The following is a 57,671-nucleotide window of genomic DNA, read 5'->3' on the forward strand; positions in this document are numbered from 1 at the left end:
GCGGCTTCATAAGCGCCAATTTGCCCTTTGGGGTCGCGCGGGCTGGCGTTCCAGGTGGTCGGCACCACACACTGGTAGAGATCAATCTTGCCGTCACGAATGGCAGCCCAGTGGCCTAGCGCTCCACGCGGCGCTTCGGTAAAACCGACACCACGGCACTCTGTCGGCCAGGTTGCAGGTTCCCATTTTTCAGTGGACGCGGTGGCGAGATTGCCGTTTTTAAGGTTGGTCATCAACTTGTCGAAGAAGTATTGCAACTTACCTGCGGCCCACTGCGCTTCGTGCGCGCGGCACAAAATGCGGCCCAACGTTGACTGGATGCCGGAAAGCGGCAGGTTCAACGCCGACATCATGCGATCGACCGACTCAACGGTCGCAGCATCGCCTTTGTGATAAGCGATCAATGTGCGTGCCAGCGGCCCCACTTCCATCGCGTTACCGCGCCAGCGTGGCGCTTTGATCCACGAGTAGCGTTCCTGTTCATTCAGCTGCTGAATGTTGGTATCGCTGCCTTTGACATCGCCGGGGTTGTACCACGGGTCGGTAATACCATCGAAGGGATGACGCCCGACCTGATCGTTGGGATAACGATACCAGGCGTGATCGACAAATTCCTGCACTTGTTGCGGATCGACTAAATCCACTGGCAGCACATTGTTGAAGTCGCCGTTGATCACCGCGCCGCCAGGCATTAGCAGACTTTTCTCGCCAAAGTCGTTGGCAATATCCGGGAACGCCCCGTAACTAAGGACACATTTATCAGAAAGACCAGTGCCGATTTCGCTCCACGGTTTGTTGAACTGACCGATGGCTAAAGCGTCGGGGATCATCACGTTATTAATGAAATCCGCCGTGCGGGTAATGATCGACTGCACCAGATTCAGGCGCTCCATATTGACCGCCCCGACCGCGCCACTTTCGTCAATGTTGATAGCGCACGGCATCCCGCCAACAATCCAGTTTGGATGTGGGTTTTTACCACCAAAGACCGCGTGGATTTTGACAATTTCACGCTGGAAATCGAGAGCTTCGAGATAGTGAGCAAAGCCCATCAGGTTGGCTTCTGGCGGCAGTTTGTACTGCGGGTGCCCCCAGTAGCCATTGCGGAAGATCCCCAACTGGCCGCCTTCAACGAATTTCTTCAGGCGGTTTTGCACATCGAAGAAATAGCCAGGTGATGATTTCGGCCATGAGGAGAGGCTTTGCGCCAGTTCGGAGGTTTTCCGCGGATCGGCTTTCAGCGCATCTAACACATCGATCCAGTCCATCCCGGCAAGCTGATAAAAGTGCACCAGATGGTCATGGCACCAGAGCGTCGCCAGCATAATGTTGCGAATGATATTAGCGTTGTCCGGCACTTTAATGTCGATAGCATCTTCGATGGCATAGACCGAAGCCAGAGCGTGTACGCCGGTACAGACGCCGCAAATACGTTCCACGAACGCCCACGCATCGCGCGGGTCGCGCCCTTGCAGAATGATCTCCAGCCCGCGAAACATGGTGCCGCAGGAGACGGCATTGGTGATCACATTCTGATCGTTAATATTCACTTCACAGCGCATGTGGCCTTCAATGCGCGTAATCGGGTCGACCACCAGGCGGCGTCCGGCATTGTTGATGGTGTATCCCTGAGTTTCGTACTGAGTGCTCATGCCTGTTTATCCTCATTGCCTGGCTGTTGTTCGGTTTCTGTAGGTTGCTGGTTATGACGTCTGCGCTGATCAACGGCGCTGGCGACCGCATGTACACCAACAGCCGCAGCCACCACGCCAAGCGCGGTTAAGCCGACGGTATCAGCGGTGGAATGGGTACCCATTTGTGGAATATCGACTACGCGACTGTAGAACGAACCGCGATCCCAGAAACCATTTTCCGCACAGCCCAGGCAGCCGTGACCAGACTGGATTGGGAAAGAAACGCCATCATTCCAGCGTGTGGAGGAACAGGCGTTATAGGTGGTAGGCCCTTTGCAGCCCATTTTGTACAGGCAGTAACCTTTGCGGGCAGCGTCATCATCCCAACTCTGGACGAACTCTCCGGCGTCAAAGTGAGCGCGGCGATAACATTTATCGTGAATACGCTGACCATAGAACATCAATGGACGGCCCATTCTGTCGACATCCGGCAGACGATCAAACGTCACCATGTAAGTAATGATGGCGCTCATCACATCCGGGATCGGCGGGCAGCCAGGTACTTTGATAATGGGTTTGTCGGTGATCACTTTGTCGATTGGTGTGGCCTGCGTCGGATTGGGCCGCGCGGCCTGCACGCATCCCCAGGAAGCACAGGTTCCCCAGGCGATAATCGCACTGGCTCCGGCGGCGGCGCGTTTGAGTTTTTCAATAAACGGTCGACCACTGCTGATACAGAACATCCCCTGCTCGCCCAGCGGCGGATTACCTTCTACTGCGAGGATATATTTGCCATTATATTGCGTGATGATGTCTTCAAAGACTTCTTCTGCCTGGGTTCCGGCGGCAGCCATCAGGGTATCGTCGTAATCGAGGGAAATCAGGGAAAGGATGACGTCCTTCGCCAGTGGGTGAGCGGAGCGGATAAAAGATTCGGTACAGCAGGTGCATTCAAGACCGTGGATCCACACCACAGGAATGCGCGGTTTGTTCTCCAGCGCCCAGGCAATCTTCGGAGCCATTCCCGCGCCTAATCCCAGCGAGGTGGCAGCCAGACTGCAATATTTGAGAAAGCTGCGCCGGGTAACGCCCTGACGCCGCATGGCCTGGTAAAATGTTTCCTCGTTATTCATATCGCACGTCTCTTCTCCTTGCGACACCGGCAGGACACCGGGCGCTTATGGTCGGCAAGCGACGTCCCTGTAGCAAGGCAAACCATCGCTTCACGTGAGATGCTGAAAACGAAAGCTCATCCTTCTGCACTGGCGCACGTCGCCAGATAGTATTGTTAATAAAGCGTAGTGAAACTTTTGCACAAAACAATACAAACTGTGTGGATTTATCTTTTAGCGATAAAAATGGACCTATTTTTCTTTTTGCCGGGCGGTGGGGATGTTTAGCCGGTTGCTAAACGAGTAAAAGAGAAGGAATTCATGGTGATGAAATGATCAATCTGCTGTTATTTCACGCTATCAATGCACTTTTGGCTGTTTTTCAGTCAAACAAACAAATTAGGGGTTTACACGCCGCATCGGGATGTTTATAGTGCGCGTCATTCCGGAAGTGTGGCCGAGCGGTTGAAGGCACCGGTCTTGAAAACCGGCGACCCGAAAGGGTTCCAGAGTTCGAATCTCTGCGCTTCCGCCAAATAAGATAAGGGGTTAGCTAAATGCTAACCCCTTTTTCTTTTGCCTGTCGAAATTCTCAGGGCGTTATATTTGCTTAATGACCTGATAATCCGCTGTTAAACCTGTTCCAGATCAAATGCGTAAAGATGGGTAAAACTTCTGGGTGCCCTTACGCATTATCATTATGCTGCTTAATTAATTACATCTGTCATAGAGAGTGACTCAATGGATCGTATTGTTAGTTCTTCACATGACCGTACATCGCTGCTTAGCACTCATAAGGTGCTGCGTAATACCTATTTTCTGCTGAGCCTGACGCTGGCCTTTTCGGCGATTACCGCAACTGCCAGTACGGTGCTGATGCTGCCATCTCCGGGTCTGATTCTGACGCTGGTGGGTATGTATGGTTTGATGTTCCTGACCTATAAAACGGCGAATAAGCCGACCGGAATTATCTCCGCATTCGCCTTTACCGGTTTTCTGGGTTATATCCTCGGACCAATTCTGAATACCTATCTGTCTGCCGGAATGGGTGACGTAATCGCTATGGCACTGGGCGGAACGGCGTTAGTGTTCTTCTGCTGCTCTGCGTATGTGCTGACCACCCGCAAAGATATGTCGTTCCTTGGCGGTATGCTGATGGCGGGTATTGTGGTGGTGCTGATTGGTATGGTTGCTAATATCTTCCTGCAGCTGCCTGCCCTGTATCTGGCGATCAGCGCGGTCTTCATTCTGATCTCCTCTGGCGCTATCTTGTTTGAAACCAGCAACATCATTCATGGCGGTGAAACGAACTATATTCGTGCCACGGTTAGCCTGTATGTTTCGCTGTACAACATCTTCGTCAGCCTGCTGAGCATTCTGGGCTTCGCCAGCCGCGATTAATCTCACCCGCTAACACTTTCATAGCCTCGCTTTATGCGGGGCTTTATTTTTTGTTACACTGCCGCCAGTCTGATTAAGGTAGTAATAATTATGCTGATCTTCGAAGGTAAAGAGATAGAAACGGATACCGAAGGCTATCTCAAAGAAAGCAGCCAGTGGAGTGAGCCGCTGGCAGTGGTGATTGCAGAGAACGAAGGGATTACGCTGTCACCAGAACACTGGGAAGTGGTGCGTTTTGTGCGTGATTTCTATCTGGAATTCAATACTTCTCCGGCGATTCGTATGCTGGTAAAAGCGATGGCGAATAAATTTGGCGAAGAAAAAGGTAACAGCCGCTATCTATACCGACTGTTTCCGAAAGGTCCGGCTAAGCAAGCCACCAAAATTGCTGGCCTGCCAAAACCGGTAAAATGTATCTAACGAATACGAAAATCGGTTAATTCCCCCGAGGGATGATGCGGCTCGCTGAGCACCCGTTCCACACGTGCAGAACGCGGGCCGCCACTCTTTAACCACTGCATTAATTTTTCCACCTGCCCTTCTTCACCGCAGGCAACCACTTCCACGCTGCCATCGTCAAGATTTTTGGCGTAGCCGCTTAACCCGAGTTTTTTCGCTTCGTACTGCGTGGTATAGCGAAATCCTACGCCCTGAACTCGCCCGTAAACCCAGGCAATTATGCAGACTTTCGACATTGCTGCTCTCCTTATCCTTAATGGACGCGTTGCAAATCCATGGAAAACTCCGGACAATGACGCCCATTTCTTTGCATCGACAGAAAAGTAAATTATGAGTGTACGTTTAGTGTTAGCCAAAGGGCGCGAAAAATCATTACTTCGTCGCCATCCGTGGGTCTTTTCCGGGGCCGTTGCCCGCATGGAAGGTAAAGCCAACCTCGGTGAAACCATCGATATTGTTGATCATCAGGGAAAATGGTTAGCACGCGGCGCTTATTCGCCAGCTTCGCAAATCCGGGCGCGCGTCTGGACGTTTGACCCCTCTGAATCCATTGACATTGCTTTTTTTACCCGCCGTTTGCAACAAGCACAAAAATGGCGTGACTGGCTGGCGCAAAAAGATGGCCTCGACAGCTATCGTTTAATCGCCGGAGAATCTGATGGCCTGCCGGGTATTACTATCGATCGTTTCGGTAATTTTCTGGTACTGCAACTGCTGAGTGCTGGGGCAGAATATCAGCGCGCAGCATTAATTAGTGCCCTGCAAACGCTGTACCCGGAATGTGCAATTTACGATCGCAGCGACGTTGCGGTACGTAAAAAAGAAGGGATGGAGCTGACCCAGGGCCCCGTTACCGGAGAGCTACCGCCTGCCCTGCTGCCGATTGAAGAACACGGCATGAAGCTGCTGGTGGACATACAGCACGGGCACAAAACGGGCTACTACCTGGACCAGCGTGACAGCCGCCTGGCTACCCGCCGCTACGTTGAAAATAAACGCGTACTGAACTGTTTTTCCTATACCGGTGGTTTCGCCGTATCGGCATTGATGGGCGGTTGCAGCCAGGTTGTCAGCGTTGATACCTCCCAGGAAGCGCTGGATATTGCACGGCAGAATGTTGAGCTGAACAAACTGGATCTGAGCAAGGCTGAGTTTGTCCGTGATGATGTCTTTAAATTGCTGCGTACTTATCGCGATCGCGGTGAAAAATTTGACGTTATCGTGATGGACCCGCCGAAGTTTGTTGAGAATAAAAGCCAGTTGATGGGCGCGTGTCGTGGCTATAAAGACATCAACATGCTGGCGATTCAGTTGCTGAATGAAGGCGGAGTTCTCCTGACTTTCTCCTGTTCCGGTCTGATGACCAGCGATTTATTTCAGAAAATCATCGCGGATGCCGCAATTGATGCCGGTCGTGATGTACAATTTATAGAGCAGTTCCGTCAGGCAGCCGATCATCCGGTGATCGCTACCTACCCGGAAGGGCTATATCTGAAAGGGTTTGCCTGTCGCGTCATGTAACTTGAAATGTGGAATTTTACCCTTATATCAAAGGTAAAGATTTCCCGGGAGGTGACTATGATTGCCAGCAAATTCGGTATCGGCCAGCAGGTCCGCCATTCCCTGTTAGGTTATCTCGGAGTGGTCGTGGATATCGACCCGGTTTATTCGCTCTCTGAACCGTCGCCTGATGAGCTGGCGGTGAATGACGAGCTTCGCGCCGCTCCGTGGTATCACGTGGTGATGGAGGACGATAACGGCCTACCGGTTCATACCTACCTGGCTGAAGCCCAGCTAAGTAGCGAATTGCAGGATGAACATCCTGAACAGCCATCCATGGATGAGCTGGCGCAGACCATCCGCAAACAACTTCAGGCCCCGCGTCTGCGTAACTAATCCCTGAACAAATCCCCGGAAGGTTTTGGCCTTCCGGGGATTTTTTATTTGGCCAGGCCCAGGCGAGGGATCTCAATAGCCGGGCAGCGATCCATCACCACATTTAACCCGGCATCCCGTGCCAGTACTGCCGCTTGCTCATTAATCACCCCCAGTTGCATCCAGAGGGTTTTCGCGCCAATGGCGATCGCTTCCTGCGCCACGCCCCACGCCGCTTCTGAATTACGGAAAACATCGACCATATCGACTTTTTCCGGAACTTCTGCCAGCGTGCCATACCCCTGCTGGCCCAGCAGCGTTTTGCCGGCAACTTTTGGTGAAACCGGAATGACGTGATACCCCTGGTCGAGTAGATATTTCATCACGCGATAGCTGGGACGATCGGGTTTGTCGCTTGCCCCCACCAGCGCAATGGTGTGAGTGGACGTTAAAATGCCTGCAATATCGGTTTCTTTCATTATTTCCTCCAGACTGTTTAACAAAGTGTACGACAAAGCCGACATGCCAACCATGCAGCTAATACGAATGAATGAGAGCAAAAGCGGGAATTATGTCTATATGTTAGTAAGTATGATTAAAGAAAAATTTTGACACATTATTATTCGGGCGGTCTTTTGACAGGAGCTACCTATGAAAACCGGCATCGTGACCACCTTGATTGCATTATGTTTGCCGGTATCCGTTTTTGCCACCACGCTGCGGCTTTCAACCGATGTCGATCTTCTGGTACTCGACGGCAAGAAGGTTTCCAGCTCTCTGCTGCGCGGTGCGGACAGCATTGAACTGGATAATGGACCACATCAGTTAGTGTTTCGCGTTGAGAAGACGATTCATCTTTCCAATAGTGAAGAACGGCTGTATATCTCCCCACCACTAGTGGTCATTTTTAATACCCAGCTCATCAACCAGGTCAATTTTCGCCTGCCTCGCCTGGAGAATGAGCGGGAAGCTAACCATTTTGATGCCGCGCCGCGCCTTGAATTGTTGGATGGCGATGCGACGCCGATTCCGGTAAAGCTGGATATTCTCGCCATTACCTCAACGGCAAAAACGATTGATTATGAGGTCGAGGTTGAACGTTATAACAAATCCGCGAAACGCGCTTCACTACCGCAATTTGCCACGATGATGGCAGATGACAGTACGCTGCTTTCGGGTGTTTCCGAGCTGGATGCTATTCCACCGCAGTCTCAGGTGCTCACAGAACAACGGCTGAAGTATTGGTTTAAACTGGCTGACCCACAAACGCGAAATACTTTTCTGCAATGGGCGGAAAAACAACCATCTTCCTGAGATTTTTGTGCCTGTGCGCAGGCTTTTTCGGTCTTTCTCTTGCAGCGATAAGTGCTTACAGTAATCTGTAGGAAAGTTAACTACGGATGTACATTATGGAACTGACGACACGTACTTTACCTGCGCGGAAACATATTGCGCTGGTGGCACACGATCACTGCAAACAAATGCTGATGAGCTGGGTGGAACGGCATCAACCGTTACTGGAACAACACGTACTGTATGCAACAGGCACTACCGGTAACTTGATTTCCCGTGCAACCGGCATGAACGTCAACGCGATGTTGAGTGGCCCAATGGGGGGTGACCAGCAGGTTGGCGCATTGATCTCAGAAGGGAAAATTGATGTATTGATTTTCTTCTGGGACCCACTAAATGCCGTGCCGCACGATCCTGACGTGAAAGCCTTGCTGCGTCTGGCGACGGTATGGAACATTCCGGTTGCCACCAACGTGGCAACGGCAGACTTCATTATCCAGTCACCGCATTTCAACGACGCGGTCGATATTCTGATCCCCGATTATCAGCGTTATCTCGCGGACCGTCTGAAGTAATATTACACAGGTGGCAAACGCCACCTGTTTCCTACGGTTTTCTCGCCACCGGCACATCCAGATTTTTCAGTATTTCGACAAAGGGAGAGGGATTCTCTTTGTTAAACAATGCCCATACCCGATGGCGTGCCCGGGTCAGCGCCACGTACATTAACCGCCGTTCTTCAGCGTCCGGAAAATCCTCAACCGGGGGTAGTAGCGCCTCTTCCATAATCGACTCCCGCGCCGCAGCCGGAAAACCATCACTCCCCTCCTGCAAGCCAACGATGATGACGTAATCCGCCTGTTGCCCTTTGCTGGCATGAATGGTCATAAAGTCGATTTGCAACTTCGGCCAGCGTGTTGCCGCTTTTTCCAGGCTGGCAGGCCTCATGTGATGGTAACGCGCCAGGATCAGAATGCGCTCTTCCGGTTTGGCATAACCAGAGAGCTTATCCAGCAAAGCATCAAGTTGACTCTCATCCAATAACGTGACGGCTTTTTTGTCTCCATTGGTTAAGCTGTTTAGCGGCTTTTTCAGCTGGCCAGGGTTCTGCTGAATAAAACGGTTTGCCACCTCACCGATACGACTGTTAAAACGGTAAGTCGTGTCTAAATCACAGCGATCGCCTTCACCAAAGTTTTCATGGAAAGCGGTGGTGAGCGACATTTGCGCACCGCTGAAACGGTAAATCGCCTGCCAGTCATCGCCAACGGCGAACAACGTCGTTTGACTGTTTTGCTTGCGTAATGCCGCTAACAACGCTGCACGCTGCGGCGAGATATCCTGAAATTCATCAACCAGAATATGCTTCCACGGGCTGATAAAGCGACCTTTCTCCAGAATCACAATCGCCTGGTGAATAAGGCCGGAAAAATCGACAGCGTTTTCTGCCTTCAGCGCACCTTTCCAGGCTTTTAATAACGGGGCCATCAACTTGATACGTTTACTGAACAAGTCGCGAATCTCTTCAGGTGCATTGGCAATCATTTCTGCCTGTGCACCGCCGTGCATTCGCATCAGACTTACCCAGCGATCGAGGCGAGAAGCAAGACGACGCTGTAATTTCTCATCATCCCAGAAGTTACCTTCTGGCACTGACCACTGCATTTCTTCCGTCAGCCATTGCCGCCAGCCCTTCGCCTGCGCTTTCTTTTCGCTGCATTGCTTACGCCACTCAGCAATAAAGAGTTCATGACGGGCAGCGGTATCATTTTCTAGTTTGCTGACTGTCGGCACTTTTTTGCTACCCTGCTGAATAATATGCAGCGCCAACGAGTGAAACGTGCGCGCGGTAATGTCTTCGGTATGTAGTCGTTCTCGGATACGCTCGTCCATCTCTTCAGCTGCTTTGCGACCAAACGCCAGCAATAAAATTTGCTCAGGGGACGCTTCACCACGCGCCAGCAACCAGCCTGCACGGGCCACCAGCACCGACGTTTTTCCGCTTCCTGCACCGGCCAGCACTAACAGAGAATGCTCGCCGTTAACGACTGCCCGGGCCTGTGCCGGATTCAGCGGTGAAGACTCAACCTGACGGAAAAAATCCGCATACTCGGTAAGCATAGCTTCGGTATACGCCTGATTATGCTGCAACCGAGCGCCTTCAATATCTTTTAACCAGGCCTGACATTTACGCCACGCCTCACGGCAGTTATCGAATTCTTCCAGTCGGTTGACCGGCAACGGCAACGCCAACAAAGCCTGGCGGATTTGTTGCTGCACGCCAGAAGTTTGCTCACGCGTCAGCCATTTATTTTCTCCGGTGCGCGTGGCAATCAAATCCAGTTGCTGCTGTAAAACACCTGCCGCAATTTCGCTCATCTCCGCACTCCACCGCCGCCAGTGAGCATCAAGATGATGGTAAAAACGCTGCGTCTCGCCCCATTCGGTGCCGTGCAGACGCACCACTTTTTCGTCCGGCAGTACAAATTCCAGCTCGCCCCATACCAGACCGCGCTTACAGTGAATTGCCAGTAATTGATTGAAAGGAATAAGGTATTCGTGGCGATCGCCGGAGACTTTAATCCCGGCATTGAGGATCACCGCCCGATCGTAAGGGTGCTGTGCCAGACGTTTTCCAAGCGTTGTCGCTTTCAGTTCCATGACTCTGTAGATCCACACGAAATTATTTCTTATCAGTGTAACCGTCAGAGAAAACGTGCTCCAGCCCAAAAAAACGTTACAATTGCCGCCCATTACTGAAAACCACAGTAAAGCGAGGTTTTATGCGTACCGTTTTGAACATTCTGAACTTTGTGCTTGGCGGATTTGCCACCACTCTGGGCTGGCTGTTGGCGACTCTGGTCAGTATTGTGCTGATTTTTACCTTACCGCTGACACGATCCTGCTGGGAGATCACTAAACTGTCTCTGGTGCCTTATGGCAATGAAGCTATTCATGTCGATGAACTGAACCCGGCTGGCAAAAATGTGCTGCTGAATACTGGCGGTACGGTATTGAATATTTTCTGGCTGATTTTCTTTGGCTGGTGGTTATGCCTGATGCACATTGCAACGGGCATCGCACAATGTATTTCCATCATTGGCATTCCTGTCGGCATTGCGAACTTTAAAATTGCCGCTATTGCACTATGGCCGGTCGGTCGTCGCGTGGTATCGGTAGAAACAGCGCAAGCTGCGCGTGAAGCCAATGCACGTCGTCGTTTTGAATAATCCACTAATATGGCCTTTATGCTAAGTCCTTTGCTCAAACGCTATACCTGGAACAGCGCCTGGCTGTATTACGCGCGTATTTTTATTGCGCTTTGTGGAACCACAGCGTTTCCGTGGTGGCTGGGTGATGTAAAACTGACGATTCCGCTGACGCTGGGGATGGTGGCAGCGGCGCTGACCGATCTCGATGACCGGCTGGCGGGACGTTTGCGTAACCTCATCATTACGCTGTTCTGCTTTTTTATCGCCTCGGCCTCAGTAGAATTGCTGTTTCCCTGGCCCTGGCTATTTGCAATTGGTTTAACGCTCTCTACCAGCGGCTTCATTTTGCTCGGCGGTCTGGGTCAACGCTATGCAACAATTGCCTTCGGTGCGTTACTGATCGCCATTTACACTATGTTGGGGACGTCACTGTATGAGCACTGGTATCAGCAGCCGATGTATCTGCTGGCCGGTGCCGTCTGGTACAACGTCCTGACACTTATTGGTCATCTACTGTTCCCGGTCCGCCCGCTGCAGGACAACCTGGCGCGTTGCTATGAACAACTGGCGCGTTACCTTGAGCTCAAGTCACGCATGTTTGATCCTGATATTGAAGATGAAAGCCAGGCACCGCTGTACGATTTGGCTCTCGCCAACGGTCAGCTGATGGCGACATTGAATCAGACGAAACTCTCGCTGCTGACCCGCTTACGTGGCGATCGTGGTCAACGGGGAACGCGTCGCACGCTGCATTATTACTTTGTCGCGCAGGATATTCACGAGCGTGCCAGCTCTTCTCATATTCAGTATCAAACATTGCGTGAACATTTTCGCCACAGCGACGTGCTGTTCCGTTTTCAGCGACTGATGTCGATGCAGGGCCAGGCGTGCCAGCAACTGTCACGCTGTATTTTGCTGCGTCAGCCTTATCAACATGATCCGCATTTTGAGCGCGCTTTTACGCATATTGATGCTGCGCTGGAGCGGATGCGCGATAACGGCGCGCCTGCCGATTTACTCAAAACACTGGGATTTTTGCTGAACAATTTACGCGCTATTGATGCCCAACTGGCAACAATTGAATCAGAACAGGCCCAGGCACTGCCCCATAATAATGACGAAAATGAGCTCGCTGATGACAGCCCGCACGGATTGAGTGATATCTGGCTGCGTCTTAGCCGTCACTTCACACCGGAATCCGCCCTCTTCCGTCATGCGGTAAGAATGTCGCTGGTGTTGTGCTTCGGCTACGCCATCATTCAGATAACCGGAATGCATCACGGGTATTGGATCTTGCTGACAAGTTTGTTTGTCTGCCAGCCAAACTATAACGCCACGCGCCACCGCCTGAAGTTAAGGATTATTGGTACGCTGGTAGGTATCGCCATTGGCATTCCTGTGCTGTGGTTTGTGCCGTCACTGGAAGGGCAGCTGGTGTTGCTGGTTATTACCGGCGTGCTCTTTTTTGCCTTCCGTAACGTGCAATATGCCCATGCAACGATGTTCATCACACTTTTGGTGCTACTTTGTTTTAACTTGCTGGGTGAAGGTTTTGAAGTGGCGTTACCTCGCGTAATCGATACGCTGATTGGTTGTGCCATTGCGTGGGCGGCGGTGAGCTACATCTGGCCTGACTGGAAGTTTCGCAATCTGCCGCGCATGCTCGAACGTGCCACCGAGGCCAACTGTCGCTATCTCGATGCCATACTGGAGCAATACCATCAAGGGCGTGATAACCGTCTGGCGTATCGTATTGCCCGCCGCGATGCACACAACCGTGATGCTGAACTGGCGTCGGTGGTGTCAAATATGTCCAGCGAGCCGAACGTTACCCCGCAAATTCGCGAGGCTGCGTTTCGGTTGCTGTGCCTTAACCATACGTTTACCAGCTATATCTCAGCCCTCGGTGCTCACCGGGAGCAGTTAACTAATCCTGAAATTCTGGCGTTTCTTGATGACGCAGTTTGCTATGTTGATGACGCGCTACATCATCAACCTGCTGATGAAGAACGCGTCAATCAGGCATTAGCTGACCTGAAACAGCGGATGCAGCAACTTGAACCACGGGCAGACAGCAAAGAACCTCTGGTCGTACAACAAGTCGGGTTATTGATTGCATTACTGCCAGAGATTGGTCGTCTGCAACGCCAGATTACTCAAGTTCCGCAGGAAACTCCTGTTTCGGCGTAAGAGAGTCAGCCCATTCTGCAAGCTCCTGGCGGCGTGCCACCGGGAGCGCAGCTTCATGAATGCCGATAATGGCCCCTTCAAGCATAAACAGAATCTTTTCTGTCACCAGACTGTTTTGCTGCCGCAGTCGCAACCAACACATTTTTGCCCCAAGTATACGTAACGCCCGTACATCCTTAATCCCCACCTCCCCGAGTATCGCTTCCAGATGAAAAGACATATTGGGCAAATCTTTCAGTCTTTCCCGGGTATTGCGCGTGCTTTTCTCTTTCAGCGCTGCATCGAGAGAATATTTCGACAGACGCACCAGCTTCAGTTGATTTCGCCATAGACTTTCATCAACCCGATAGTAATTGAGGGTAACGGATCGGCCACACTTTTTATATGTCAGCCAGACAGGCGGATGTTTTACACAGTACTGTGCACTTTGCTCACAAGCCCGAAGATACAACTCACCATCAGAAACCATCGCAAACACCGTGTCGTCAACGGTCAGGCTGTAACTACCAAACAATGATCGGTATTCAATTGTGCCCAACGTTGCCAGGTATTCTTGTGATTTATAGATCCGCTTATAGGAGAGACTTTTCATAAAATTCCTTTTAAAATCATAACATAAAAGAATGATTCACATTAACGGATCCGTTAACTACGAAAATAGGCAACTTATTCTTAAGGGGCAAGATTAATTTATGTTTTCCCGTCACTAACGACAAAATTTGCGAGGCTCTTTCCGAAAATAGGGTTGATCTTTGTCGTCACTGGATGTACTGTACATCCATACAGTAACTCACAGGGGCTGGATTGATTATGTACACTTCAGGCTATGCACATCGTTCTTCGTCGTTCTCATCCGCAGCAAGTAAAATTGCGCGTGTCTCTACGGAAAACACTACAGCCGGGCTTATCAGTGAAGTTGTCTATCGCGAAGATCAGCCCATGATGACGCAACTTCTACTGTTGCCATTGTTACAGCAACTCGGTCAGCAATCGCGCTGGCAACTCTGGTTAACACCGCAACAAAAACTGAGTCGGGAATGGGTTCAGGCATCTGGGCTACCCTTAACGAAAGTGATGCAGATTAGCCAGCTCTCCCCTTGCCACACTGTGGAGTCAATGGTTCGCGCTTTACGCACGGGCAATTACAGTGTGGTGATCGGTTGGTTGGCAGATGATTTGACTGAAGAAGAGCATGCTGAACTTGTTGATGCGGCAAATGAAGGTAACGCTATGGGGTTTATTATGCGTCCGGTAAGCGCATCCTCTCACGCAACGAGACAACTTTCCGGGCTAAAAATTCACTCTAATTTGTATCATTAAGTAAATTTAGGATTAATCCTGGAACTTTTTTTGTCGCCCAGCCAATGCTTTCAGTCGTGACTAATTTTCCTTGCAGAGGCTTGTCTGAAGCGGTTTCCGCGATTTTCTTCTGTAAATTGTCGCTGACAAAAAAGATTAAACGTACCTTATACAAGACTTTTTTTTCATATGCCTGACGGAGTTCACACTTGTAAGTTTTCAACTACGTTGTAGACTTTACATCGCCAGGGGTGCTCGGCATAAGCCGAAGATATCGGTAGAGTTAATATTGAGCAGATCCCCCGGTGAAGGATTTAACCGTGTTATCTCGTTGGAGATATTCATGGCGTATTTTGGATGATAACGAGGCGCAAAAAATGAAAAAGACAGCTATCGCGATTGCAGTGGCACTGGCTGGTTTCGCTACCGTAGCGCAGGCCGCTCCGAAAGATAACACCTGGTACACTGGTGCTAAACTGGGCTGGTCCCAGTACCATGACACTGGTTTCATCAACAACAATGGTCCGACCCACGAAAACCAACTGGGTGCAGGTGCTTTTGGTGGTTACCAGGTTAACCCGTATGTTGGCTTTGAAATGGGTTACGACTGGTTAGGTCGTATGCCGTACAAAGGCGACAACATCAATGGCGCATATAAAGCTCAGGGCGTTCAACTGACCGCCAAACTGGGTTACCCAATCACTGACGATCTGGACATCTACACTCGTCTGGGTGGTATGGTATGGCGTGCAGACACCAAGGCTAACGTACCTGGTGGCGCATCCTTTAAAGACCACGATACCGGTGTTTCTCCGGTCTTCGCTGGCGGTGTTGAGTACGCGATCACTCCTGAAATCGCTACCCGTCTGGAATACCAGTGGACCAACAACATCGGTGACGCACACACCATCGGTACTCGTCCGGACAACGGCCTGCTGAGCCTGGGTGTTTCCTACCGTTTCGGTCAGGGCGAAGCAGCTCCAGTAGTTGCTCCGGCACCAGCTCCGGCACCGGAAGTACAGACCAAGCACTTCACTCTGAAGTCTGACGTTCTGTTCAACTTCAACAAAGCAACCCTGAAACCGGAAGGTCAGGCTGCTCTGGATCAGCTGTACAGCCAGCTGAGCAACCTGGATCCGAAAGATGGTTCCGTAGTTGTTCTGGGTTACACTGACCGCATCGGTTCTGACGCTTACAACCAGGGTCTGTCCGAGCGTCGTGCTCAGTCCGTTGTTGATTACCTGATCTCCAAAGGTATCCCGGCAGACAAAATCTCTGCACGTGGTATGGGTGAATCCAACCCGGTTACTGGCAACACCTGTGACAACGTGAAACAGCGTGCTGCGCTGATCGACTGCCTGGCTCCGGATCGTCGCGTAGAGATCGAAGTTAAAGGCATCAAAGACGTTGTAACTCAGCCGCAGGCTTAAGTTATCGTCTGATAGAAAAACCCCGCAGCTGCGGGGTTTTTTTTCGCCTTGCGTAAATTGAACTGACTTTCGACAGTTATTCCTTACCCAGCAATGCCTGCAGATCCTGCTTTAGAGAAGACATTTTATTCGCGTATTTCTCTTTGTTTTCCGCATCTTCAATCAGCTGAACAATCGTTTCAGAAAGCGTTTTACCGCGACGCTGCGCAAGACCAGCCAGACGTTGCCAGACAATAAATTCCAGATCGATCGATTTTTTGCGCGTATGCTGGTGTTCCGCATTAAAATGGCGCTTCCGTCTGGCCCGAATGGTTTGCTTCATGCGATTGACCAGTTCCGGATTCATATGCTTGTCAATCCAGCCATTTACCAGCACGGGTTCATTTTCCAGCGAGAGCAACACATCGACGGCTTCCTGGGCGGCACTGGCTTCTATGTAACGGGTGATTAACTCCCCTTCGCGGTGCTTCTTCACCAGATACTTCCATTTCCAACCGCTTTCAAGATTTTCAAGTTGTTGATATTTCATAGCGATCTCAATGTTACCGTGTAACTCTTTACAGAATATCAGCTTTTTAGGCCAGTGAAGAAAAGAATCTCCATCCTGTGAGCTTTAACGCCCATGCCAGGAGTATTGTCGGTGCTTTCTACGTGTGCTGCAGTGCCGGTTACGGTATAATCGCGGCTTTGACAACAGACTAAAAAACATCAACTTTGACCATTACGAAACTTGCATGGCGTGACCTGGTTCCTGATACCGATAGCTATCAGGAAATATATGCTCAGCCACATTTGATTGACGAAAACGATCCTTTATTCAGTGATACTCAACCGCGACTGCAATTTGCGCTGGAGCAGTTGCTGCATACGCGAGCATCCTCCTCTTTTATGCTGGCGAAGGCCCCGGAAGAGTCTGAGTATCTGAATCTTATTGCCGATGCCGCGCGTGCGCTACAAAGCGATGCAGGCCAACTGGTGGGCGGTCACTATGAGGTTTCCGGCCACACCATCCGCTTACGTAACGCAGTGAGTGCAGATGATAATTTTGCGACTTTAACGCAAGTTGTCGCTGCCGACTGGGTAGAAGCGGAACAACTCTTTGGCTGCCTGCGCCAGTTTAATGGTGACATTACCCTGCAGCCAGGTCTGGTGCATCAGGCAAATGGCGGTATTCTCATCGTCTCTTTGCGTACACTGCTGGCGCAACCTCTGCTGTGGATGCGGCTGAAAAATATCGTTAACCGCGAGCGTTTTGACTGGGTTGCGTTTGACGAGTCGCGCCCTCTCCCCGTCTCTGTGCCTTCGATGCCATTGAAGCTGAAAGTCATTCTGGTAGGCGAACGCGAATCATTAGCTGATTTCCAGGAGATGGAGCCAGAGCTTGCTGAGCAGGCTATTTATAGCGAATTTGAAGATACTCTGCAGATTGTCGATGCGGAGTCAGTAAACCAGTGGTGTCGTTGGGTGACATTTACCGCCAGACATAGCCACTTACCTGCACCGGGAGCGGATGCCTGGCCGGTACTTATTCGCGAAGCCGCACGCTACACCGGTGAACAAGAAACACTGCCGCTTAGCCCGCAGTGGATCCTCCGCCAGTGTAAAGAGGTCGCCTCACTGTGTGATGGCGACACCTTCTCCGGCGAGCAGCTAAACTTAATGTTACAGCAGCGTGAATGGCGCGAAGGTTTCCTCGCTGAACGCATGCAGGATGAGATCCTTCAGGAGCAAATCCTGATTGAAACCGAAGGCGAACGCATCGGGCAAATTAACGCCCTTTCGGTCATTGAATTTCCGGGTCATCCGCGCGCTTTTGGCGAACCTTCTCGCATTAGCTGCGTTGTACATATTGGCGATGGTGAATTCACTGACATCGAACGCAAAGCGGAGCTTGGCGGCAATATCCATGCGAAAGGGATGATGATCATGCAGGCGTTCCTGATGTCGGAACTTCAGCTTGAGCAACAGATCCCCTTCTCAGCATCGCTGACATTTGAGCAGTCATATAGCGAAGTGGATGGCGATAGTGCCTCAATGGCTGAACTCTGCGCCCTGATAAGCGCCCTCGCCGATGTGCCGGTGAATCAGAGTATTGCTATCACAGGTTCAGTCGATCAATTCGGTCGCGCCCAGCCAGTCGGTGGTTTAAATGAGAAAATCGAAGGCTTCTTTGCTATTTGCCAGCAACGTGAGTTAACGGGGAAACAAGGTGTCATTATCCCCACTGCTAACGTTCGCCATTTAAGTCTTCACAGTGAACTGGTGAAAGCAGTAGAGGAAGGCAAATTCACCATCTGGGCAGTAGACGATGTGACTGAAGCACTGCCGTTATTATTAAATCTGGTGTGGGATGGCGAAGGCCAAACGACGCTGATGCAAACCATCCAGGAACGTATCGCGCAAGCATCGCAACAGGAAGGACGTCACCGTTTTCCATGGCCATTACGTTGGCTGAACTGGTTTATTCCGAACTGATCGGACTTGTTCAGCGTACACGTGTTAGCTATCCTGCGTGCTTCAATAAAATAAGGCTTACAGAGAACATGGTAGATAAACGCGAATCCTATACAAAAGAAGACCTTCTTGCCTCTGGTCGCGGTGAACTGTTTGGCGCTAAAGGCCCTCAATTGCCAGCACCGAACATGCTGATGATGGACCGTGTGGTCAAAATGACCGAAACGGGTGGTAACTTCGACAAAGGGTATGTTGAAGCAGAACTGGATATCAATCCGGATCTGTGGTTCTTCGGATGCCACTTCATTGGCGATCCGGTTATGCCGGGATGCCTGGGCCTGGACGCAATGTGGCAGCTGGTAGGGTTCTACCTCGGCTGGCTGGGCGGCGAAGGTAAAGGCCGCGCACTGGGTGTTGGCGAAGTGAAATTCACTGGTCAGGTTCTGCCGACAGCAAAAAAAGTGACCTACCGTATTCACTTTAAACGCATTGTTAATCGTCGTCTGATTATGGGTCTGGCAGATGGCGAAGTGCTGGTTGATGGTCGTCTGATCTATACCGCCAGCGACCTGAAAGTCGGTCTGTTCCAGGATACGTCTGCCTTCTGATTGAAATCAGACAGAGTATAAAAAGGCGAAACCTCCGCATTGCGGAGGTTTCTTTTTAAAGAGACAGAATCAGGCCATTACTACCCTGTCCGCCATGGCTTCTCGCCAGCCTCCCAGCCATTGTGACCTTTGATTCAGCGTCTGATAGGGACACATTTCTTTTGAGCGTCCGGCGATGCCGGCCTGATAACCACGTTGATGTGCCCGTTCCAGGCGATCTCGTTTTTGTCTCTTCATGCCTCGTTTCCCTCATACTGGTTTCTGGTGGAAAAGAAAACAGTGATTACTAAATGTGCAATCACAGTTAAGCAATACCGCGAATCATAACTGCCGTCAATGCGCAAAATTCACGCCACTGTCATATTTGTGAGCTACACGGGCATGTCGGTTGTACAAAAAATGTGAAGAGGAACAACTTTTTCCGCACGTTAGAAACAAAAAAACCGCCTCAGGCTACATACCGGAGACGGTCATATTTACAAATCTTTATAATTAAGGTAGACGCTTTATCTCTTGCGCAATAGAAGCGGCTTCCTGACTCCAGACACTGGCCAGCACCTTAACCATCTCATCGTAACCATCCTGAGTTTGCACCCCTTCCAGACGGAACGGACGTTTGATCAATTGTCCCTGGTGGTTCAACAGCCACTCACCACTGACAATGACCTTGCCATCATAGCGCCCGTTAAACTCCGTTACGGTAACATTGAGCGTATCCTGGGCGCTTCCCAGAGGCTGGGAGGCAACCACCCAGCCGGGCAGTTGCGTGCTCAGGTTGGCAACCAGAGTGTTGCGCAACTGTTGATCCAACGGGCTGGCCCACAAGTTGTTGTTGGCAATCACATACTTCACATCACTGGTTTGATAAACCACACCATTTCCGGCCAGATAGTCAGGAACAGCGACCTGCTCTACCCATAACAGGCGATTACCCTGGCTGGCGGTACTTTGTGTACCGCTCTGCACCACAGGTAGCTGGTAATAGTTTTTATTGATCTCGCCGGAGCTGCATCCTGCCAGCCACAGTGCCGCAATCGTCACTAGCCACTTTTTCATTGTTTCGCCCTCTTCGGCTCTGGATCTTTTTTGTCCTTCGCTTCAAATACCAGCGCGTTACTCTTCTCGTTGAGCGTTTTCAGCACCGGCTGCAGTTCACGCAACACCTGATCAAGGCGCTGCATATCCGCCACCATCTTGTTGTAGGCTGCGGAGCCAGGCTGGAAGCCCTGCATACTGCGATTCAACTCACGTAATGTAGACTGCATATCGGTCGGCAACTGCTGCATCGACTGGCTGGCGAGGATCTTGTTCATGCTATCCAGCGTCGTTTGCAGGTTTTTCATGGTGCGCTGACTTTCAGAAAGCGTACTGGTCGCCTGCTCAATCATCGGATTCAATGGCAGTTTGTTGATCTTATCCAACGCTTCCATCAGACGCTGCTGGATTTGCGCCAGGCCACCGCTAACGGTCGGGATAATCTGATAACCATTAAACTCACGAATACCGGTAATAGCAGGGCTATTTGGATAGAAATCGAGATCAACATACAGTGCGCCAGTGACCAGATTTCCGGTCTTCAGCGATCCGCGTAAACCACGTTTCAACAATTCGCCAAGGTGCTCAACAACATCCGCATTTTCACCAAGCTGCATTTTCAGCCGCTCTGGTTCGATACGAATCAGTACCGGAATACGGTAATCATCGTTAAATGTCTGCCGCATATTCGGCGCAAAGAACGGTACTTTGCTTACGGTACCCAGGCGAATACCCCGGAATTCTACCGGAGCTCCCGGTTGCAGACCGCGTACCGAATCTTTAAAGAACATCAGATAATCAATGTGATCGGTGTACAACGAATCCTGAATGCTCTTCTGATCATCATACAAAACGAAAGCTGTTTTCGGTGCCACTGGCTGCCCTAAATCCAGACCTTCCGGCACATCAAAGCTGACACCGCCACTCAGCAGCGTTGTCAATGAGCCCATCTCCACACGCATTCCCGCTGACGTCAAATCAACCGCAATGCCACTATCTTTCCAGAAGCGAACATTGCTTGTCACCAGTCGGTCATAAGGTGCATTGATGAACAGTTGATAGCTGATATTGCGTTTTTGCGTATCGAAGGTGCTGGTTTCAACCGAACCTACCCGATAGCCACGGAACAGCACGGGATCTCCTGGCGAGAGCTGCCCGGCTTTTTTACTATCGAGAATCACACGGATACCTTTTGCATCAGGCGGGGCCAACGGTGGCGAGTCCAGCAAATCGTATTTATCCATTTTGCTGCCTTTCGCGCCTGGCTGCAGTTCGATATAAACCCCAGACAGCAGCGTTCCCAGGCCGCTAATCCCTTCTCGACCAATCTGCGGTTTCACCACCCAAAAGACGGTATCTTTATGCAGTAATTTTTCCATACCGGAATTCAGCCGCGCTTTGATTTCAACGTGCGTCAAATCATCAGCCAGTGTGGCGCTTTCAACCACGCCGACGTCAACGCTACGGCTTTTAATGGTGGTTTTACCACCTTCTATTCCTTCCGCATTCGCGGTGATCAGGGTCACTTCCGGCCCCTGATGGCTGTAATGATAAAAAAGAACCCAGGCCCCAATGAGCGCCGTGACGATAGGAAATATCCACACGGGAGACCAGTTCTTCACTTTCTGGATTTTGGCTTCCCCATTATTAGATTCCATACTGTCAGGACTCCTCATGCTCTGATTCAGGTTGACGATCCCACGACAAACGCGGGTCAAACGTCATAGCAGAAAACATTGTCATTATGACGACTAAAGCAAACATTAATGCACCCATTGCCGGATAAATACTCATTAAACCTCCCATACGCACCAGCGCCGAGAGCACCGCGATGACGAAAACGTCAATCATCGACCAGCGGCCTACAAACTCAACAACTTCATAAATCAAATGCATTCTTTCACTGTCGCGCTTGCCATGCCCTTTGGCATCCCAACACAACCACGCTATGGCGATCATCTTTAACGTTGGCACCATAATACTGGCCAGAAAGATAACCGCAGCGACGGGATAAGATCCTTCGCTCCATAACAGGATGACCCCAGCGAGAATCGTCGATGGCATCTTCGAGCCTAATAAATCCGTCACCATGATGGGCAAAATATTAGCCGGAAGGTACAGCATGATGGACGTTACAAGCAGCGCGAGTGTCCACTGCAGGCTGTTTCTACGACGTACATACCCTTTGGTACTACAGCGCGGGCACACAGGTTCATCAGCACGAAGGATTGCCGTGCAACAGGAGCACGAACGCAGCCCCTGGCGTATCCCCGTGACGCCCGGTTTTAGCGGCTGGCGCAGTTCTGGCATTGGGGCGATATCGTCCCATAACCAGCGACGATCAACACACTGAAAGGCGCGCAGTTGCAGGACACAAAATAAACACCAGGGGAGAAAGCTGCTGCCTACACCAATGCTGCCGTAGGCCATCAGTTTAACGAAACTCACCAGCACACCCGCGAGGAAAATCTCCGCCATTCCCCATGTTTTGAGTTGAAAAAGCACCCGTGCCAGTTGCTCTTTTAAACGGACCGGTAATTGTGCGCGATTAACCAGTAACAGAATAGTTATCAGGCAAAACGCGGGAACCAGTTGCACAAACAACAGGAAAAAGGTGCCGAGGCTGGCGTAGTCCTCAGAAAAAAGCACGCCGGGAATTTCCAGTAATGTAATTTCACTGGTGACTCCCGCAACGTTCATATTCACAAAAGGAAACAAGTTGGACAGCAACAGCATGAACAGTGCAGCCAACGCATAGGCAGTGGGACGCTGCCGAGGGGCATCCCACGCCACGGTTAACGTTGTGCCACACCGGGGACATGCCGCTTTCTGACCATGCTCAAGGCGCGGTAACGCCACCAGCATGTCACACTGCGAGCACAGGATATGCTTCGCGGCATGATGATGTTCGCACATTGGTACTCCTTAATGATGCGCTATTATACAGATTGCTAACAAAGCGCTGGTTTTCGTGCCAGATAAACGTTACACATCTGGCAATTTTACCGTTGTCAGCAGCCTCTGTTTAAATCGACTATTTTGCGATCAGCCACCATTTTTTAACGCTTCAAGATACTCCCAGCGTTCAAAGGCTTGCTCCAGCTCCTGCTCCGCAGCAGCCATATCAGCGAGCACTTTTTGCGTCTGCTCATGCGGCTGACTAAAGAAGGCAGCATCCGCCACCTGCGTCTGTAGGGCTTCCAGCTTCGCCTCCAGCTCTTCGAGCAATTGCGGCAGTTGCTCCAATTCGCGCTGCAATTTATAGCTTAGTTTGCTACTGCTGCGTTTTACAGTTTCTGCTTTTGGCGCGGCGGCTTCTTCGGTTTTTTTCACAGCAGGCTGTTTAAGCGCCACATACTGCTCTTGCTGACCACGGGCGTCATGATAGCCGCCAACATAACGACCAATTTTACCGTCGCCTTCGAAGATCCAGCATTCTGTTACGGTATTATCGACAAACTGACGATCGTGGCTCACCAGCAATACCGTGCCCTGGTAGCTGTCGATCAGTTCTTCCAGCAATTCCAGCGTTTCGACATCAAGGTCGTTGGTCGGTTCGTCAAGAATCAATAAGTTGCTTGGTTTGAGGAACAAACGCGCCAGCAGCAAGCGGTTACGCTCACCGCCAGATAGCGCACGTACCGGCGTCATCGCCCGTTTCGGATGGAACAGGAAGTCCTGCAAATAACCCAGTACATGGCGTGGTTTGCCATTAACCATCACCTCTTGTTTGCCTTCGGCCAGGTTATCCATCACCGTTTTATCGGGATCCAGTTCCGCGCGGTGCTGATCGAAATAAGCCACTTCCAGTTTGGTGCCAACGTGAATACGCCCGCTGTCCGCCTGAAGCTGACCGAGCATCAGTTTCAGCAGCGTGGTTTTGCCGCATCCATTCGGCCCAATCAGGGCAATTTTGTCGCCACGTAGAACCTGGGCAGAAAAATCTTTTACCAGTTGCTTACCGTCAACCTGGTAGCAAACGTCTTCCATTTCGAAAACGATCTTACCGGAGCGGCTGGCCTCTTCCACCTGCATCTTTGCGGTACCCATCACTTCGCGACGTTCGCCACGCTCGCGCCGCATTGCTTTCAGGGCGCGTACGCGGCCTTCATTACGGGTACGGCGTGCTTTGATCCCCTGGCGGATCCACACCTCTTCCTGCGCCAGTTTGCGATCGAACTCGGCATTTTGTAGTTCTTCCACGCGCAGGGCTTCTTCTTTTTCCAGCAGGTACTGGTCGTAATTCCCTGGATAGGTCACCAGCTTGCCGCGATCGAGATCAACAATACGCGTCGCCATATTGCGGATAAACGAGCGGTCGTGGGAGATGAAAATAATCGTCCCATTGAAGGTTTTAAGGAATCCTTCCAGCCAGTCGATGGTTTCGATATCCAGGTGGTTAGTCGGTTCGTCGAGCAGCAATACGCGCGGATTGCTCACCAGCGCGCGTCCTAATGCCGCTTTACGCAACCAGCCGCCGGAAAGCGACGACAGCGCAACATTAGGATCTAACCCCAGTTGCGCCAGCACTTCGTTGATGCGGTTTTCCAGCTGCCACAGGTTGTGGTGATCCAGCTGTTCCTGAACCTTCGCCAGTTCGTTGAGATTTTTCTCGCTCGGGTCGTTCATCACCAGGCGCGAAATATCGTGATAGCGTTTCAGGTATTCCGCTTGTTCTTCAATGCCTTCGGCAACGAAATCATAAACGCTACCCTCAACGTTACGCGGCGGATCCTGTTGCAGACGAGCGACAATCAAATCTTGCTCGTAAATAATGCGACCGTCATCCAGCCCCTGTTCACGGTTGAGGATTTTCATTAACGTCGATTTGCCTGCGCCGTTACGGCCTACCAGACAAACACGTTCGTTATCTTCGATATGCAGTTCTGCGTTATCGAGAAGCGGCGCGTCGCTGAACGACAGCCATGCGCCATGCATACTGATTAATGACATTACTATTCCTTTCAGGCTGCGGTAATCAGCCAGCAGTTGTGGATCTGGCGGTTACGGGCGAAATCCTGGGAGAGCGTTTTTTGCGTAATTTCTTGTGCTTTCAGTCCCAGTTTTGCCAGTCCGTCAAGATCCATACGGAATCCACGTTTGTTGTTCGAGAACATGATCGTCCCACCAGCACGCAGCAGACGTTTCAAATCTTTCATCAGCGCCAGATGATCGCGCTGAACATCAAACGCATCTTCCATTCGTTTTGAGTTAGAGAAGGTTGGCGGATCAATAAAGATCAGATCGAACTGTTCATTTGCCTCACGCAGCCATGCCAGGCAATCGGCCTGAATCAGGCGATGCGCTCGGCCAGTTAAGCCATTCAGACGCAGGTTGCGTTCTGCCCACTCCAGATAAGTACGCGACATATCCACGGTGGTGGTGCTGCGTGCACCGCCTAATCCCGCATGCACGGTGGCGCTACCGGTATAGGAGAACAGGTTGAGGAAATCTTTGCCTTTGCTCATCTGACCGAGCATCCGACGGGCGATACGGTGATCGAGGAACAGACCGGTATCGAGGTAATCCGTCAGGTTCACCCACAAGTGAGCGTTATATTCGGTAACTTCAAGAAACTCGCCCTTCTCGCCCAGTTTCTGGTACTGATTTTTGCCCTTCTGGCGTTCACGGGTTTTCAGCACCAGTTTGTTTGGCGCAATCCCCAGTACAGAAATGGTTGCAGCGATAATATCGAACAGACGCTGACGCGCTTTGTGCGCATCAATCGTTTTTGGCGGCGCATACTCCTGCACTACCACCCAGTCGGCATAACGGTCAACGGCAACGTTATACTCCGGCAGATCGGCATCATACAGGCGATAACATTCAATCCCTTCCTGACGTGCCCACTTCTCGAATTTTTTGAGGTTCTTACGCAGGCGGTTGGCGTAGTCTTCCGCTACCATTGCCGGTTTGCTGTCTGGTGTGCTTTCGGCAACGTGATAATTTTTCTGTACGCAGTCCAGCGGGCCGTTTTTCGCCTTGTACTGTTTGTCTGCACGCAGCTGCAGGCAGCTTAGCAGATCCTGCGAGGCACTAAACAAAGAGAGATTCCAGCCACCGAACTGGTTTTTCATGATTCGGCCCAGCAGGCTATGCAGTGCAATCAGCGCCGGTTCGCTGTCCAGACGTTCACCGTATGGCGGGTTGCTCAACACTGTACCGTACGGCCCTTTCGGCAGCGGATTGGTCAGTTGCGCAACATCTTTCACCTCAAAGGTGATCAGTTCACCAATCCCCGCAAGACGGGCGTTAGTGCGCGCACGTTGAATCACCCGTGCGTCGCTGTCCGAACCGTAAAAATGAGAGCTATACTCAGCCAAGCCTTTACGGGCGCGAGTTTGCGCTTCCGCTTTCACTTCCTGCCAGATAGCTTCATCATGCTGCGCCCAGCCGCTAAAGCCCCAACGCCCACGGTGCAAACCTGGTGCGCGATCGGTCGCCAGCATCGCCGCTTCAATCAGCAACGTACCGGAACCACACATTGGATCGAGCAGCGGTGTTCCTGGCTGCCAGCCGGATCGCATCACAATCGCGGCTGCCAGGGTTTCTTTGATCGGTGCAATACCAGCACGATCACGATAGCCACGCAGATGCAAGCCATCACCACTGAGATCAAGGGCGATACTGGCGGTTTCTTTATGCAGCCAGACGTTAACGCGAATATCCGGCGCATCGCGATCAACATTGGGACGTGGCAGATTTTTCCGCGTGAAAGCATCGACGATCGCGTCTTTCACTTTCATCGCGCCGTACTGGCTGTTGCGAATGGTGTCATTTAAACCACTGAAATGGACAGCGAAGGTCGCGCCAGGATTAAACATCTCTGTCCAGTTGATCGCCTGAACGCCGAGATAGAGGTCTAAATCACTGTAAACCTTACACTCGCCCAGCGGCAACATAATACGCGAGGCCAGGCGGCTCCACATCAGGCTCTGGTAAACAAGCCGTGTGTCGCCCTTAAAATGGACCCCACCCTGAACCACCTGGCATTCAACGGCCCCCAGGTTTTCCAGTTCAGTTTTTAACAGCTCTTCCAGCCCACGGGCCGTACTGGCAAACAGAGAATTCATATCGTCACTTTTACTCTAAGAAAATTGTTGCGCATTATAGCTAATAAGCGCGTCATGTCATAAAGTTGAGGGCTTATTTTCATTTGAGGACCGCACCGTGGCGACATTAACCCGGCTTTTTATTCATCCTGTTAAATCGATGCGCGGCATTGGTCTTACACATGCTCTGGCAGATGTCAGTGGTCTGGCCTTCGATCGCATCTTTATGATCACGGAACCTGACGGTACGTTTATTACCGCTCGCCAGTTTCCCCAGATGGTACGGTTTACTCCTTCACCTGTGCATGATGGCTTGCATCTCACCGCACCAGATGGCAGTAGCGCATATGTTCGTTTTGCTGATTTCGCCACACAAGACGCACCAACCGAAGTTTGGGGCACACATTTTACCGCGCGAATTGCGCCAGACGCGATCAACAAATGGTTAAGTGGATTTTTCTCCCGCGAAGTGCAATTGCGCTGGGTGGGGCCACAAATGACCCGGCGCGTGAAATGCCACAACACTGTACCTCTGTCATTTGCTGATGGCTATCCTTACCTTCTTGCTAACGAAGCCTCGTTACGTGATCTCCAACAACGTTGTCCGGCCAGTGTAAAAATGGAGCAATTCCGCCCCAATCTGGTGGTTTCCGGCGCGTCAGCCTGGGAAGAAGATAGCTGGAAAGTGATTCGTATTGGTGATGTGGTGTTTGATGTGGTTAAGCCTTGCAGCCGCTGTATTTTCACCACCGTCAGTCCGGAAAAAGGACAAAAGCATCCGGCAGGTGAACCATTAAAAACATTGCAATCTTTCCGCACAGCCCAGGATAACGGCGATGTCGATTTTGGTCAGAATTTAATTGCCCGTAATAGTGGCGTGATTCGCGTTGGCGACGAGGTGGAAATTCTTGCAACGGCTCCGGCGAAAATTTACGGCGCAGCTGCCGTGGACGATACCGTCGACGCCGCGCAGCAACCGGACGCAAATGTAGATATTGACTGGCAAGGGCAGGCATTTCGTGGAAATAACCAACAGGTTCTGCTGGAGCAATTAGAAAATCGGGGAATTCGTATCCCTTATTCTTGCCGCGCGGGCATTTGTGGAAGCTGCCGTGTTCAGCTTTTAGAAGGCGAAGTCACACCGCTCAAAAAATCAGCAATCAGCAATGATGGTACCATTCTTTGCTGTAGTTGTGTGCCGAAGACTGCGCTTAAACTAGCGCGTTAAACTGCCTGTTCGAGGCTGAAACTGTCAACATTAACCTGCGGTTTCAGCCTGTCATTCATGATTTTGATGGCGTCCCCCAACTGCATCGCGCGACCCGCAATAACAACGCAGGGTTGTGCCAGCAGGCATAGTGCGGCATTTTCGCCAGATTCAACGACCAGCAAATTAACTTGCTCGTGAGTGTCGCTCAACCAAACGCAGGCCGCATCGCCCGGCATGGGCACCCACATTTCACCATGGGAAACAAAATGCCAGCTTTTCGGCATTTGCGGTTTGAGATAACGAATTGCTACCAGCGCATTAAGCACCAGTTCGGCTTTTTGTTCTTTAGATAAATTAAAATCGCGGCATTTTTCTTCAAATGAGAAATAGAGCGCGGCGTCGTCAACGCAAAAGCCTGCGGGAGAAAAGGCATCTGGAGTCAACATTTTGCGCGCAAAACGTGAGCGAAATAGCATACCATTGGCTAAATCGAGCATCATTCGATCGTGCTCTTCATCGTAATACCAACGCCAGTTATCGTCTGGTTTAATTCGCATTTGCCTCTCCCCTACCCTAAAAAACCGCAGCAACACAATCCATTGTCGCTTCGCTTAATAACCTCAACAATAAAAGTACAAAATGTCTAAATAAGCAACAGCGATGAATATAAAACAACCAGGGCTTAAAATAAAGCCCTGATTATCTTATAAAGAGGAATTCGAAGAAATAATTAGATATGGGTAACGATTTCTTTAATCAGCGGCGGACCTTTAAAAATAAAACCAGAATAAATTTGCACCAGTGAGGCCCCCGCAGCAATCTTTTCACGCGCAGCGATAACCGAGTCAATGCCGCCAACACCGATGATCGGTAAGCGACCGTTTAATTCCTGTGACAAGCGGCGAATAATTTCTGTGCTTTTTAACTGAAGCGGACGACCACTTAAGCCACCGGTTTGATCACAATTTTTCATTCCCTGAACCAGAGAACGATCGAGTGTGGTATTGGTTGCAATAACGCCATCAATATTATGGCGAACTAAACTATCGGCAACCTGGATCAATTCTTCTTCAGAAAGATCCGGCGCGATCTTCACTGCGATCGGCACATATTTATGGTGCATCGCTTGCAAATCATTTTGCTTATTTTTAATCGCGGTTAAGAGATCATCCAGCGCTTCGCCATATTGCAGTGTGCGTAATCCTGGGGTATTCGGCGATGAAATATTGATAGCGATATATCCCGCATAGGCATAGATTTTTTCCATACAAATCAGATAGTCATCTTTACCCTGCTCCACCGGCGTATCTTTATTTTTGCCGATATTAATCCCCAGAACACCATCGTAATGAGCTTTTTTTACGTTCTCAACGAGGTTATCAACGCCGAGATTATTAAAGCCCATACGGTTGATCAAACCTTCGGCATCAACCAAACGAAAGAGACGCGGCTTGTCATTACCTGGTTGTGGACGTGGTGTGACGGTACCGATCTCGATCGATCCAAATCCCATCGCGCCTAATGCGTCAATGCACTCCCCGTCTTTATCCAGACCAGCTGCCAGACCAAGTGGATTTTTAAACGTCAGGCCCATGCAACTAACGGGTTTTGCTGGAACTTTTTGCCGAATCAGTGCTTCAAACGGCCTTCCGGTAATGCGGCGTAATTGCTGAAAAGTAAACTCATGAGCGCGCTCTGGATCGAGCTGGAAAAGGGCTTTACGAACGAAGGGGTAGTACATGAACTCTCCTGGATTCCCGGTGTGCAAACCGGGGGCGTATTATGTGCGAGTTCGGACCAAAAGGGAATTGACCTACGGCAATAAATAGCAAACGTTTTCTTATTGCGCTTTTTTTATGCTTTTTTTGGCTTTTCTTCCTCAGATAAATCATTTCGACTCGCGGGCCACCTCTGTCAGACTGACCGAATTGTTATCAATATTAACAAAACAAGAACAATTGGTTATAAGGAGAGAGTATGCGTGTCATCACCCTGGCGGGTAGTCCTCGCTTTCCTTCTCGCTCCAGCTCCTTGCTGGAATATGCGCGGGAAAAACTGAATAACCTGGATGTCGAGGTTTATCACTGGAATCTGCAAAACTTCGCCCCGGAGGATCTGCTCTATGCCCGTTTCGATAGTCCGGCCCTGAAAACTTTTACCGAACAACTGCAACAGGCCGATGGGTTAATTGTCGCCACACCTGTGTATAAGGCCGCCTATTCCGGAGCGCTGAAAACCCTGCTCGATCTGCTGCCAGAACGTGCGTTGCAAGACAAAGTGGTACTGCCGCTGGCAACGGGCGGTACAGCGGCTCACCTTCTGGCGGTCGATTACGCCCTTAAACCGGTTTTAAGCGCACTGAAAGCCCAGGAGATCCTGCACGGCGTGTTTGCCGATGACTCACAAGTAATTGATTACCACCACAAACCCCAGTTCACGCCAAATCTGCAAACCCGTCTTGATACCGCGCTAGAAACTTTCTGGCAGGCACTTCACCGCCGTGATGTTCAGGTTCCTGACCTTCTTTCTCTGCGAGGTAATGCCCATGCGTAACATCATTAAACTGGCGCTTGCGGGATTGCTTAGCGTCTCTACACTCGCAGTTGCCGCGGAATCTTCGCCAGAAGCGTTAAGGATTGGCTATCAGAAAAGCAATATCAGTTCGGTACTGGCGAAAAATTACCAAATGCTGGAAAAACGCTATCCGCAAACAAAAATCTCGTGGGTGGAGTTCCCGGCTGGCCCACAGATGCTGGAGGCGTTAAACATTGGCAGTATCGATCTCGGCAGTACCGGGGATATTCCGCCAATCTTTGCCCAGGCTGCCGGGGCTGATTTGGTATACGTGGGCGTCGAGCCACCGAAGCCCAAAGCCGAAGTGATTCTGGTGGCAGAAAACAGCCCGATCAAAACCGTAGCCGATCTTAAAGGTCACAAAGTTGCCTTTCAGAAAGGTTCCAGTTCGCACAATCTTTTACTGCGAGCCCTTCGCCAAGCCGGGCTTAAATTCACGGATATTCAGCCCACTTACCTGACGCCTGCCGATGCCCGCGCCGCGTTCCAGCAAGGTAACGTTGACGCCTGGGCTATCTGGGATCCCTACTACTCCGCTGCATTATTACAGGGCGGCGTGCGGGTGCTGAAAGACGGCACCGATCTCAATCAAACTGGATCGTTTTATCTGGCAGCTCGTCCGTATGCAGAAAAAAACGGCGCTTTTATTCAGGGTGTGCTGATAACCTTTAGTGAGGCCGATGCGTTAACCCGCAGCCAGCGCGAACAAAGCATCGCTTTACTGGCAAAAACGATGGGCTTACCGGCACCGGTTATTGCCTCGTATCTGGATCATCGTCCTCCCACCACCATCAAACCGTTGAGCGCTGAAGTTGCCGCCTTACAGCAGCAAACGGCAGATCTGTTTTATGAAAACCGTCTGGTGCCGAAAAAAGTCGATATTCGCCAGCGTATCTGGCAGCCCACTCAACTGGAAGGAAAACAATTATGAGTCTGAATATGTTCTGGTTTTTACCGACCCACGGTGACGGACATTATCTGGGAACGGAAGAAGGTTCACGCCCGGTTGATCACGGTTATCTGCAACAAATTGCGCAAGCAGCGGATCGTCTGGGCTATACCGGTGTGCTGATCCCAACGGGGCGCTCCTGCGAAGATGCGTGGCTGGTTGCCGCGTCGATGATCCCGGTGACGCAACGGCTGAAGTTTCTTGTCGCCCTGCGCCCCAGCGTAACCTCACCTACCGTTGCCGCCCGCCAGGCCGCCACGCTTGACCGTCTCTCTAACGGACGTGCGTTGTTTAACCTGGTCACAGGCAGCGATCCACAAGAGCTGGCAGGCGACGGCGTGTTCCTTGATCATAGCGAGCGTTACGAAGCCTCGGCAGAATTTACCCAGGTCTGGCGGCGGTTGTTGCTTGGCGAGACAGTGGATTTCAACGGCAAACATATTCATGTGCGCGGAGCCAAACTGCTCTTCCCGCCGATTCAACAGCCCTATCCTCCGCTTTACTTTGGCGGCTCGTCAGACGTCGCCCAGGATCTGGCCGCTGAACAGGTTGATCTCTACCTCACCTGGGGCGAACCACCGGAGCTGGTAAAAGAGAAGATCGCGCAAGTGCGGGCGAAAGCTGCCGCACATGGACGCAAAATTCGTTTCGGTATTCGCCTGCACGTGATTGTCCGTGAAACTAACGACGAAGCGTGGCAGGCCGCTAAGCGCTTAATCTCCCATCTTGATGATGAGACCATCGCTAAAGCACAAGCCGCGTTTGCCCGCACCGATTCCGTGGGGCAACAGCGAATGGCGGCGCTACATAACGGCAAGCGCGACAATCTGGAGATCAGCCCCAATTTATGGGCGGGCGTTGGCTTAGTGCGCGGCGGTGCCGGGACGGCGTTGGTGGGCGATGGTCCCACGGTCGCCGCGCGAATCAACGAATACGCTGCGCTTGGCATCGACAGCTTTGTGCTTTCTGGTTATCCGCATCTGGAAGAAGCGTATCGGGTCGGCGAGTTGTTGTTCCCACATCTGGATATTGCCATTCCGGAAATTCCCCAGCCACAACCGCTGAATCCGCAAGGCGAAGCGGTGGCGAATGATTTTATCCCCCGTAAAGTCGCGCAAAGCTAAGGAACAAAATGATGGCAACGCCAGTGAAAAAGTGGTTATTGCGCGTTGCCCCCTGGTTTTTACCGGTGGGCATCGTGGCGGTGTGGCAACTGGCCTCCTCAGTTGGCTGGCTGTCGACGCGTGTTTTGCCCTCTCCGGAAGGAGTGATGACGGCGTTCTGGACGCTCTCCGCCAGCGGCGAATTGTGGCAGCATCTGGCGATCAGCTCCTGGCGGGCGTTGATTGGCTTTTCAATTGGCGGATCGCTGGGGTTGATTCTGGGACTGATAAGCGGACTGTCGCGCTGGGGAGAACGGCTGCTGGATACCTCAATTCAGATGTTGCGCAACGTGCCGCATCTGGCGCTGATCCCGCTGGTGATTTTGTGGTTTGGCATTGATGAATCCGCAAAAATCTTTCTGGTGGCGCTCGGCACGCTATTCCCCATTTATATCAACACCTGGCACGGCATCCGTAATATCGATCGCGGTCTGGTGGAAATGGCGCGTAGCTATGGATTATCCGGCATTCCGCTGTTTATCCATGTGATCCTGCCTGGTGCCCTGCCCTCAATTATGGTCGGCGTACGTTTTGCGTTGGGCCTGATGTGGCTGACGCTGATTGTTGCCGAAACCATTTCTGCCAATTCCGGCATTGGTTATCTGGCGATGAATGCGCGGGAGTTTTTGCAAACGGATGTGGTGGTAGTCGCCATTATTCTCTACGCCCTGCTCGGCAAACTTGCTGACGTCAGCGCGCAGCTGTTAGAGCGCCTCTGGCTGCGCTGGAACCCAGCTTATCATTTGAAGGAGGCCACGGTATGAATACTGCTCGTCTGAACCAGGGCACACCCTTGTTACTCAATGCAGTAAGCAAACATTACGCGGAAAATATCGTCCTGAACCAACTGGATTTACATATTCCGGCAGGTCAGTTTGTGGCGGTGGTGGGCCGCAGCGGTGGTGGCAAAAGTACCCTGCTGCGCCTGCTGGCAGGTCTGGAAACGCCAACCGCAGGCGATGTGTTAGCGGGTACCACACCGCTGGCTGAGATTCAGGAAGACACGCGAATGATGTTTCAGGATGCGCGTCTGCTACCGTGGAAATCGGTGATTGATAACGTTGGGCTGGGCCTTAAAGGCCAGTGGCGCGATGCCGCGCGTCGGGCGCTGGCTGCGGTAGGGCTGGAGAATCGCGCGCGGGAATGGCCTGCCGCACTTTCTGGTGGGCAGAAACAGCGTGTGGCGCTGGCAAGAGCGTTAATTCATCGACCGGGTTTATTATTGCTTGATGAACCGCTCGGGGCGCTGGACGCCCTGACTCGGCTCGAGATGCAGGATTTGATTGTGTCACTTTGGCAGGAGCACGGCTTTACCGTCTTGCTGGTGACGCATGATGTGAACGAAGCGGTAGCAATGGCGGACCGGGTGTTGTTAATTGAAGAGGGAAAAATTGGTCTGGATTTGACGGTGGATATCCCCCGTCCGCGCCGGTTAGGGTCGGTGAGATTAGCGGAGCTGGAAGCGGAAGTGTTGCAACGAGTGATGCAGCGTGGGCACTCTGAACAACCGATTCGGCGTCATGGTTAATATGCCGGATGTGGCGCACAAAACCAGCGGTTTCAACGGATTGTAGGCCTGATAAGACGCGTCAAGCGTCGCATCAGGCATTTGGGCACGGCTGCCAGATGCGGCGTGAACGCCTTATCCAGCCTACAAAACCAGCATTTTCAACGGACTTGTAGGCCTGATAAGACGCGTCAAGCGCCGCATCCGGCATTTGGGCTCAAAAGTATTAAGCCAGTGCTTTAGTTATCTTCTCGTACAGATCGCCAGAGAGATTTTCCAGCCCTTTCAACTGCTCCAGCGCCGCGCGCATTTTCTCCTGACGTTTGGCATCGTAACGCTTCAGGCGAATCAGCGGTTCAATCAGACGTGAAGCCACCTGCGGGTTACGGCTGTTGAGGTCGGTAAGCATTTCCACCAGGAACTGGTAACCGCTGCCATCTTCGGCATGGAACGCTGCCGGGTTGCTGCCCGCAAACGCGCCAATCAACGAACGAATGCGGTTCGGGTTGCTCATGGTAAATGAGCGATGCTGCAACAGACCACGCACCGTCTCCAGCACATTCGCCGCCGGGCTGGTGGCTTGCAGGATAAACCATTTATCCATCACCAGACCATCCTGATGCCACTTGTCGTCGTACTCCTGCATCAGCGCGTCACGGCATGGCAGCTGTGCAGCAACCGCCGCAGAAAGCGCGGCCAGCGCATCGGTCATATTGTTTGCTTCATGGAACTGCTTGCTTACCAGCACGTCAGCCAGATGCGTTTCACCAAAAGCGAGGAAGCGCAGGCAGGCATTTCGCAGAGTGCGTTTTGCAATATCTTCATGCTCAACGCGATACTCGCTCTGGTAATTCGCGTTGTAAATAGCCAGCAACTCATCCGCCAGTTCAGTCGCCAGAGTACGGGTGAGTGCTTCACGCACTTCGGCAATAGCAATCGGATCGATGATATCGAACAGTTCTGCCATTTCATTGACGGAAGGCAGCGTCAGAATTTCTGCCGCCAGCGCCGGATCAATCTTCTCATCGAGCAGCACCGCGCGGAAAGCGTCAGCCACATGCACCGGCAGAGACAGCGGCTGCCCTTGCTGATGACGGGCGACGTTGAGCTTGATGTAGGTTGCCAGCAGGCTTTGCGCCGCATCCCAGCGGGAGAAATCATTACGCGCATGACGCATCAGGAAGGTCAGTTGCTGATCGCTCCACTTATATTCCAGTTTCACTGGCGCAGAGAATTCGCACAGCAGTGCGGGTACCGGCTGGAAGTAGACATTATCAAAGACAAAGGTCTGTTCCGCCTGGGTGACGTTCAGCACCGAATTCACCGGGTGACCGCCTTTCTGCAACGGGATCACTTTGCCTTCGTTGTCATACAGTTCAATGGCAAACGGAATATGCAGCGGCTGTTTTTCTGCCTGATCCGGCGTAGCAGGCGTGCGCTGGCTGATGGTCAGGGTGTACTGCTCGGTTTCCGGATTATAGTCGTCTTTGACGGTCACAACCGGCGTACCGGACTGGCTGTACCAACGGCGGAAATGGGAGAGATCGACATTTGACGCATCTTCCATCGCCTGAACAAAGTCGTCGCAGGTTGCCGCACTGCCATCATGGCGCTCGAAATAGAGCTGCATCCCTTTCTGGAAGTTTTCTTCGCCCAGCAGAGTGTGGATCATGCGAATCACTTCCGCGCCCTTCTCGTAAACGGTCAGGGTGTAGAAGTTGTTCATCTCAATGACCATATCTGGGCGGATCGGGTGCGCCATCGGGCTGGCGTCTTCCGCAAACTGCAATCCGCGCATGGTGCGCACGTTGTTGATACGGTTTACCGCGCGGGAACCAAGGTCAGAGCTGAATTCCTGATCGCGGAAGACGGTTAAACCTTCTTTCAGGCTGAGCTGGAACCAGTCGCGGCAGGTCACACGGTTACCGGTCCAGTTATGGAAATATTCGTGACCAATAACACGCTCAATATCGAGGTAATCTTTATCGGTCGCAGTGTCGGTACGGGCCAGCACATATTTGGAGTTAAAGATATTCAGACCTTTATTCTCCATTGCGCCCATATTGAAGAAATCCACTGCAACGATCATATAGATGTCGAGGTCATACTCCAGACCGAAGCGTTCTTCATCCCACTTCATGGAATTTTTCAGCGAGGTCATCGCCCACGGTGCACGGTCGAGATTACCACGATCAACATACAGCTCCAGCGCCACTTCGCGACCAGAACGCGTGGTGAAGGTGTCGCGCAGTACATCAAAGTCACCTGCCACCAGCGCAAACAGGTAGCACGGTTTCGGGAACGGGTCCTGCCACTGTACCCAGTGACGTCCGTTTTCCAGTTCGCCTTGCGCAACGCGGTTACCGTTGGAAAGCAGGAAGGGATATTTGGTTTTATCGGCAATAATTTTGGTGGTAAAACGCGCCAGCACGTCCGGGCGGTCAAGATAATACGTAATATGGCGGAAACCTTCGGCTTCACACTGAGTGCAAAGCGCATCGCCTGACTGATAAAGCCCTTCCAGCGCGGTATTCGTCGCCGGGCTAATTTCATTAACGATCTTAAGCGTAAAACGCTCCGGCAAATTACTGATGACCAGTGCGCCCTCTTCTTCTTTCCAGGCGGTCCACGGCTCATCATTAATATGAACAGAAACCAGTTTAAGATCTTCGCCATCAAGACGAAGCGGAGCATCTGATGCACCATGACGGACAGCCTGGCTGACCGCGGTAACGACCGTCTTTTGCGCGTCCAGGTCAAAGGTCAAGTCAATATCAGTAATCTGGTAATCCGGCGCACGATAATCGTGACGGTATTTGGCTTGTGGCTGTTGAGTCATAAATAACCTTTAGCATCTTTTATAGAGTCTGGTGTTCAGTCTATTCCTGTTGCGTAAATCGCGCTATGCAGAATCTTCATCTTTTCAGGTACAAACGCCTTTATTGCTACATTTTTATAACATACGCAGCGCAATACCATCGACCAGAAAGGTGACATATGGTGTGATCGGGGTTCAATAAATTACGAAACAAGGTATACTCCAGCAGTTCCTGAAGATGTTTATTGTACTAAACGCTCCTGTACGAGGACGCTACTGCGCACCTATGACACAATTCGCTTCTCCTGTTCTGCACTCGTTGCTGGATACAGATGCTTATAAGTTGCATATGCAGCAAGCCGTGTTTCATCACTATTACGATGTGCATGTCGCGGCGGAGTTTCGTTGCCGAGGTGACGATCTGCTGGGTATTTATGCCGATGCTATTCGTGAACAGGTTCAGGCGATGCAGCACCTGCGCCTGCAGGATGATGAATATCAATGGCTCTCAGCCCTGCCTTTCTTTAAAGCCGACTATCTTAACTGGCTACGCGAGTTCCGCTTTAACCCGGAACAAGTCACCGTGTCCAACGATAATGGCAAGCTGGATATTCGTTTAAGCGGCCCGTGGCGTGAAGTCATCCTCTGGGAAGTTCCTTTGCTGGCGGTTATCAGTGAAATGGTACATCGCTATCGCTCACCGCAGGCCGACGTTGCGCAAGCCCTCGACACGCTGGAAAGCAAATTAGCCGACTTCTCGGCATTAACCGCCGGTCTTGATATGTCGCGCTTCCATCTGATGGATTTTGGCACCCGCCGACGTTTTTCTCGTGAAGTACAAGAAACCATCGTGAAACGTCTGCAACAGGAATCCTGGTTCGTAGGCACCAGCAACTACGATCTGGCGCGTCGGCTTTCCCTCACGCCAATGGGAACACAAGCACACGAATGGTTCCAGGCGCATCAGCAAATCAGTCCGGATCTTGCCAACAGCCAGCGAGCTGCACTTGCTGCCTGGCTGGAAGAATATCCCGACCAACTTGGCATTGCGTTAACCGACTGTATTACCATGGATGCTTTCCTGCGAGATTTCGGCGTAGAATTTGCCAGCCGCTATCAGGGCTTGCGTCATGACTCCGGCGACCCGGTTGAATGGGGTGAAAAAGCCATTGCACATTATGAGAAGCTGGGAATTGATCCGCAGAGTAAAACGCTGGTTTTCTCTGACAATCTGGATTTACGCAAAGCGGTTGAGCTATACCGCCATTTCTCTTCCCGCGTGCAATTAAGTTTTGGTATTGGGACTCGCCTGACCTGCGATATCCCCCAGGTAAAACCCCTGAATATTGTCATTAAGTTGGTTGAGTGTAACGGTAAACCGGTGGCGAAACTTTCTGACAGCCCTGGCAAAACTATCTGCCACGATAAAGCGTTTGTTCGGGCGCTGCGCAAAGCGTTCGACCTTCCGCATATTAAAAAAGCCAGTTAATATCATCAGGGAGCTAATCGGCTCCCTTTTTTTACCTTTTATTCCGAAATCTTTCGCTGCATTTGCGAATTCTGCTTGTCTGATTGCAGATGCCAGGTAACATAGGTATCCCCCCATTTACGGGTGGACAAGTGTTTATTTTTTCCGACTATTAACAGAGAGAATATTATGAGCGTTGTGCCTGTAGCCGACGTACTCCAGGGCCGCGTAGCCGTTGACAGCGAAGTCACCGTGCGCGGATGGGTACGTACCCGCCGAGATTCAAAAGCTGGCATCTCCTTCCTCGCCGTTTATGACGGTTCCTGCTTTGATCCTGTACAGGCTGTCATTAATAATTCTCTGCCCAATTACAATGAAGACGTCTTGCGTCTGACCACCGGCTGCTCGGTCATTGTGACGGGTAAAGTCGTGGCGTCGCCGGGCCAGGGGCAACAATTTGAAATTCAGGCCAGCAAGGTTGAAGTTGCTGGTTGGGTTGAAGATCCAGACACTTACCCGATGGCGGCAAAACGCCACAGCATTGAGTATCTGCGTGAAGTCGCTCACCTGCGTCCGCGCACAAACCTGATTGGTGCCGTCGCGCGCGTTCGCCATACGCTGGCGCAGGCGCTGCATCGCTTCTTTAACGAGCAGGGATTCTTCTGGGTTTCAACGCCACTGATTACTGCGTCTGATACCGAAGGGGCTGGCGAAATGTTCCGCGTTTCTACGCTGGATCTGGAAAACCTGCCGCGTAACGATCAGGGCAAAGTGGATTTCGACAAAGACTTCTTTGGTAAAGAGTCTTTCCTGACCGTATCTGGCCAGTTGAACGGCGAAACCTACGCTTGCGCATTGTCCAAAATTTATACCTTCGGCCCGACTTTCCGTGCTGAAAACTCCAACACCAGCCGTCACCTGGCGGAATTCTGGATGCTGGAGCCGGAAGTGGCGTTTGCTAACCTGAACGATATCGCGGGTCTGGCTGAAGCCATGCTGAAATATGTCTTCAAAGCGGTTCTCGAAGAACGCGCTGACGACATGAAATTCTTCGCTGAACGCGTAGATAAAGATGCCGTTTCACGTCTGGAACGTTTTATTGAGGCCGACTTCGCTCAGGTGGATTACACCGACGCAGTGACCATTCTCGAAAACTGCGGCAAGAAGTTTGAAAACCCGGTTTACTGGGGCGTTGATCTCTCTTCTGAGCATGAACGTTATCTGGCGGAAGAACACTTTAAAGCACCGGTGGTGGTTAAAAACTATCCGAAAGACATTAAAGCGTTCTATATGCGCCTTAACGAAGACGGTAAAACTGTTGCGGCTATGGATGTTCTGGCTCCGGGCATCGGTGAAATCATTGGTGGTTCTCAGCGTGAAGAGCGTCTGGACGTGCTGGACGAGCGTATGTTGGAAATGGGCCTGAATAAAGAAGATTACTGGTGGTATCGCGATCTGCGTCGCTACGGTACTGTTCCACATTCCGGTTTCGGTCTTGGTTTTGAACGCCTGATTGCTTACGTAACTGGCGTGCAAAACGTGCGTGATGTGATTCCGTTCCCACGTACTCCGCGTAACGCCAGCTTCTAATTTAGCGTCTTCAAGAGCCAGCACCCGCTGGCTCTTTTTTTATCCTTTCTGTCAAGTTATCTGTTTGTTAAGTCAAGCAATCTATTTGCAACCCCGCCATAACGATCATCCTGTTACGGAATATTACACTGCAACATTTGCGCACAAAAAATAATCCGCATTCTTATTGCGGATTAGTTTTTTCTTAGCTGATAGCACAATTTTCATACTATTTTTTGGCGTTCTGGATATCTGAACGAGGATTTAGTGCCAGGTCGATAAAGTTTCCATCAGAAACAAAATTTCCTTTTAGTTAATTTAAATATAAGGAAATCATATAAATAGATAAAAATTGCTGTAAATATCATCACGCTTCTAAGGAAATATGACGGTGTTCACAAAGTTCCTTAAATTTTACTTTTAGTTACATATTTTTTCTTTTTGAAACCAAATCTTTATCTTTGTAGCACTTTCACGGTAGCGAAACGTTAGTTTGAATGGAAAGATGCCTGCAGACACATAAAGACACCAAACTCTCATCAATAGTTCCGTAAATTTTTATTGACAGAACTTATTGACGGCAGTGGCAGGTGTCATAAAAAAACCATGAGGGTAATAAATAATGATGAAGCGCAATATTCTGGCAGTGATCGTCCCTGCTCTGTTAGTAGCAGGTACTGCAAACGCTGCAGAAATTTATAACAAAGATGGCAACAAAGTAGATCTGTACGGTAAAGCTGTCGGTCTGCATTATTTCTCCAAGGGTAACGGTGAAAACAGTTACGGTGGCAATGGCGACATGACCTATGCCCGTCTTGGTTTTAAAGGGGAAACTCAAATCAATTCCGATCTGACCGGTTATGGTCAGTGGGAATATAACTTCCAGGGTAACAACTCTGAAGGCGCTGACGCTCAAACTGGTAACAAAACCCGTCTGGCATTCGCGGGGCTTAAATACGCTGACGTTGGTTCTTTCGATTACGGCCGTAACTACGGTGTGGTTTATGATGCACTGGGTTACACCGATATGCTGCCAGAATTTGGTGGTGATACTGCATACAGCGATGACTTCTTCGTTGGTCGTGTTGGCGGCGTTGCTACCTATCGTAACTCCAACTTCTTTGGTCTGGTTGATGGCCTGAACTTCGCTGTTCAGTACCTGGGTAAAAACGAGCGTGACACTGCACGCCGCTCTAACGGCGACGGTGTTGGCGGTTCTATCAGCTACGAATACGAAGGCTTTGGTATCGTTGGTGCTTATGGCGCCGCTGACCGTACCAACCTGCAAGAAGCTCAACCTCTTGGCAACGGTAAAAAAGCTGAACAGTGGGCTACTGGTCTGAAGTATGACGCGAACAACATCTACCTGGCAGCGAACTACGGTGAAACCCGTAACGCTACGCCGATCACTAATAAATTTACAAACATCAGCGGCTTCGCCAACAAAACGCAAGATGTTCTGTTAGTTGCGCAATACCAGTTCGATTTCGGTCTGCGTCCGTCCATCGCTTACACCAAATCTAAAGCGAAAGACGTAGAAGGTATCGGTGATGTTGATCTGGTGAACTACTTTGAAGTGGGCGCAACCTACTACTTCAACAAAAACATGTCTACCTATGTTGACTACATCATCAACCAGATCGATTCTGACAACAAACTGGGCGTAGGTTCAGACGACACCGTTGCTGTGGGTATCGTTTACCAGTTCTAATAGCACACCTCTTTGTTAAATGCCGAAAAAACAGGACTTTGGTCCTGTTTTTTTTATGCCTTTCAGAGCAATCTCACGTCTTGCAAAAACAGCCTGCGTTTTCATCAGTAATAGTTGGAATTTTGTAAATCTCCCGTTACCCTGATAGCGGACTTCCCTTCTGTAACCATAATGGAACCTCGTCATGTTTGAGAACATTACCGCCGCTCCTGCCGACCCGATTCTGGGCCTGGCCGATCTGTTTCGTGCCGATGAACGTCCCGGCAAAATTAACCTCGGGATTGGTGTCTATAAAGATGAGACGGGCAAAACCCCGGTACTGACCAGCGTGAAAAAGGCTGAACAGTATCTGCTCGAAAATGAAACCACCAAAAATTACCTCGGCATTGACGGCATCCCTGAATTTGGTCGCTGCACTCAGGAACTGCTGTTTGGTAAAGGTAGCGCCCTGATCAATGACAAACGTGCTCGCACGGCACAGACTCCGGGTGGCACTGGCGCACTACGCGTGGCTGCCGATTTCCTGGCAAAAAATACCAGCGTTAAGCGTGTGTGGGTGAGCAACCCAAGCTGGCCGAACCATAAGAGCGTCTTTAACTCTGCAGGTCTGGAAGTTCGTGAATACGCTTATTATGATGCGGAAAATCACACCCTTGACTTCGATGCACTGATTAACAGCCTGAACGAAGCTCAGGCTGGCGACGTAGTGCTGTTCCATGGCTGCTGCCATAACCCAACCGGTATCGACCCTACGCTGGAACAATGGCAGACACTGGCACAACTTTCCGTTGAGAAAGGCTGGTTACCGCTGTTTGACTTCGCTTACCAAGGGTTTGCCCGTGGTCTGGAAGAAGATGCTGAAGGACTGCGCGCTTTCGCGGCTATGCATAAAGAGCTGATTGTTGCCAGTTCCTACTCTAAAAACTTTGGCCTGTACAACGAGCGTGTTGGCGCTTGTACTCTGGTTGCTGCTGACAGTGAAACCGTTGATCGCGCATTCAGCCAAATGAAAGCGGCGATTCGCGCTAACTACTCTAACCCACCAGCACACGGCGCTTCTGTTGTTGCCACCATCCTGAGCAACGATGCGTTACGTGCGATTTGGGAACAAGAGCTGACTGATATGCGCCAGCGTATTCAGCGTATGCGTCAGTTGTTCGTCAATACGCTGCAGGAAAAAGGCGCAAACCGCGACTTCAGCTTTATCATCAAACAGAACGGCATGTTCTCCTTCAGTGGCCTGACAAAAGAACAAGTGCTGCGTCTGCGCGAAGAGTTTGGCGTGTATGCTGTTGCTTCTGGTCGCGTAAACGTGGCCGGGATGACACCAGATAATATGGCTCCGCTGTGCGAAGCGATTGTGGCAGTGCTGTAAGCGTTAAAAACAATGAAGCCCGCTGAAAAGCGGGCTTTTTTATGCGCCTTTACCAGACGGGCATTTCGTCTTGCAGGAAGGGATTATGCAGGCGCTCATAACCAAGTGTGGATAATGGTCCGTGACCCGGAATAAATGTCACGTCATCCCCCAGTGGCAGCAACTTATCTTTGATTGAAGAAATCAGTTGATTATGATCGCCACGCGGGAAGTCACTGCGCCCTACTCCGCCTTTGAAAATAACGTCGCCAGAAATCAGCAGCTTTGCCCGATCATCAAAAAACACGACATGACCCGGCGTATGCCCAGGGCAATGTAACACCTGTAAAGCCACATTCCCTATGCTGATGGTATCGCCTTCGTTCAGCCAACGATCTGGCGTAAGTGGCTGGCACTCTTCCAGACCAAACATACGACTTTGCGCAGGCAAGCCTTGTAGCCAGAACTCATCTTCTTTTTCCGGGCCAAAAACCGGCACGCCGTAATGTTGCGCCAGTTCCGCCGCTGCGCCAACGTGGTCCAGATGACCATGAGTCAGCAGGATCTGCATCAGTGTCAGGCCGCTGGCATCAACTTCCTGTTTGATTTTTTCCGCATCGCCGCCAGGATCGACCAGTGCGGCCAGACGGGTTTGTTCACACCAGATCAATGAACAGTTCTGGGAGAATGCGGTGACCGGAATAATACGATAGTTCATACTGCCCCTGTTTCGTTAAGCGATTACTACCAGTGCCGTGCTGGCCCGGTATCAATATGCACAAAGTTACTACGTGGGTAATATCCTACACCACCTGCGCGCATAGATAACGCGGCTTTGCGAATATTGCTTAACGCGATACCTTCAATGTGGAAATCCATCGCCTGGCCTTTAGTGTGATAGCTTTTCTTCGCTACTCCACGGCTGCGGGCGCGTAGTTCATTGTTGGTATCAATGGAACGATAACCGGAAATGAGTTGCACCGGTTTGCGGGTGCCTAACAACCCTTGCAGGCGATACAACTGGTCGAATAATCCTGGGTCGATGGACTTTATTTTGTTCGCGCGGTAATCGCGGAAAAAATGGTTAAGTTTTGCCAATTCTTCCTGAATATAGCCTCTGCCATCGAAAAACTCCGCTTTGATTGACTCTCCGGTATGAAGATTATTGAGTGTCAAAATGCGCGGGCGTGGGGTCGAGAGTGTTGCAAACGCCGGGGTCGGCAGGATGGCGGCACCGAGTGCAACGCCACCAAGCGCCAGCAGTTTGCGGCGATTAGCGTCGAATTTGTCCATGATAATCAAGTCTACAGGTCAATGTTATCGTTTATATGCACTTCTGGCGCACAAGAGGCACCTTAACCGCCCGTAAAGCAGACGTCAAGATGACTCAACCCCAGCAGTGACGGGGGCTGCAGAGAAGCGCCCCCGATCATGCTAATTATTACGACAACTGATTTCCCCGAACTGCTTCATTTACCTGATTAATTGTTCCGCTTTCGATACGATTTGCGAGCTGGATCGCGCAGGCAGATCATAATTGTAAATATCTGTACGATACTGGGTACGACCATCTGCACCAACAAAGGCCGTCAGATAGTAGAGATTCACCGGAATCGACTGCCGAATATTGACGTAACGCGTATCGCCCTGCTTCAGCGCATCAGAAATACGTTTGTCATTCCATCCTGCATCCTGCAACAGCATATTCGCCAGATCGGAAGCTTTATTCACTCGTACACAGCCTGAGCTCAATGCGCGTGTATCACGCTTGAACAGATTGTGGTTCGGCGTGTCATGCAAATAAATGGCCTCTGAACTCGGCATATTGAATTTATAGCGCCCCAGCGAGTTCCGTGGGCCTGGAGCCTGCTGGAAGCGAAACGGTAAATTCGAGGCCGTGATTGTAGACCAGTCAACCTGCCATGGGTCAATCGCTTCTCTGCTGTTCCAGCCGCGCATCACCGTATAGCCATGGCTTTCGAGATATCCCGGATCGTTGCGCACTTTCGGCAGAATATCTTTGCGTGCCAGAGTTGGTGGTACATTCCACGGCGGGTTTACCACCACGTTGTTAAGGGCACTGCTCATCATCGGCGTTTTGCGATCGGGGCGACCGACAATGACTCTCGAATCCAGCACCTGATTGCCGTTCTGATAATAGACCAGCGAATAGGCCGGAATATTAACCATGATCCCGGTTGAAAGCTCAGTTGGCAGCAAGCGTAATCGCTGGATATTGAGTGCCAACACACCAGCTCGCTGGGCGGGCGTTACGTTTAACCAGTCCCGTGTTGCCGGGCCAATAGCGCCATCTGCTCCTAATCCTTGCCATGCCTGAAAACGTTTAACGGCTTCTACCAATTCATTATTGTAGGCGGCACGAACGGCAGGCGCAGGTTTACTACGAGACGTCGTTTGCTGGTCCATCGCCTTAGTTTCTGCTGTTTCAGCAGTAACAGCGGATGGGCTGACCACCGCGTCAGTTGGCGTGTCATCGCCAGGCAGAGTTATTTTCGGCCCCCCGTCCAGCATGCCTGTACGTTGCAATATTTCGCGCAATGCCGGTATGTCGTTACTCCACTGCCCTGGACGCAATGTTGCTTTGCCAGTCAGTTGGGGCCACGGTTTGGTGTCACTGAGTAAGGCCAGTAACGATTCATGCATCGCCGCATATTGCGGATGCTGCGGTGCCAGTCCTGCAACAAACGTCGGCAATTGACCTTTATCCAGCGCCAGCTGCCATTGGTTAATCACCGAAAGCGGCGGCGTTGCAAGCGCATAAGGTTTACTGCTATATAGCCAGCGAGTGCCTTTGACCGGAATATTTGCAATGAAATGGAGATAGCCCATCATCGCATCAGAGAGCACGACGTCGCGTGCCATCCCGTTAACACCAGGATCGGTCAGTAACTCTACCCATTTATTAAACTGCGGCTGGAAACCGGCAATCGCCACCTCTGCCAGCTGTTGCTGGAAGGCTTTAACAGCATCACGGTTTTCCCACATGGGTTGCATATCGCGTGCGGCATACAACAATTGAAGCTGGTTAAGATAAACCGGCTTATAACCTGCGGGTAATTGAGATTCGATTTGCGTGCGGGCTCTTTCAGCCGCACCTTCAGGCAATGGCTGGATCCCCGCCATTATTGCCGTGGCTTGCGCCTGCGGCAGTGCCTCGCCCTGTTCACTGACAGCCACCGGGCTGTCGCCAGGGATTACTTCAGGCTCATCGGCCTGCGCATTGAACAGTGGAGCGAATGTTACGGCCAGGCACAAACTGATTGCCGACAGCCGACGACCACACATCATATTAAGCAACATCCCTTGCCCCCTGTTTTTATCATACTCTGAATAGCCAGGCTGTTATTTTACGACTTGCCTGTACAACGCCAATACTCACGAAAGTATGACGAGCAAGCCTGTTACTCATCAGGCTTATCTTCAGTATATAAACGCCGATACGTTTTTACATAACCTAATGTAAAGAAGTTTAAAGAAAAGCGCGCCAGAATGTGGCACTTTTTTAGTGCAGAAACGGAGTTTTCAGAAACAGGAAAGGCGGCATCGCTGCCGCCTCAATCTTAACTCGCCTGGGAAGGCGCTTCGTCAGTTCCTGGAAGCGTTTCAGGGAGTTGCGGTGCAAAACCACGCAGACCGACTACGTGAACGTGTTCGGTATTCTGGAAGACTTTACGCACCAGTTTATAGGTGGTGCCTTTTTCCGGGCTGATATTTTCCGGCGCTGCGATGATGAGCTGCATTTGCAAACGCTCACACAATTCAAACAGCGTGGCGATGGAACGGGCGTCCAGTCGCGCTGCTTCATCGAGGAACAGCAGGCGGCAAGGAGAGATATCTTTACCGCGCAGGCGGCGAGATTCATCTTCCCAGCTTTGTACCACCATCACCAGAATCGACATACCGGTACCAATCGCCTCACCGGTCGACAGTGCGCCAGACTCCGCGCGCAACCAACCATCGGAACCACGGTTAACCTCAACTTCCATTTCCAGATAGTTGCGGTAATCCAGCAGTTCTTCACCGATAGTCTGCGGCGTGCGCTGCCCCATATCAATCTGCGGGTTAAGACGTTGATACAGTTTCGCCAGCGCTTCCGAGAAGGTCAGACGGTTGCTGTTAAACAGATCCTGATGCTGCTCGTGCTGTTCAGAGAGCACATCCAGCAGCATGGCGTGCGTTTCACGTACGTTCACGTTCAGACGTACGCTGTTCACCTGACCGAACGATACGTTCTGCAAGCCCTGGTTGAGCATACGGATACGATTCTGTTCGCGCTGAATGGTTTTGCGAATGATGTTCGCCACGCTGCGGGAACTGATCGCCAGTTTCTGTTCGCGGGACGTTAACTCTTCAGTCAGACGGCTAAGTTCGATCTCCATCTGCTCGATAGCTTCAACCGGATCATCAGTACGAATAATATCCTGACGAATACGTTCACGCAGATGCTGATAAACCGCCACGAAGAACTGAATTTTACGCTCCGGACGTTTTGGATCTTCTGACAAACGCAGCACGTCGCGCAGATGTTCATTATCCGCCACCGCCAGACGCAGCGCGCCTAACGCCTTATCCGACATGGAACGCAAATCATCAGCGGAGAGATAAGCCAGCTCACGACGGTGTAAGCGGCGCTCAACGCCGTTATCTTTCACCATGCGCATGACTGCACACCAGCCCGCTTTCGCGGTCACTACCTGCTCGCGCATCTCAAAGTAATCACGCTCCAGCTTGCGCAGTTTGCGGGTCAGGTTGTCCATCTCCGCTTCGCAGAAGGTAAGCGCTTTTTCCAGTTGGTTGCGACGTGAACGGTTATTGTTCAGCTGCGCATGTAACTCATCACGGCGAATACGCGCCCGCTCTTCTGCCCCGCTATCAGCACGCACGCCGATATCCTGCAATTCACGTTGCAGATCGTTGAGTAGCTCTTTTTTGGTGTCATACGAACTTTTCAGCGAAGCCAGTACCTGATTGTACTGACTTAACTGCGCGGCGTGTCCGCGCAACGCTTCACGAGCGCGGGTACGCTCCGCTTCCGCCTGTTCCAGACGTTCACGCAGTTTTTCGTTGAGATCGCTGTTACCGCTAAGCATTTCTGCCGAGTCAGAGTAGCTAAAGTGCGCACGACGCTGCACCACTTCCGTCAGGGCAAACGCCTGCTGACGGGCATCGCGCTGCATCTGCTGAGAGTACGCGTAATCTTCTTTTAGCTGTTCGAACTGTTCCGGGTCACTCTGCAATACCGAAACGATCGGTTCCAGTTTCGCCAGTTGATTACCGAACTGCTGAACAAAACGCGCGGCTTCCTGGGCTTCATCCAGACGTTCGCGGATTTCATCGACGCGATCCGCCAGGCTGTCATCAGCCAACAAGTTGAGACGCGGCAGAATGCGGTTCAGCGCCGTAACACCCTCTTTCGCCTGCTCAAACTGAATACGCTGCTGCTGGTTATCATTTTCATGATTACTCAACGCCCGCTCCAGTTCGACGCGACGGCTGTTCAGTTGACGGATTTCGGCTTCCGGATCAGACTCAAACGCCACCGCCAGATGGCTGCCGATAAAGCGGCTGAACGCCTGATGCAGACGCTGGGTTTTCTGTACATCAAAGGAGAGCGTGGCGAAGCGTTCGGAAAGCACTTCACGCTCGGCATGGAGGCTTTCGATACGGCTTTCGCGCGCCGCGCGTCCAAACAGCGGCACTTCCGGGAAACGTGAATAACGCCACTGACGATCGGCGATTTTCACCACTACCGCTTTTTCCAGCTCATCAACGCTGAACACGCTGTCATCGAATGACTGCGGATCCCCTTCGATCAAATAGAGATCTTCCGGGCAATCGGTCAAGCCTTCCAGGTGTTCGGTTACCTGTGACAGATCTGGCACCACGATGGCGTGGCGTGACGGGCCATACAGCGCTGAGAAGTACGGCGCATCTTCCAGGCTAACGTCGTCATAAATTTCTGACAGCAGCACGCCGCCAAAACGCTCCGCCAGCGCATTCAAACGCTGGTCTTCAGAACCACCTGGCTGGCTTAAACGTTCGATCTCTTCATCGACGGCGTTTTTGCGCGCGCCTACTTCATCGCGTTCAACAATGGCTTCGCGCTCACGCTCCAGCAACTGTTGCAGATATTCGGTGACATCCTGGCTGGAAGAGAACTCTTCGCCGCACTGTTCGCTCAACTGGTTGAGGCTGTTTTGCGCTGCCAGCCAAACCGGCGCACGCTGCATCAAACTCTGAATGCGAGACTGCAGCTGTTCCTGCTCCTGACGCAGTGCCATGCGCTCTTCACGGGCGTTAGAAACACTGTCGGAAAGAGAGGCAATGCGCGCTTCCAGCTCCTGATGCAGGGCTTCCAGCTCGTCGATATCAAAATTCTTGCCCTGACGTTTGCAGAAATCTGCCAACAGACGCTCAGCTTCTTGCTGCTCGCGCAGACGCTGTTCCAGTTCGCTTAAGCGCATCCGCAACGGCTGAACCTGCTCTGCCAGGTGACGCTGATCGACCCCTTCGCGCAATAGTTCGCGAGCGACATCCCACGCCTCGTTACGCGCCAGCGGGCCGTTGATTGCCACCACCAGCTGATAAGCCTGCTCAAACTGGCTGTGCGCGGTTTGCGCCATGCTCATTTTCTGCTCAAGAGAGAGCATTTTTTCGGTCGCTTCCAGCTCTTTCGCCTGGAAGGTTTCCAGCCATTCGGCAGCGCTGTCGGCGGTTAAGTCCGGCAGATGGCACAGTTCTTTGGCACGATTAAGCGCAGCAATCGCCTGGTTATACTGGATCGCGCGCGTTTGCTGGACGTCCAGCGCCTGCTGGTAGTCAGCAAGCTGGCTTTTCAGCTCGTCCACTTCCAGCTCGGCAGCTTCCGCACGAGCCTCGTTCTCTTCCTGGCGCTCGATGGCTTCTGCCACCACTTCGTTTTGCTCTTCCAGGCGGACCTGCAACTCATCGAGATCCGCTTCGTAGCGTTCAATCTTTTCCTGCTGACGCAGTGCGGTTTGCACCAGGTTCAGATGATCGCTGGCCGCCTGATAATCCGCCTCCAGATCGCCTTCGGCACCGTTGTGCTCAGCCAGCTCTCGCGCCATGTCGACGTGTTTGTACTGCTCAGCCGCCAGTTGCTGACGCGAAGTATGTAGCTCGCGACGAAACTCCAGGGCCTTATCGAGATGAACACGGCGCTCGTTGGCGTGACGCATGTAGTCCGCCGCCACGTAGTTAGTCGCTTCGCTGATCAGATGCTTGAACAAGTCACGGTCAGACTGGGTAACACGAATCGCTTCCAGCGTCATACGGTTTTCACGCAGCGCCGCTTCCATGTCCTGAAACGCTTTACGCACGCCGCTATTTTCTGGCAACAGGTAGTCGCGCAGAGAACGGGTGATGGCGCTGGAAATCCCGCCGTACAGCGAAGCTTCAATCAGACGATAGAATTTACTACGATCAGACGCTGAGCGCAGACGACGTGCGATGATGCCCAGATCGAACATCAGCGAGTGGTAATCGGTAATAGAGTTGAACTGCTTAAACTGCACGCCTTCCATCGCTTCGAGCTTGTCTTTCAGCTCGTTAAGCGGCAGTACACGCGCCTGACGTTCATTCAGAGTTTCGGTCACCAGTTGTGTCGGCTGCACCGACATCGGCAAGCCCTGAATGGCAAATGGTTTAATATCCACTTTACGATCGCGCCCGGCAACCTGTTGCAGACGCACGCCGACCACCACGCGCTGATGGCGCGAGTTAATGGTGTCGAGCATCGAATAGCAGACACCCGCTTTCAGCTTACCGTGCAGACCTTTATCGCGCGAACCGCTGGTGGCCCCGGCTTCCGTAGTGTTACGGAAATGCAGCAGGGTCAGGTCGGGGATCAGCGCCGTAACGAACGCCGCCATGGTGGTGGATTTACCCGCCCCGTTACCGCCAGAAAGCGTCGTGACCAGCTCGTCAAGGTCAAAAGTTCGGGCAAAAAAGCCGTTCCAGTTAATCAGCGTCAGTGAGCGAAATTTACCGCGTTCAATCATTATTCTTCCTCTCCGCTATCTGGCTGATTCTCTTCGGTTTCATCGTTGAGTTGCAGATGATTTTCAATCGGCATTGCTTCGCCATCACGAATCAGGCGACGCTGTGCTTCACGGGGATCGTCGCCAGCACGCACATCGGCTCCGAAGCGGAACACCGATTCGGTAATGCGGAACTTGCTGCTGTCGTGGCCCATAAACCACACCATGCCTAAACGACGCAGACGGTTGAGCGAAGAACGTACTTTCTCCTGCAACTTCTGCCGGTCAACGTCTGAACCGGTTGAACGGTTGTTCACCAGTTTCAGCAGTTTCGCTTCATCGGCCAGGGTGAGCAGTTCATCGTACAGTTCCTGCTGGGTGAAAATCCCCTCATTCGCCAGCCGTTCCGGGCTGAGATAAAGATAACAGAGGATTTTCCCGACCATCATATCCAGTTCCGACAAGACGGAACGAGGGATAATAGTGGTGGAACGTGGGCGTAAATAGAAGAACCCCTCCGGTGCGCGAATAAGCTCAACGTTATAACGCGCGTAAAATTCTTCCAGATATTCCTGAAAATCCATCAGGAATGCATGATTATCCAGTTCGTCAAGGCCAATATGGCGGCCTGAACGTAAGGCGCTATCCAGCGCCGGAAATAACGGATTCGCCAGCGCCTGCGCCAGCTTAACCGGCATCACTTGTTCAATATTTGTCGATGACATGCGCCTGTACCTTGGCTCCGTAATCATTAATCGGCTGCCATTTCGCTGGCAGTCCGGTGAAATCTGCTTGCGCTACGCCAAGACGTACCGCCTGATCAATAACAATGCGCGCAACGTCAAAGTGACGTGCACGCGGATACTGTGACAGATATTCGCGTACCACCAGACCAAGATCCAACGGCACTTGTCTGGTTTTGTACACGGCAAGTTGTTCTTCGATGATCGCCGCCAGCTGTTCGCGGATCTCGTTAAACTCTTCGTACTCCAGATCCTCAGGAAGTTCCCCAGTCACTTCTTCATCGCGCAGTGCCATCTCTTCGTCACGCATATCCAGCAGACGATCGGCATTGGCATAAGTTAGCGCCCACGGTTCATCAAAATAGGTTTGTACCGACTGACGTAACCGCTGAGCAAAGACGCGGTTTTTATCCATATCGATAGCGGTACGAATAAATTTGTGTACGTGGCGGTCGTAGCCAATCCATAAGTCGATGGATTGCTGGCCCCAGCTGATAATACGGTCAAGTTTGCTTTGCAGATCGAACACCAGACGATCGACGAAATGCAGATCATCATGAGTCATCGTCGCATCCTGAATGCGTAACAGATTAGCCTGCAATTTATCACCTGCCGCTTCCAGCGTATCCTGCAATTCACGCAGCGTTCCGGAAGTTTCTGAAAGCAACAATTCGCAGCTGGAAATCGCCGCCCGCCAGTCTTTGTTCAGCAACTGGGCGATATCATCTTTCACCTGCTGCTGCTGTTCGTCCATCAGACGTTGCGTCAGGTCGATGCTGTCGAAAATTTCTGCTACCGAATATTTCAGTGGCGCATAGACATTACGGTGCCAGTGAAATTCATCACCGCCCTCTTCGGCGGCATCTGCCGCGCGTTTCAGTTCGCCCGCCACAATCGACAACTGCATAGAAAGGCGCAGCGTCGAAAACTCGCGCTGACGGATGTAGTAATCGGTAATACCGATGCCAAGCGGCGTCAGACGGTAAATTGCGTTCCCTTCAGCCTGCTCGCTGGTAAAGCGGTTCAGCAGACGTTGACGAACCATGTCGTTGATCGCGTTGTTGGCGCGCACGCCGATGGTTTCGCTGGTTTGCTCAAACGCATCACTCACATGGCGGAATGCATCCACCAGCTCGCCTTCGCTCATCTCACCATCCAGACGCTCGCCGTTCAGCGTGGCAACCGCCAGCAGAAAAGAGAGTCGTTCTACCGGCAGCGAGATGGAGAAGTCATTTTTTCTGGCCCAGGCAACCAGTTCGGGGACTGTCTGGGAAAATTCACTCATACTTTATCCTTGCTCTGCGGTTTGCGCGCGGTGACATGAATATAACGCCCCAGGGTAATATACGGTTCCTGACGGCAATAACGCGTTTCTAATTCAAGTAATGCTTCATAGCAGTCGCACTGCTGGTGCTTCTCGCGCAGATAATCATGAAACACGCGAACGCCGGTCTTACCCATAATTTGCCAACCAGCTTCTTCCAGCCACAGATAAACCTGCGCCGGGTCGCGTGGATAATCTGGCGAAAGCGTCCGTTTTTTCTTTTTCGGCATTCCCGCCTGCACGTAATCAAAATTCCCTGCAACCATGTTATGCATCAGCAAGCCGTGCGCATTGTAGAACATTAACGACAACACACCGCCTGGACGTAACACTGACCACAGGGTCTGCAATACGCTGCGGGGATCGGCCACCCACTCGAGCACCGCATGGAACAATATCAGATCAACGGGCGTTTCCAAATGCGAAGCAACATCCTGAGCGGCGCAATGTATAAATTGCATGTTGTCGCTCACACCTTTTGCTTCTGCCGCCTGTTTTGCGCGGTCGATCATCTGCGCTGAAAGATCGCATAAAATGACCTGATGCCCACGCTCGGCCATTTTGATTGCGGTCTGCCCTTCTCCACCGCCAGCATCCAGCACACGCAGTTTTTGCGAGCCCATTTCCGCCAGCACGCGATCGAGATCCTGCCACAGAATAGCCTGTCGAAGCTGCCCTTTGGTGGTGCCGTAAATGTTACGGGAAAACTTTTCCGCAATATCATCAAAATTGCGATCCTGCATTGCTTTCTCCACCGGTTGGCTAAGACGTTTTCTGATAAAGACGCTATTTTGTCACAGCCACGGCGAGAATGAACCCGTCTGGTGTAATATCGCTGGCGATCCCTTGCTATATGGTCAAAAAAGGAACCAGAAAGGATGCTTTTTACACTGAAAAAAGTGATTGGCAATATGTTGCTGCCACTTCCGCTGATGTTGCTTATTATTGGCGCTGGCCTGGCGCTGCTGTGGTTTAGCCGTTTTCAAAAAACTGGGAAGATTTTTATTAGCATTGGGTGGCTGGCGCTCTTGTTATTGAGTTTGCAACCGATAGCCGACCGCCTGCTGCGTCCCATCGAAAGCACCTATCCGACATGGAATAATTCGCAAAAAGTGGACTATATCGTGGTGCTCGGAGGTGGTTATACCTGGAACCCGCAGTGGGCACCGAGCTCTAATTTAATCAATAACAGTCTGCCACGCCTGAATGAAGGTATCCGCTTATGGCGCGAAAATCCGGGATCAAAACTGATCTTCACGGGAGGCGTAGCAAAAACCAATACGGTGAGTACAGCCGAAGTAGGTGCCCGAGTTGCGCAATCGCTGGGTGTCCCTCGCGAGCAAATTATCACCCTGGATTTGCCAAAAGATACCGAAGAAGAAGCTGCGGCAGTGAAACAGGCGATTGGTGACGCCCCTTTCCTGCTGGTAACCTCCGCATCACATCTGCCGCGCGCGATGATCTTTTTTCAGCAGGAAGGGTTAAATCCGCTGCCAGCCCCGGCGAACCAGTTGGCCATCGACTCGCCGCTTAATCCGTGGGAACGAGCAATCCCTTCTCCAGTCTGGTTAATGCATAGCGACCGCGTTGGCTATGAAACGCTTGGCCGGATCTGGCAGTGGCTGAAAGGTTCGTCAGGCGAGCCACGGCAAGAGTGATTTTGATGCCAGATCGAAGTTACGCCGACTAAATCGTCCGGTGTTGACCAGTTGCGCAACTTCATCCCATAACACATATAACCAACGCCGCCAGATGAACGACTCCGCCACTGGCGCGCGTTGCAGATAACTCCAGAGCAAATCTTCCGCCAGAGAATTATCCATTAGTCGGAACAGTTCGTATTCTCGCGGTGCCCAAAGCATTAGTCCCGGTCCGACCATCGCCAGTAACTGATCGCTGCGCGAATCTTTCAGCATGCTGCGTAAACAGAAGTTACCGTGAATCAGCACACAATTGTCGTTAAAGCCTTCGAATAATGCCGGGAGACATTCGCGAGTGCGAAACAGGATCCGCTTATCCTGCATCGTTAGACCGGTGTTATTGAACTGATTGAGCGTAGTCCATAGCACTTCAACATGTTGCCGGTACCATGAGGGCCAGAAATTTTCCTGAGTATTGTCGACCGCGCCGACGCAACCACGACTGTCCTGACGGTGCCAGGCCAGTAAGGCTTCAACGATTTGGTCTTTGAGTTGTTCCCAGCGTTCTGGTGTTCGGGCTGGAGCCTCCACCGAAACACCACGCATCCGCTCCAGTAGCAGGACATCGGGGCCGGGGTGTTCTTCATGCGTCATCACACCATAAATAGTCGGCATACGGACAGTCCCACTTCTTGCCAGCATGGTGGTTTTCCATGCCAGCTGTCGGGCTTTTCCGGGCGTACTAAAGCTTCTTGCCATTAACGGCATTGGGTTTCCCTGGCTGTCATACAAAGCCCACAACGCCGTATCCGCTTTTTCATTGACGCACTCAATACGACTGAGTTTTTCGCCCAGTAAATGGCTTAATTCGGCACGCAGCTGTTCCATTCAGATTACCCTCATAAAAGCTACTGCTTTCATAATGAGCGCCAATATAAAAGATGTCACCTGAATGAGATCAATTGTTGAAAAGAAAAATTGAGGAAAATCGTAACGGTACGACACTCCTCCCAAAATTGGCTGGAGTGTCGTGAAGTGAAATTAGCGCATTTCAGCGCGAACGCGCTCGAGATCTTCAGGGGTATCCACTCCTGTACCAGGAACCTCCTGAGCAACAGCAACGTGGATTTTTTCGCCATACCACAAAACACGAAGCTGCTCTAACATTTCGATGTGTTCTAACGGACTTGGCTGCCAGTTGACGTAACGACGAATAAAGCCTGCACGGTAGCCATAAATACCAAGATGACGCAGGAAGTTATCGCCTACGGTTTCAAGGTCTTTTGCAAAACGATCACGATCCCACGGAATGGTGGCGCGAGAGAAGTACAGTGCGTACCCTTCGGCGTCGAGAACCACTTTCACCGCATTCGGGTTAAACGCTTCTTCCGCATTGTGGATTGGCACCGCCAGAGTCGCCATACCCACCTGACGCTGAGCGAGGTTATCAGCAACCTGACGAATGATTGTCGCAGGGATCATCGGTTCATCACCCTGCACATTAACGATCACCGTGTCGTCGCTGAATGCGCATTTTTCGACAACTTCCGCCAAACGTTCTGTACCTGACTGATGATCGGCGCGCGTCATACATACTTCGCCGCCAGCGGCTTCAACAGCGCGGGCAACATCCTCATGATCGGTTGCCACGATGATGCGCTCGGCACCTGATTCGCGCGCGCGTTCAAGAACATGAACAATCATGGGTTTGCCGTTAATATCAACCAATGGTTTACCGGGCAGACGCGTGGACGCGTAGCGCGCGGGAATAATGACCACAAAACTCATGATTTACTCTCATCAGCAGTCAGCACGCGGGCTTCCGTTTCCAGCAACACTGGAATGCCATCGCGCAGCGGGAAAGCCAGGTTGTCCAGTTTGCAAATAAGCTCTTGTTTTTCCTGGTTATACCAAAGTTTTCCGTTGCAAACCGGGCAGGCAATGATTTCAAGCAGACGATGATCCATAGTTCCTCCAGATGGATCGGGTTATGAATGCATAAATCTTATCATAATCATTTATGCGACGGGGTCTATTTCCCAGCCGGCGCGGCAATCAGTAAAGAGGCCTTGCGGGCAGCGTCCTAATGTCACCCGCGTTGCCTGCTGCCAGTTAGCGAAATCAGTAATCGCCTGACGTAACCCTTTTTGCAGCGTTGTCGTTGGTTTAATGCCTTCCTGTAACCACAGAGAGATAACTTCAAGGATGCCTGTCTGGCGATGCATTTTGGCATCCATTCGCCCAACTAATTGCCCACGATGTAATAACGGCAGAACAAAATAGCCATACTGGCGTTTCGGCGCTGGGGTATAGCACTCCAGCCGGTAGCTAAAATCAAAAAGCTGCTCCGCGCGTTTGCGATCCCAGACAACAGGATCAAAAGGCGAAAGTACCGCGCTGTGCGTTGCAGTGAGCTTTCCGGCGAGCGCGCGTTCGAGTAGCGGCAGCAAATCAGCATGCAGCCAAAGATTGCCCAATTTTTCAACATGCACAGCAATGATTTGCTGCTGTTCAGCCCTCGCTTCGCGCCAAGCCGCCAGTGCCGGACGTTTCAGCCGATAGTAAT

At 51.4% G+C, this 57,671-nt stretch carries 50 protein-coding genes and 1 tRNA gene (2 of these 51 running past the window's edge); 24 read left to right on the plus strand and 27 right to left on the minus strand.

Translation table 11 applies throughout. From position 1 onward, the window contains the following. Nucleotides 1–1,652, minus strand: partial view of a Ni/Fe-hydrogenase large subunit gene (hyaB, locus tag BEB42_RS00950; protein ID WP_000107355.1) — the 5' portion only. The gene continues 142 nt to the left of window position 1, outside the view; the window shows 1,652 of its 1,794 coding nt (coding positions 1–1,652); the start codon lies at nt 1,650–1,652; its stop codon lies beyond the left edge, outside the window. Beyond that, nucleotides 1,649–2,767, minus strand: a complete 1,119-nt coding sequence (gene hyaA / locus BEB42_RS00955; RefSeq protein ID WP_001353311.1) for a hydrogenase 1 small subunit — start codon at nt 2,765–2,767, stop codon at nt 1,649–1,651. The genes hyaB and hyaA overlap by 4 nt, the downstream gene beginning before the upstream one ends. A gap of 426 nt (nt 2,768–3,193) precedes the next feature. Here hyaA and BEB42_RS00960 point away from each other — a divergent pair. The 3 genes from BEB42_RS00960 to tusE all read left to right on the plus strand — a co-directional run bounded on the left by BEB42_RS00960 (nt 3,194) and on the right by tusE (nt 4,567). Then, nucleotides 3,194–3,281: transfer RNA gene (locus BEB42_RS00960), tRNA-Ser, on the plus strand. 206 nt (nt 3,282–3,487) lie between these two features. Continuing rightward, nucleotides 3,488–4,147, plus strand: coding sequence for an FtsH protease modulator YccA (gene yccA, locus BEB42_RS00965; protein WP_105267115.1), 660 nt, complete (start codon nt 3,488–3,490; stop codon nt 4,145–4,147). 90 nt (nt 4,148–4,237) lie between these two features. Then, complete coding sequence (tusE, locus tag BEB42_RS00970; RefSeq protein ID WP_000904443.1) at nt 4,238–4,567, plus strand: sulfurtransferase TusE; 330 nt, start codon at nt 4,238–4,240, stop codon at nt 4,565–4,567. Here tusE and yccX read toward each other — a convergent pair. Continuing rightward, entirely contained in the window at nt 4,564–4,842 is a 279-nt protein-coding gene (gene yccX / locus BEB42_RS00975) for an acylphosphatase (protein WP_000048228.1), read from the minus strand. The two genes, tusE and yccX, sit on opposite strands and share 4 nt — an antisense overlap. A 94-nt stretch (nt 4,843–4,936) precedes the next feature. Here yccX and rlmI point away from each other — a divergent pair, with 94 nt between their 5' ends. Beyond that, the gene (gene rlmI / locus BEB42_RS00980; RefSeq protein ID WP_000116275.1) at nt 4,937–6,127 is read left to right on the plus strand and encodes a 23S rRNA (cytosine(1962)-C(5))-methyltransferase RlmI; all 1,191 of its coding nucleotides are present in this window, start codon (nt 4,937–4,939) and stop codon (nt 6,125–6,127) included. A gap of 57 nt (nt 6,128–6,184) precedes the next feature. Beyond that, on the plus strand, nt 6,185–6,502 hold the full coding sequence (gene hspQ, locus BEB42_RS00985; RefSeq protein ID WP_001295356.1) for a heat shock protein HspQ: 318 nt from the start codon (nt 6,185–6,187) through the stop codon (nt 6,500–6,502). Between the two features lie 44 nt (nt 6,503–6,546). On the opposite strand, the gene BEB42_RS00990 is transcribed toward hspQ, so the two are convergent. Continuing rightward, nucleotides 6,547–6,960, minus strand: a complete 414-nt coding sequence (locus BEB42_RS00990; RefSeq protein WP_000665218.1) for a CoA-binding protein — start codon at nt 6,958–6,960, stop codon at nt 6,547–6,549. A gap of 172 nt (nt 6,961–7,132) precedes the next feature. Between BEB42_RS00990 and BEB42_RS00995 the strand changes: the two genes are divergently transcribed. Together BEB42_RS00995 and mgsA are read left to right on the plus strand one after the other, a co-directional pair. Next, a complete protein-coding gene (locus tag BEB42_RS00995; RefSeq protein ID WP_000847782.1) occupies nt 7,133–7,795 on the plus strand; it encodes a DUF2057 family protein in 663 nt (220 codons plus the stop codon). A 95-nt stretch (nt 7,796–7,890) separates the two neighbouring features. Beyond that, on the plus strand, nt 7,891–8,349 hold the full coding sequence (gene mgsA, locus BEB42_RS01000) for a methylglyoxal synthase (RefSeq protein WP_000424181.1): 459 nt from the start codon (nt 7,891–7,893) through the stop codon (nt 8,347–8,349). Nucleotides 8,350–8,380: 31 nt separating this feature from the next. Here the strand turns inward: mgsA and helD are convergent, their stop codons facing one another. Next, nucleotides 8,381–10,435: a DNA helicase IV gene (gene helD / locus BEB42_RS01005; RefSeq protein ID WP_001353312.1), complete on the minus strand. Its 2,055-nt coding sequence runs from the start codon at nt 10,433–10,435 to the stop codon at nt 8,381–8,383. Nucleotides 10,436–10,557: 122 nt separating this feature from the next. Here helD and BEB42_RS01010 point away from each other — a divergent pair, with 122 nt between their 5' ends. After that, nucleotides 10,558–11,004 carry a YccF domain-containing protein gene (locus tag BEB42_RS01010; protein WP_001261235.1) on the plus strand — a complete coding sequence of 149 codons (447 nt, stop codon included), beginning with the start codon at nt 10,558–10,560 and terminating at the stop codon, nt 11,002–11,004. 9 nt (nt 11,005–11,013) lie between these two features. After that, entirely contained in the window at nt 11,014–13,176 is a 2,163-nt protein-coding gene (gene yccS, locus BEB42_RS01015; RefSeq protein WP_000875038.1) for a YccS family putative transporter, read from the plus strand. Here yccS and sxy read toward each other — a convergent pair. Further along, nucleotides 13,139–13,768 (minus strand): CRP-S regulon transcriptional coactivator Sxy, encoded by a 630-nt coding sequence (gene sxy / locus BEB42_RS01020; protein WP_000839153.1) that lies wholly within the window; start codon nt 13,766–13,768, stop codon nt 13,139–13,141. The two genes, yccS and sxy, sit on opposite strands and share 38 nt — an antisense overlap. 218 nt (nt 13,769–13,986) lie before the next feature. On the opposite strand from sxy, the gene sulA reads away from it, so the two are divergent. Then, a complete protein-coding gene (gene sulA / locus BEB42_RS01025) occupies nt 13,987–14,496 on the plus strand; it encodes an SOS-induced cell division inhibitor SulA (protein WP_000288710.1) in 510 nt (169 codons plus the stop codon). 356 nt (nt 14,497–14,852) lie between these two features. Then, complete coding sequence (gene ompA, locus BEB42_RS01035; protein ID WP_000750415.1) at nt 14,853–15,905, plus strand: porin OmpA; 1,053 nt, start codon at nt 14,853–14,855, stop codon at nt 15,903–15,905. A gap of 76 nt (nt 15,906–15,981) precedes the next feature. Here the strand turns inward: ompA and matP are convergent, their stop codons facing one another. Continuing rightward, nucleotides 15,982–16,434, minus strand: coding sequence for a macrodomain Ter protein MatP (gene matP, locus BEB42_RS01040; protein ID WP_000877161.1), 453 nt, complete (start codon nt 16,432–16,434; stop codon nt 15,982–15,984). Nucleotides 16,435–16,619: 185 nt separating this feature from the next. On the opposite strand from matP, the gene BEB42_RS01045 reads away from it, so the two are divergent. After that, nucleotides 16,620–18,380 carry an AAA family ATPase gene (locus BEB42_RS01045; protein WP_000156537.1) on the plus strand — a complete coding sequence of 587 codons (1,761 nt, stop codon included), beginning with the start codon at nt 16,620–16,622 and terminating at the stop codon, nt 18,378–18,380. A 68-nt stretch (nt 18,381–18,448) separates the two neighbouring features. Continuing rightward, a complete protein-coding gene (gene fabA, locus BEB42_RS01050; RefSeq protein ID WP_000227927.1) occupies nt 18,449–18,967 on the plus strand; it encodes a bifunctional 3-hydroxydecanoyl-ACP dehydratase/trans-2-decenoyl-ACP isomerase in 519 nt (172 codons plus the stop codon). Nucleotides 18,968–19,036: 69 nt separating this feature from the next. Here the strand turns inward: fabA and rmf are convergent, their stop codons facing one another. The 6 genes from rmf to rlmKL form a co-directional block, all read right to left on the minus strand. Then, nucleotides 19,037–19,204, minus strand: a complete 168-nt coding sequence (gene rmf / locus BEB42_RS01055) for a ribosome modulation factor (protein ID WP_000828648.1) — start codon at nt 19,202–19,204, stop codon at nt 19,037–19,039. A gap of 255 nt (nt 19,205–19,459) precedes the next feature. After that, nucleotides 19,460–20,023: a membrane integrity-associated transporter subunit PqiC gene (pqiC, locus tag BEB42_RS01060; RefSeq protein ID WP_000759110.1), complete on the minus strand. Its 564-nt coding sequence runs from the start codon at nt 20,021–20,023 to the stop codon at nt 19,460–19,462. Continuing rightward, on the minus strand, nt 20,020–21,660 hold the full coding sequence (gene pqiB, locus BEB42_RS01065) for an intermembrane transport protein PqiB (RefSeq protein WP_000445539.1): 1,641 nt from the start codon (nt 21,658–21,660) through the stop codon (nt 20,020–20,022). The genes pqiC and pqiB overlap by 4 nt, the downstream gene beginning before the upstream one ends. A gap of 4 nt (nt 21,661–21,664) precedes the next feature. Next, nucleotides 21,665–22,918, minus strand: a complete 1,254-nt coding sequence (gene pqiA / locus BEB42_RS01070) for a membrane integrity-associated transporter subunit PqiA (protein WP_000333186.1) — start codon at nt 22,916–22,918, stop codon at nt 21,665–21,667. A gap of 129 nt (nt 22,919–23,047) precedes the next feature. Beyond that, complete coding sequence (locus BEB42_RS01075) at nt 23,048–24,955, minus strand: ABC transporter ATP-binding protein (RefSeq protein ID WP_000053078.1); 1,908 nt, start codon at nt 24,953–24,955, stop codon at nt 23,048–23,050. A gap of 11 nt (nt 24,956–24,966) precedes the next feature. After that, on the minus strand, nt 24,967–27,075 hold the full coding sequence (gene rlmKL / locus BEB42_RS01080; protein WP_001086541.1) for a bifunctional 23S rRNA (guanine(2069)-N(7))-methyltransferase RlmK/23S rRNA (guanine(2445)-N(2))-methyltransferase RlmL: 2,109 nt from the start codon (nt 27,073–27,075) through the stop codon (nt 24,967–24,969). 97 nt (nt 27,076–27,172) lie between these two features. Between rlmKL and ycbX the strand changes: the two genes are divergently transcribed. Next, nucleotides 27,173–28,282, plus strand: coding sequence for a 6-N-hydroxylaminopurine resistance protein YcbX (ycbX, locus tag BEB42_RS01085; protein WP_000224265.1), 1,110 nt, complete (start codon nt 27,173–27,175; stop codon nt 28,280–28,282). Here the strand turns inward: ycbX and zapC are convergent. After that, the gene (gene zapC / locus BEB42_RS01090; RefSeq protein WP_001295353.1) at nt 28,279–28,821 is read right to left on the minus strand and encodes a cell division protein ZapC; all 543 of its coding nucleotides are present in this window, start codon (nt 28,819–28,821) and stop codon (nt 28,279–28,281) included. The two genes, ycbX and zapC, sit on opposite strands and share 4 nt — an antisense overlap. A 173-nt stretch (nt 28,822–28,994) precedes the next feature. Continuing rightward, entirely contained in the window at nt 28,995–30,005 is a 1,011-nt protein-coding gene (pyrD, locus tag BEB42_RS01095; RefSeq protein ID WP_001353314.1) for a quinone-dependent dihydroorotate dehydrogenase, read from the minus strand. A gap of 236 nt (nt 30,006–30,241) precedes the next feature. Here pyrD and ssuE point away from each other — a divergent pair, with 236 nt between their 5' ends. The 5 genes from ssuE to ssuB are packed head-to-tail and all read left to right on the plus strand — an operon-like array spanning nt 30,242 to nt 34,478. After that, complete coding sequence (gene ssuE, locus BEB42_RS01105; RefSeq protein ID WP_105267116.1) at nt 30,242–30,817, plus strand: NADPH-dependent FMN reductase; 576 nt, start codon at nt 30,242–30,244, stop codon at nt 30,815–30,817. Further along, nucleotides 30,810–31,769: an aliphatic sulfonate ABC transporter substrate-binding protein SsuA gene (gene ssuA, locus BEB42_RS01110; protein ID WP_074501025.1), complete on the plus strand. Its 960-nt coding sequence runs from the start codon at nt 30,810–30,812 to the stop codon at nt 31,767–31,769. The genes ssuE and ssuA overlap by 8 nt, the downstream gene beginning before the upstream one ends. Beyond that, entirely contained in the window at nt 31,766–32,911 is a 1,146-nt protein-coding gene (gene ssuD, locus BEB42_RS01115; protein ID WP_000055969.1) for an FMNH2-dependent alkanesulfonate monooxygenase, read from the plus strand. The genes ssuA and ssuD overlap by 4 nt, the downstream gene beginning before the upstream one ends. 11 nt (nt 32,912–32,922) lie before the next feature. Then, the gene (gene ssuC, locus BEB42_RS01120; RefSeq protein ID WP_000235209.1) at nt 32,923–33,714 is read left to right on the plus strand and encodes an aliphatic sulfonate ABC transporter permease SsuC; all 792 of its coding nucleotides are present in this window, start codon (nt 32,923–32,925) and stop codon (nt 33,712–33,714) included. Continuing rightward, nucleotides 33,711–34,478: an aliphatic sulfonates ABC transporter ATP-binding protein gene (gene ssuB, locus BEB42_RS01125; RefSeq protein WP_001090517.1), complete on the plus strand. Its 768-nt coding sequence runs from the start codon at nt 33,711–33,713 to the stop codon at nt 34,476–34,478. Before ssuC ends, ssuB begins: the two co-directional genes overlap by 4 nt. 205 nt (nt 34,479–34,683) lie before the next feature. Here ssuB and pepN read toward each other — a convergent pair whose 3' ends face one another. After that, complete coding sequence (gene pepN / locus BEB42_RS01130; protein WP_000193811.1) at nt 34,684–37,296, minus strand: aminopeptidase N; 2,613 nt, start codon at nt 37,294–37,296, stop codon at nt 34,684–34,686. Between the two features lie 265 nt (nt 37,297–37,561). Between pepN and pncB the strand changes: the two genes are divergently transcribed. The 4 genes from pncB (at nt 37,562) to aspC (ending at nt 43,398) form a co-directional block, all read left to right on the plus strand. Beyond that, nucleotides 37,562–38,764 (plus strand): nicotinate phosphoribosyltransferase, encoded by a 1,203-nt coding sequence (gene pncB, locus BEB42_RS01135; protein WP_001305916.1) that lies wholly within the window; start codon nt 37,562–37,564, stop codon nt 38,762–38,764. 168 nt (nt 38,765–38,932) lie between these two features. Then, nucleotides 38,933–40,333, plus strand: a complete 1,401-nt coding sequence (gene asnS, locus BEB42_RS01140; protein ID WP_000117877.1) for an asparagine--tRNA ligase — start codon at nt 38,933–38,935, stop codon at nt 40,331–40,333. Nucleotides 40,334–40,934: 601 nt separating this feature from the next. After that, nucleotides 40,935–42,023, plus strand: a complete 1,089-nt coding sequence (ompF, locus tag BEB42_RS01145; protein WP_000977917.1) for a porin OmpF — start codon at nt 40,935–40,937, stop codon at nt 42,021–42,023. Nucleotides 42,024–42,207: 184 nt separating this feature from the next. Next, the gene (aspC, locus tag BEB42_RS01155; protein WP_000462687.1) at nt 42,208–43,398 is read left to right on the plus strand and encodes an aspartate transaminase; all 1,191 of its coding nucleotides are present in this window, start codon (nt 42,208–42,210) and stop codon (nt 43,396–43,398) included. 49 nt (nt 43,399–43,447) lie between these two features. On the opposite strand, the gene gloC is transcribed toward aspC, so the two are convergent. The 7 genes from gloC to cmoM all read right to left on the minus strand — a co-directional run bounded on the left by gloC (nt 43,448) and on the right by cmoM (nt 54,208). Beyond that, a complete protein-coding gene (gene gloC / locus BEB42_RS01160) occupies nt 43,448–44,095 on the minus strand; it encodes a hydroxyacylglutathione hydrolase GloC (RefSeq protein ID WP_001109449.1) in 648 nt (215 codons plus the stop codon). Nucleotides 44,096–44,121: 26 nt separating this feature from the next. Further along, nucleotides 44,122–44,670, minus strand: coding sequence for a YcbK family protein (locus BEB42_RS01165; protein WP_001295932.1), 549 nt, complete (start codon nt 44,668–44,670; stop codon nt 44,122–44,124). Between the two features lie 180 nt (nt 44,671–44,850). After that, nucleotides 44,851–46,698, minus strand: a complete 1,848-nt coding sequence (gene ldtD / locus BEB42_RS01175) for a L,D-transpeptidase (protein ID WP_000926025.1) — start codon at nt 46,696–46,698, stop codon at nt 44,851–44,853. A gap of 260 nt (nt 46,699–46,958) precedes the next feature. Then, a complete protein-coding gene (gene mukB / locus BEB42_RS01180; protein WP_000572700.1) occupies nt 46,959–51,419 on the minus strand; it encodes a chromosome partition protein MukB in 4,461 nt (1,486 codons plus the stop codon). Further along, entirely contained in the window at nt 51,419–52,123 is a 705-nt protein-coding gene (gene mukE / locus BEB42_RS01185; protein ID WP_010360875.1) for a chromosome partition protein MukE, read from the minus strand. Before mukE ends, mukB begins: the two co-directional genes overlap by 1 nt. Then, complete coding sequence (gene mukF / locus BEB42_RS01190; protein WP_001288866.1) at nt 52,104–53,426, minus strand: chromosome partition protein MukF; 1,323 nt, start codon at nt 53,424–53,426, stop codon at nt 52,104–52,106. Before mukF ends, mukE begins: the two co-directional genes overlap by 20 nt. Further along, the gene (cmoM, locus tag BEB42_RS01195) at nt 53,423–54,208 is read right to left on the minus strand and encodes a tRNA uridine 5-oxyacetic acid(34) methyltransferase CmoM (RefSeq protein WP_010360870.1); all 786 of its coding nucleotides are present in this window, start codon (nt 54,206–54,208) and stop codon (nt 53,423–53,425) included. The genes mukF and cmoM overlap by 4 nt, the downstream gene beginning before the upstream one ends. Before the next feature lie 135 nt (nt 54,209–54,343). On the opposite strand from cmoM, the gene elyC reads away from it, so the two are divergent. Continuing rightward, nucleotides 54,344–55,123 carry an envelope biogenesis factor ElyC gene (gene elyC / locus BEB42_RS01200; RefSeq protein ID WP_000899583.1) on the plus strand — a complete coding sequence of 260 codons (780 nt, stop codon included), beginning with the start codon at nt 54,344–54,346 and terminating at the stop codon, nt 55,121–55,123. Here elyC and BEB42_RS01205 read toward each other — a convergent pair. From BEB42_RS01205 to ycaQ, 4 genes are all read right to left on the minus strand, one after another. Continuing rightward, nucleotides 55,100–55,993, minus strand: coding sequence for a YcbJ family phosphotransferase (locus BEB42_RS01205; RefSeq protein WP_000436922.1), 894 nt, complete (start codon nt 55,991–55,993; stop codon nt 55,100–55,102). The genes elyC and BEB42_RS01205 overlap by 24 nt on opposite strands. Nucleotides 55,994–56,146: 153 nt before the next feature. Beyond that, nucleotides 56,147–56,893, minus strand: coding sequence for a 3-deoxy-manno-octulosonate cytidylyltransferase (gene kdsB, locus BEB42_RS01210; protein WP_000011605.1), 747 nt, complete (start codon nt 56,891–56,893; stop codon nt 56,147–56,149). After that, nucleotides 56,890–57,072, minus strand: a complete 183-nt coding sequence (gene ycaR, locus BEB42_RS01215) for a protein YcaR (protein ID WP_000350058.1) — start codon at nt 57,070–57,072, stop codon at nt 56,890–56,892. Before ycaR ends, kdsB begins: the two co-directional genes overlap by 4 nt. Nucleotides 57,073–57,123: 51 nt before the next feature. Continuing rightward, nucleotides 57,124–57,671: the end of a crosslink repair DNA glycosylase YcaQ gene (ycaQ, locus tag BEB42_RS01220; protein ID WP_000056506.1), read on the minus strand. The gene runs 685 nt beyond the window's last position; 548 of the gene's 1,233 nt are visible here — the last part of the coding sequence; its start codon lies beyond the right edge, outside the window; it ends in the stop codon at nt 57,124–57,126.

This window comes from Escherichia sp. MOD1-EC5990, assembly GCF_002965285.1.
Classification (GTDB): domain Bacteria; phylum Pseudomonadota; class Gammaproteobacteria; order Enterobacterales; family Enterobacteriaceae; genus Escherichia; species Escherichia coli_F.

Bases quoted from the DNA above. Each gene is read 5' to 3' on its own strand.
- hyaA (WP_001353311.1), bottom strand. From the start codon at position 2,767: ATGAATAACGAGGAAACATTTTACCAGGCCATGCGGCGTCAGGGCGTT.
- yccA (WP_105267115.1), top strand. From the start codon at position 3,488: ATGGATCGTATTGTTAGTTCTTCACATGACCGTACATCGCTGCTTAGC.
- tusE (WP_000904443.1), top strand. From the start codon at position 4,238: ATGCTGATCTTCGAAGGTAAAGAGATAGAAACGGATACCGAAGGCTAT.
- yccX (WP_000048228.1), bottom strand. From the start codon at position 4,842: ATGTCGAAAGTCTGCATAATTGCCTGGGTTTACGGGCGAGTTCAGGGC.
- rlmI (WP_000116275.1), top strand. From the start codon at position 4,937: ATGAGTGTACGTTTAGTGTTAGCCAAAGGGCGCGAAAAATCATTACTT.
- hspQ (WP_001295356.1), top strand. From the start codon at position 6,185: ATGATTGCCAGCAAATTCGGTATCGGCCAGCAGGTCCGCCATTCCCTG.
- BEB42_RS00990 (WP_000665218.1), bottom strand. From the start codon at position 6,960: ATGAAAGAAACCGATATTGCAGGCATTTTAACGTCCACTCACACCATT.
- BEB42_RS00995 (WP_000847782.1), top strand. From the start codon at position 7,133: ATGAAAACCGGCATCGTGACCACCTTGATTGCATTATGTTTGCCGGTA.
- mgsA (WP_000424181.1), top strand. From the start codon at position 7,891: ATGGAACTGACGACACGTACTTTACCTGCGCGGAAACATATTGCGCTG.
- helD (WP_001353312.1), bottom strand. From the start codon at position 10,435: ATGGAACTGAAAGCGACAACGCTTGGAAAACGTCTGGCACAGCACCCT.
- BEB42_RS01010 (WP_001261235.1), top strand. From the start codon at position 10,558: ATGCGTACCGTTTTGAACATTCTGAACTTTGTGCTTGGCGGATTTGCC.
- yccS (WP_000875038.1), top strand. From the start codon at position 11,014: ATGGCCTTTATGCTAAGTCCTTTGCTCAAACGCTATACCTGGAACAGC.
- sxy (WP_000839153.1), bottom strand. From the start codon at position 13,768: ATGAAAAGTCTCTCCTATAAGCGGATCTATAAATCACAAGAATACCTG.
- sulA (WP_000288710.1), top strand. From the start codon at position 13,987: ATGTACACTTCAGGCTATGCACATCGTTCTTCGTCGTTCTCATCCGCA.
- ompA (WP_000750415.1), top strand. From the start codon at position 14,853: ATGAAAAAGACAGCTATCGCGATTGCAGTGGCACTGGCTGGTTTCGCT.
- matP (WP_000877161.1), bottom strand. From the start codon at position 16,434: ATGAAATATCAACAACTTGAAAATCTTGAAAGCGGTTGGAAATGGAAG.
- fabA (WP_000227927.1), top strand. From the start codon at position 18,449: ATGGTAGATAAACGCGAATCCTATACAAAAGAAGACCTTCTTGCCTCT.
- rmf (WP_000828648.1), bottom strand. From the start codon at position 19,204: ATGAAGAGACAAAAACGAGATCGCCTGGAACGGGCACATCAACGTGGT.
- pqiC (WP_000759110.1), bottom strand. From the start codon at position 20,023: ATGAAAAAGTGGCTAGTGACGATTGCGGCACTGTGGCTGGCAGGATGC.
- pqiB (WP_000445539.1), bottom strand. From the start codon at position 21,660: ATGGAATCTAATAATGGGGAAGCCAAAATCCAGAAAGTGAAGAACTGG.
- pqiA (WP_000333186.1), bottom strand. From the start codon at position 22,918: ATGTGCGAACATCATCATGCCGCGAAGCATATCCTGTGCTCGCAGTGT.
- BEB42_RS01075 (WP_000053078.1), bottom strand. From the start codon at position 24,955: ATGTCATTAATCAGTATGCATGGCGCATGGCTGTCGTTCAGCGACGCG.
- rlmKL (WP_001086541.1), bottom strand. From the start codon at position 27,075: ATGAATTCTCTGTTTGCCAGTACGGCCCGTGGGCTGGAAGAGCTGTTA.
- zapC (WP_001295353.1), bottom strand. From the start codon at position 28,821: ATGCGAATTAAACCAGACGATAACTGGCGTTGGTATTACGATGAAGAG.
- pyrD (WP_001353314.1), bottom strand. From the start codon at position 30,005: ATGTACTACCCCTTCGTTCGTAAAGCCCTTTTCCAGCTCGATCCAGAG.
- ssuE (WP_105267116.1), top strand. From the start codon at position 30,242: ATGCGTGTCATCACCCTGGCGGGTAGTCCTCGCTTTCCTTCTCGCTCC.
- ssuA (WP_074501025.1), top strand. From the start codon at position 30,810: ATGCGTAACATCATTAAACTGGCGCTTGCGGGATTGCTTAGCGTCTCT.
- ssuD (WP_000055969.1), top strand. From the start codon at position 31,766: ATGAGTCTGAATATGTTCTGGTTTTTACCGACCCACGGTGACGGACAT.
- ssuC (WP_000235209.1), top strand. From the start codon at position 32,923: ATGGCAACGCCAGTGAAAAAGTGGTTATTGCGCGTTGCCCCCTGGTTT.
- ssuB (WP_001090517.1), top strand. From the start codon at position 33,711: ATGAATACTGCTCGTCTGAACCAGGGCACACCCTTGTTACTCAATGCA.
- pepN (WP_000193811.1), bottom strand. From the start codon at position 37,296: ATGACTCAACAGCCACAAGCCAAATACCGTCACGATTATCGTGCGCCG.
- pncB (WP_001305916.1), top strand. From the start codon at position 37,562: ATGACACAATTCGCTTCTCCTGTTCTGCACTCGTTGCTGGATACAGAT.
- asnS (WP_000117877.1), top strand. From the start codon at position 38,933: ATGAGCGTTGTGCCTGTAGCCGACGTACTCCAGGGCCGCGTAGCCGTT.
- ompF (WP_000977917.1), top strand. From the start codon at position 40,935: ATGATGAAGCGCAATATTCTGGCAGTGATCGTCCCTGCTCTGTTAGTA.
- aspC (WP_000462687.1), top strand. From the start codon at position 42,208: ATGTTTGAGAACATTACCGCCGCTCCTGCCGACCCGATTCTGGGCCTG.
- gloC (WP_001109449.1), bottom strand. From the start codon at position 44,095: ATGAACTATCGTATTATTCCGGTCACCGCATTCTCCCAGAACTGTTCA.
- BEB42_RS01165 (WP_001295932.1), bottom strand. From the start codon at position 44,670: ATGGACAAATTCGACGCTAATCGCCGCAAACTGCTGGCGCTTGGTGGC.
- ldtD (WP_000926025.1), bottom strand. From the start codon at position 46,698: ATGTTGCTTAATATGATGTGTGGTCGTCGGCTGTCGGCAATCAGTTTG.
- mukB (WP_000572700.1), bottom strand. From the start codon at position 51,419: ATGATTGAACGCGGTAAATTTCGCTCACTGACGCTGATTAACTGGAAC.
- mukE (WP_010360875.1), bottom strand. From the start codon at position 52,123: ATGTCATCGACAAATATTGAACAAGTGATGCCGGTTAAGCTGGCGCAG.
- mukF (WP_001288866.1), bottom strand. From the start codon at position 53,426: ATGAGTGAATTTTCCCAGACAGTCCCCGAACTGGTTGCCTGGGCCAGA.
- cmoM (WP_010360870.1), bottom strand. From the start codon at position 54,208: ATGCAGGATCGCAATTTTGATGATATTGCGGAAAAGTTTTCCCGTAAC.
- elyC (WP_000899583.1), top strand. From the start codon at position 54,344: ATGCTTTTTACACTGAAAAAAGTGATTGGCAATATGTTGCTGCCACTT.
- BEB42_RS01205 (WP_000436922.1), bottom strand. From the start codon at position 55,993: ATGGAACAGCTGCGTGCCGAATTAAGCCATTTACTGGGCGAAAAACTC.
- kdsB (WP_000011605.1), bottom strand. From the start codon at position 56,893: ATGAGTTTTGTGGTCATTATTCCCGCGCGCTACGCGTCCACGCGTCTG.
- ycaR (WP_000350058.1), bottom strand. From the start codon at position 57,072: ATGGATCATCGTCTGCTTGAAATCATTGCCTGCCCGGTTTGCAACGGA.